This is a genomic window from Acetobacter sp., from assembly GCF_052102375.1.
Classification (GTDB): Bacteria; Pseudomonadota; Alphaproteobacteria; order Acetobacterales; family Acetobacteraceae; genus Acetobacter.
This window is the reverse complement of sequence record NZ_JBQDXI010000002.1, coordinates 115,344-156,218: the sequence shown is the minus strand read 5'-3', so window position 1 is coordinate 156,218 and position 40,875 is coordinate 115,344. Positions and strand designations below refer to the sequence as shown.

The 40,875-nt window shown below is 55.2% G+C and carries 35 protein-coding genes and 1 tRNA gene (1 of these 36 cut by a window edge); 19 read left to right on the top strand and 17 right to left on the bottom strand.

Annotated features, from left to right (window positions below; all coding sequences use genetic code 11):
• Window positions 1–76: 76 nt before the first annotated feature.
• Window positions 77–622 carry a DUF1919 domain-containing protein gene (locus ACTIDN_RS01670; protein ID WP_441375760.1) on the top strand — a complete coding sequence of 182 codons (546 nt, stop codon included), beginning with the start codon at window positions 77–79 and terminating at the stop codon, window positions 620–622.
• An 870-nt stretch (window positions 623–1,492) separates the two neighbouring features.
• Here ACTIDN_RS01670 and ACTIDN_RS01665 read toward each other — a convergent pair.
• A tRNA-Tyr gene (locus ACTIDN_RS01665) sits at window positions 1,493–1,578 on the bottom strand.
• Window positions 1,579–1,799: 221 nt separating this feature from the next.
• Here ACTIDN_RS01665 and panB point away from each other — a divergent pair.
• Window positions 1,800–2,561: a 3-methyl-2-oxobutanoate hydroxymethyltransferase gene (gene panB, locus ACTIDN_RS01660; protein WP_441375769.1), complete on the top strand. Its 762-nt coding sequence runs from the start codon at window positions 1,800–1,802 to the stop codon at window positions 2,559–2,561.
• Window positions 2,562–2,610: 49 nt separating this feature from the next.
• Here the strand turns inward: panB and ACTIDN_RS01655 are convergent, their stop codons facing one another.
• Window positions 2,611–3,702: an NADH:flavin oxidoreductase/NADH oxidase gene (locus tag ACTIDN_RS01655; RefSeq protein WP_441375759.1), complete on the bottom strand. Its 1,092-nt coding sequence runs from the start codon at window positions 3,700–3,702 to the stop codon at window positions 2,611–2,613.
• A gap of 108 nt (window positions 3,703–3,810) precedes the next feature.
• Between ACTIDN_RS01655 and ACTIDN_RS01650 the strand changes: the two genes are divergently transcribed.
• The gene (locus ACTIDN_RS01650; protein WP_441375758.1) at window positions 3,811–4,119 is read left to right on the top strand and encodes an ArsR/SmtB family transcription factor; all 309 of its coding nucleotides are present in this window, start codon (window positions 3,811–3,813) and stop codon (window positions 4,117–4,119) included.
• A gap of 35 nt (window positions 4,120–4,154) precedes the next feature.
• On the opposite strand, the gene ACTIDN_RS01645 is transcribed toward ACTIDN_RS01650, so the two are convergent.
• The 5 genes from ACTIDN_RS01645 to argH all read right to left on the bottom strand — a co-directional run bounded on the left by ACTIDN_RS01645 (window position 4,155) and on the right by argH (window position 10,898).
• Window positions 4,155–4,994: a trypsin-like serine peptidase gene (locus tag ACTIDN_RS01645; RefSeq protein ID WP_441375757.1), complete on the bottom strand. Its 840-nt coding sequence runs from the start codon at window positions 4,992–4,994 to the stop codon at window positions 4,155–4,157.
• A 35-nt stretch (window positions 4,995–5,029) separates the two neighbouring features.
• The gene (locus tag ACTIDN_RS01640) at window positions 5,030–7,804 is read right to left on the bottom strand and encodes a DUF4175 domain-containing protein (protein ID WP_441375756.1); all 2,775 of its coding nucleotides are present in this window, start codon (window positions 7,802–7,804) and stop codon (window positions 5,030–5,032) included.
• Window positions 7,801–9,144: a diaminopimelate decarboxylase gene (lysA, locus tag ACTIDN_RS01635; RefSeq protein WP_441375755.1), complete on the bottom strand. Its 1,344-nt coding sequence runs from the start codon at window positions 9,142–9,144 to the stop codon at window positions 7,801–7,803. The genes ACTIDN_RS01640 and lysA overlap by 4 nt, the downstream gene beginning before the upstream one ends.
• Window positions 9,145–9,310: 166 nt before the next feature.
• A complete protein-coding gene (locus ACTIDN_RS01630) occupies window positions 9,311–9,451 on the bottom strand; it encodes a hypothetical protein (protein ID WP_415509107.1) in 141 nt (46 codons plus the stop codon).
• Between the two features lie 4 nt (window positions 9,452–9,455).
• The gene (gene argH / locus ACTIDN_RS01625) at window positions 9,456–10,898 is read right to left on the bottom strand and encodes an argininosuccinate lyase (RefSeq protein ID WP_441375754.1); all 1,443 of its coding nucleotides are present in this window, start codon (window positions 10,896–10,898) and stop codon (window positions 9,456–9,458) included.
• 221 nt (window positions 10,899–11,119) lie between these two features.
• Between argH and ACTIDN_RS01620 the strand changes: the two genes are divergently transcribed.
• From ACTIDN_RS01620 to ACTIDN_RS01595, 6 genes are all read left to right on the top strand, one after another.
• Complete coding sequence (locus ACTIDN_RS01620; RefSeq protein ID WP_086651229.1) at window positions 11,120–11,437, top strand: hypothetical protein; 318 nt, start codon at window positions 11,120–11,122, stop codon at window positions 11,435–11,437.
• 121 nt (window positions 11,438–11,558) lie between these two features.
• On the top strand, window positions 11,559–12,362 hold the full coding sequence (locus tag ACTIDN_RS01615) for an N-formylglutamate amidohydrolase (protein WP_441375768.1): 804 nt from the start codon (window positions 11,559–11,561) through the stop codon (window positions 12,360–12,362).
• A complete protein-coding gene (locus ACTIDN_RS01610) occupies window positions 12,359–13,231 on the top strand; it encodes a shikimate dehydrogenase (protein WP_441375753.1) in 873 nt (290 codons plus the stop codon). Before ACTIDN_RS01615 ends, ACTIDN_RS01610 begins: the two co-directional genes overlap by 4 nt.
• A 72-nt stretch (window positions 13,232–13,303) precedes the next feature.
• The gene (gene coaE, locus ACTIDN_RS01605) at window positions 13,304–13,891 is read left to right on the top strand and encodes a dephospho-CoA kinase (protein WP_441375767.1); all 588 of its coding nucleotides are present in this window, start codon (window positions 13,304–13,306) and stop codon (window positions 13,889–13,891) included.
• Window positions 13,888–14,562, top strand: coding sequence for a DNA polymerase III subunit epsilon (dnaQ, locus tag ACTIDN_RS01600; RefSeq protein ID WP_048838040.1), 675 nt, complete (start codon window positions 13,888–13,890; stop codon window positions 14,560–14,562). Before coaE ends, dnaQ begins: the two co-directional genes overlap by 4 nt.
• Window positions 14,563–14,718: 156 nt before the next feature.
• Window positions 14,719–15,216 carry a hypothetical protein gene (locus ACTIDN_RS01595; RefSeq protein ID WP_441375752.1) on the top strand — a complete coding sequence of 166 codons (498 nt, stop codon included), beginning with the start codon at window positions 14,719–14,721 and terminating at the stop codon, window positions 15,214–15,216.
• 85 nt (window positions 15,217–15,301) lie between these two features.
• Here ACTIDN_RS01595 and ACTIDN_RS01590 read toward each other — a convergent pair whose 3' ends face one another.
• Genes ACTIDN_RS01590 through purM form a run of 6 tightly spaced genes read right to left on the bottom strand, consistent with a single transcriptional unit; the run spans window position 15,302 to window position 22,379 of the window.
• A complete protein-coding gene (locus ACTIDN_RS01590; protein WP_441375751.1) occupies window positions 15,302–16,414 on the bottom strand; it encodes a glycosyltransferase family 4 protein in 1,113 nt (370 codons plus the stop codon).
• A gap of 7 nt (window positions 16,415–16,421) precedes the next feature.
• Complete coding sequence (locus tag ACTIDN_RS01585; protein WP_441375750.1) at window positions 16,422–18,515, bottom strand: heparinase II/III family protein; 2,094 nt, start codon at window positions 18,513–18,515, stop codon at window positions 16,422–16,424.
• Window positions 18,516–18,565: 50 nt separating this feature from the next.
• The gene (rpe, locus tag ACTIDN_RS01580) at window positions 18,566–19,237 is read right to left on the bottom strand and encodes a ribulose-phosphate 3-epimerase (protein WP_086651223.1); all 672 of its coding nucleotides are present in this window, start codon (window positions 19,235–19,237) and stop codon (window positions 18,566–18,568) included.
• 56 nt (window positions 19,238–19,293) lie between these two features.
• The gene (locus ACTIDN_RS01575) at window positions 19,294–20,625 is read right to left on the bottom strand and encodes an RsmB/NOP family class I SAM-dependent RNA methyltransferase (protein ID WP_441375749.1); all 1,332 of its coding nucleotides are present in this window, start codon (window positions 20,623–20,625) and stop codon (window positions 19,294–19,296) included.
• A gap of 51 nt (window positions 20,626–20,676) precedes the next feature.
• Window positions 20,677–21,300 carry a phosphoribosylglycinamide formyltransferase gene (gene purN / locus ACTIDN_RS01570; protein WP_441375748.1) on the bottom strand — a complete coding sequence of 208 codons (624 nt, stop codon included), beginning with the start codon at window positions 21,298–21,300 and terminating at the stop codon, window positions 20,677–20,679.
• A complete protein-coding gene (gene purM / locus ACTIDN_RS01565) occupies window positions 21,297–22,379 on the bottom strand; it encodes a phosphoribosylformylglycinamidine cyclo-ligase (RefSeq protein ID WP_441375747.1) in 1,083 nt (360 codons plus the stop codon). The genes purN and purM overlap by 4 nt, the downstream gene beginning before the upstream one ends.
• A gap of 207 nt (window positions 22,380–22,586) precedes the next feature.
• Between purM and ACTIDN_RS01560 the strand changes: the two genes are divergently transcribed.
• Window positions 22,587–23,336, top strand: coding sequence for a chromosomal replication initiator DnaA (locus ACTIDN_RS01560; RefSeq protein ID WP_441375766.1), 750 nt, complete (start codon window positions 22,587–22,589; stop codon window positions 23,334–23,336).
• Between the two features lie 508 nt (window positions 23,337–23,844).
• Here the strand turns inward: ACTIDN_RS01560 and ACTIDN_RS01555 are convergent.
• Window positions 23,845–24,510: a class I SAM-dependent methyltransferase gene (locus tag ACTIDN_RS01555; RefSeq protein ID WP_441375746.1), complete on the bottom strand. Its 666-nt coding sequence runs from the start codon at window positions 24,508–24,510 to the stop codon at window positions 23,845–23,847.
• A gap of 963 nt (window positions 24,511–25,473) precedes the next feature.
• On the opposite strand from ACTIDN_RS01555, the gene ACTIDN_RS01550 reads away from it, so the two are divergent.
• The 8 genes from ACTIDN_RS01550 to ACTIDN_RS01515 all read left to right on the top strand — a co-directional run bounded on the left by ACTIDN_RS01550 (window position 25,474) and on the right by ACTIDN_RS01515 (window position 37,605).
• Window positions 25,474–27,564 carry a S46 family peptidase gene (locus ACTIDN_RS01550; RefSeq protein WP_441375745.1) on the top strand — a complete coding sequence of 697 codons (2,091 nt, stop codon included), beginning with the start codon at window positions 25,474–25,476 and terminating at the stop codon, window positions 27,562–27,564.
• 221 nt (window positions 27,565–27,785) lie between these two features.
• The gene (locus ACTIDN_RS01545; protein ID WP_441375744.1) at window positions 27,786–30,044 is read left to right on the top strand and encodes an RNA degradosome polyphosphate kinase; all 2,259 of its coding nucleotides are present in this window, start codon (window positions 27,786–27,788) and stop codon (window positions 30,042–30,044) included.
• Window positions 30,045–30,104: 60 nt separating this feature from the next.
• On the top strand, window positions 30,105–31,601 hold the full coding sequence (locus ACTIDN_RS01540) for a Ppx/GppA phosphatase family protein (RefSeq protein WP_415507834.1): 1,497 nt from the start codon (window positions 30,105–30,107) through the stop codon (window positions 31,599–31,601).
• A gap of 201 nt (window positions 31,602–31,802) precedes the next feature.
• Entirely contained in the window at window positions 31,803–34,133 is a 2,331-nt protein-coding gene (locus ACTIDN_RS01535) for an adenylate/guanylate cyclase domain-containing protein (protein WP_441375743.1), read from the top strand.
• Entirely contained in the window at window positions 34,130–35,023 is an 894-nt protein-coding gene (locus ACTIDN_RS01530; RefSeq protein WP_441375742.1) for an MlaE family ABC transporter permease, read from the top strand. Before ACTIDN_RS01535 ends, ACTIDN_RS01530 begins: the two co-directional genes overlap by 4 nt.
• Before the next feature lie 4 nt (window positions 35,024–35,027).
• Window positions 35,028–35,729 carry an ABC transporter ATP-binding protein gene (locus ACTIDN_RS01525; RefSeq protein WP_415507831.1) on the top strand — a complete coding sequence of 234 codons (702 nt, stop codon included), beginning with the start codon at window positions 35,028–35,030 and terminating at the stop codon, window positions 35,727–35,729.
• Entirely contained in the window at window positions 35,729–36,679 is a 951-nt protein-coding gene (locus ACTIDN_RS01520) for an MlaD family protein (protein ID WP_048838056.1), read from the top strand. The genes ACTIDN_RS01525 and ACTIDN_RS01520 overlap by 1 nt, the downstream gene beginning before the upstream one ends.
• Complete coding sequence (locus ACTIDN_RS01515) at window positions 36,676–37,605, top strand: hypothetical protein (protein ID WP_441375741.1); 930 nt, start codon at window positions 36,676–36,678, stop codon at window positions 37,603–37,605. Before ACTIDN_RS01520 ends, ACTIDN_RS01515 begins: the two co-directional genes overlap by 4 nt.
• Window positions 37,606–37,632: 27 nt before the next feature.
• On the opposite strand, the gene ACTIDN_RS01510 is transcribed toward ACTIDN_RS01515, so the two are convergent.
• Both ACTIDN_RS01510 and guaD read right to left on the bottom strand, forming a co-directional pair.
• Window positions 37,633–38,271: a hypothetical protein gene (locus ACTIDN_RS01510; protein ID WP_441375740.1), complete on the bottom strand. Its 639-nt coding sequence runs from the start codon at window positions 38,269–38,271 to the stop codon at window positions 37,633–37,635.
• A gap of 75 nt (window positions 38,272–38,346) precedes the next feature.
• Window positions 38,347–39,666, bottom strand: coding sequence for a guanine deaminase (gene guaD / locus ACTIDN_RS01505; RefSeq protein WP_441375739.1), 1,320 nt, complete (start codon window positions 39,664–39,666; stop codon window positions 38,347–38,349).
• Window positions 39,667–39,882: 216 nt separating this feature from the next.
• On the opposite strand from guaD, the gene ACTIDN_RS01500 reads away from it, so the two are divergent.
• Window positions 39,883–40,842: an ion channel gene (locus ACTIDN_RS01500; RefSeq protein ID WP_441375765.1), complete on the top strand. Its 960-nt coding sequence runs from the start codon at window positions 39,883–39,885 to the stop codon at window positions 40,840–40,842.
• A 7-nt stretch (window positions 40,843–40,849) separates the two neighbouring features.
• On the opposite strand, the gene ACTIDN_RS01495 is transcribed toward ACTIDN_RS01500, so the two are convergent.
• Window positions 40,850–40,875, bottom strand: the 3' portion of a protein-coding gene (locus tag ACTIDN_RS01495) for an FUSC family protein (protein ID WP_441375764.1). Its footprint extends 2,170 nt past the window's final position; the window shows 26 of its 2,196 coding nt (coding positions 2,171–2,196); the start codon falls outside the window, past its right edge; it ends in the stop codon at window positions 40,850–40,852.

Genomic DNA, 40,875 nt, shown 5'->3' with positions numbered 1-40,875 from the left:
CTGAATTCTACAAAATGAACCGAAATTGCCTCAACTGTGAGAAATCCGCGTCGACTATCAAAATAAGGAGATTAAATTGGAAAATCCATCAATACATTCAATTATATCAAATAATTGCTGGGCAGGGCGAATTTTATCACGGCAACATTTACAATTCCGGACCCCGACAATAAACCTATTTATGGAAGCTGATGACTATATCAACTTTTTGAGAAATTTCAGAGAAATTGTTAATAAAGATATAATTTATAGTGAAGAGCAAAGTTCTTTGCATAATTGTATAGTGGGATTCATTGATAATGTTAAAATATTCTTCTTGCATTATCAAAATATAGATGATGCAAAAGATAGTTGGAAAAGAAGGGTAAGCAGACTGCCAGCTTCTGATGATGATATTCTTTTTCAGATTAGCGACAGAGATGGTTTTACTGAAAAAACATTAGAAGAATTTTCTAAATTACCATACAAAAATAAAATTGGATTTTTCACGCGCGGAAAATATAAAGATTTCGACGCAGATGTTTTTAAAGAAGTCGATTGGCATGAAGATGTTTGTCCTCCAGGCGTTATGCTAGGAGATATGACATTTGATATCGTCAGTGCTAAATATAACGTTTGCTGAGATATATAATCGTGGTCTTATTTTTGTAAGCATGAAGAGATAAAATCGACGAAATTAGATAGTTTGTCGATCTTATTTATAGTGCTTACAGGATTACGATGTCTTAGTCGGCAGGATATTTCTAGCGGTGTCCGGTTTAATGCGTTGTTTTTGTCCCTGTTACTGCTGTTGTAATTGGGGCGGATAGCTAGGTGGTATAGTTCGGTCTCTCGCTGCTGAAGGCCGGTCTGCCTGATTTAACCAATTTGATGGTTACGTTGAAGTGCAGAGCAGAACTTGATACTCCCCGAGTTGGGAATGGTGTCGCTGTTAATTGTAGAAGCCGTTCATATGATAAAAAGCGGCTAACGTAGCTCGGCGTGGTGTTGCACGACTCTGTCTCCAGAATTGTTTCGATAGAATCGGTGTTCATACAGTTTTCCTTCTCGAGGTACTGGAGGCAGTGGCTCGAGAGGTAAGAATGTTTTGTTAAAAGTAAGAATAGTCTCACTGGGTGCCACGACTAGGGTGGAAATGTAGCGGGAAGCCCGACTACGGACCCGCATCATCATATTCAGTATATGGATGGTCAGGTCTTTTAGAGGCATCAGTATGGAAACTGTCGTCCATGTGAAGCTAGATGCCACTCTCCTCAAGGCGCGGCAGAGTTTCTCAACAAGCCATCGTGTCGATGTAGGCTTATGAATTTTGAGCCGCAGAGAACGAAGTTCTTTTTTGGAAAACTCTCTTTCTTTCTGCAGGCTATGGTGCGGATGCGATCTCACCTCAAGCAATGAGTCAGTCAAGCCACGGAATCAGCAGCAATAGGCCTTTTAAGGACGCAAAAAACGCCTAGAGGCATAAAAATGATATTTATTTTAATAAGGAAAATGGTGGATGGGGTTGGATTCGAACCAACGTAGGCGTACGCCAGCGGATTTACAGTCCGCCCCCTTTAGCCACTCGGGCACCCATCCAGGCTGTTGAGGGGTGAATTAAAGGTCTGGCGGTTTCTTGTCAACGCCCTCTGTTCAATATGAGGCAATATTCGTGAAAAAAAATGCCTGGCATGGAACAGATCTGCTGTTGGTGGGTATGATGCTCGAAACCAGAGCCACTTTTTTGATGAGGAGAACAAGGTTTGAGCAAACATACAGGTAACAGGCGGCATACTCCCCGCTCACTGGCCATGTTGGATATGCCTATAGTCTCTCTCACGGCCTATACCACGCCAATGGCTCGTCTGATGGATCCGCACTGTGACCTGTTACTGGTAGGGGATTCTCTGGGGATGGTGGTGTACGGCATGGACTCTACCTTAGCTGTGACCACAGAGATGATGATTGCTCATGGGCAGGCTGTTGTGCGGGGCAGCCAGAATGCCTGTGTGGCCATTGACTTGCCGTTTGGCAGCTACCAGCAAAGCCCTCAGCAAGCGTTTCAGACTGCTGCCGAGGTGATGGCGCGTACAGGCGCAGGCTGCGTGAAACTGGAAGGTGGGGTTGAAATGGCCGAAACCATTCAGTTTCTAACCCAGCGTGGTATTCCTGTTATCGGCCATATCGGGTTGAAACCACAGGCTGTGCATACGCATGGTGGTTTCCGGACCGTTGGACGCGGAGAGGAAGCTGACCAGATCATGCTGGATGCACAAGCTGTTTCAGATGCCGGGGCTTTTGCTGTTGTCATTGAAAGTACCCTGGAGCCTTTAGCGCGCGCCATTACCGAGCGCCTGCCTATTCCCACGATTGGGATTGGTGCTTCTCCCGCCTGTGGTGGGCAGGTTTTGGTAGGCGAAGACATGCTAGGGCTTTTTACGGACTTCACGCCACGGTTTGTCAAACGGTTTGGGAATTTGGCGGAACAGGTTGATAAAGCTGTAGCGGACTACGCAAATGCCGTCCGCCAGCGTCAGTTCCCGAGTGGAGAACAGTGTGTGGGTTTGCCAAAAGGGACGTAGAAAGAAGTTTAGGGGCAGGAGTATGCCTGCCCCTGTATGCCGTCCGATGTTACTTATAGCGGCTGAGCCACCAGCCATACGGAGAGGGAAGCACGAAGGCAGGGTCTGCCTTATGAACGGCTTTTGCAGCTTCAAACGGCCAGTGTGGGTTGGCTAGCAACGGGCGACCTATAGAGACCATATCCAGTCCGCCTGTACGGATCAGGGCATCAGCTTGTCTGCCTTCACTAATGTACCAAGATGTTGAAACAGGAAGCCCGGTCTCATCCGCTACGCGGCGTGCCCAAGGTCCCATGAAAGCTGGACCCCACGGTATTTTGGCTTCCGGGGTGGAAAAACCTATGCTGACATCAAGAAAATCCAGACCGGACGTCCGTAGTTTTTTCAGAAGACTCAGGGAATCCTGAAACGTTTCTTCATCCCGTCCGTCAAATTCAATCACGCCAAAGCGCACGGAGAGCGGCAGATTTTCGGGCCAGACAGCTTTGACGGCTTGCAATGTTTCAATCAGGAAGCGGCCCCGGTTATCAGCAGATCCACCATACTGGTCTGTCCGCTGGTTGGAGTGGGCTGAAAAAAAGCTCTGCGCGAGATAGCCGTGGGCAAAATGCAGCATCAACCACTGGAACCCTGCATCCCGTGCGCGTTCCGCCGCTTTAACAAAATCTGCTTTAACACGGCTGATATCGTCAAACGTCATGGCCTCTGGCGTGCGGTTTAAGTCGCCACCAAAGGGAACCGGCGATGGCGCGATGGGCTGCCAGCTTTTTGGATTTTGCGCGGGAATATGGTCATCGCCTTCCCACGGCACGTTGGCGCTGGCCTTACGTCCGGCGTGGGCAAGCTGAATGCCCGGTACCGCTCCGGCTTTGCGTATACCCTCAACAACGGGGGCAAATGCAGCGGCCTGTTCATCGTTCCATAGTCCAAGGCAAGCGGGGGTAATGCGTCCTTCTGGAGAAACAGCAGTTGCTTCCACCACAACAAGCGCTGAGCCGCCACGGGCGAGAGAGCTATAATGTACCGTATGCCAGTCATTTGGCAGACCATCCTGCGCCTGATACTGACACATGGGAGCAACGGTAATGCGGTTGCGGAGTGTTACATCCTTAAGGGTATAAGGGGTGAAAAGACCGGTCATGCTATGAACCTTTTCTGCGGGGTGCGGCCTGACGTAACAGGCGCTGGTAATAGTTCGAATATAATCGAACTATTGAGTAACGCAAGGGCATAGCGCTAAAAGAGGGGCATGAAGCAGTATGAGCACCCTTTGATAGAGGCATTTGACCTCACGGCCGTCTTGCATGCCTTGTCAGACCCGTACCGGTTGTCTGTCGTGCAAAAATTGGCGGAAGCGCAGCCTCAGCCGTGTGGTCCACTGCAAGCAGGGCGACCCAAATCATCGGTATCGCATCATTTCATGGTGTTGCGCCGCGCAGGCGTTGTGCGCACGGAAGTGGTCGGCGCGCTGCATATGAACAGCCTGCGTGATGTGGAATTGGAACAGCGCTTTCCCGGCCTGCTTGCTGCGGTGTTGAAGGCCGCACGATCAGAGTAAGGCTGCTAGAGTTGGGTGAGAAAGCCTGAGAAAAATTAAGGTGTTTTTGTAGCCAGTAGTGGCACAGCGTCTCCGCCCGCTCCTGCGGTGTGAGCCAGAGCTTGCACACCTACGACCTGCCATCCGGTTGCATTTTGCCGGAGTAGCGGAGCACCACTACTGCCATGTGTGCCAGCGCAATCGTGGGTCAGTAACAGGTTGCCTTGCCCGTCCTGTGTCGTGCCGGTTAGGTGGCAGTGCGTATCTGCGGTGATAATGTCCGGCTGGTTCTGCTCATAGCCACCGAGACTGACGGACGTGCCCGGTGTTACATCCTGCAGTGTGGCGGTGACATGAAAAACGGCATCAGGCTTTGCTACTGGATGGTCAAGAATGAGGGTGGCGTGGTCCAGTCCTGCCAATTGGTGTTCCTGTGCCGTGGTGTAGCCTGGCGGGATAACAAAATGTGTCACACGCGCATGATCACTGTAATGGCCGCCACTGTAAGCGAGTAGAAAGTGCACACTCTCCGGTTGCACAAACCGATGGGTGGCGGAAAGCCACAGGCAGTGGGCTGCTGTCTGCACCACAACAGGGCTTAGCAAAAAGCCTGTGCAGCGGCTGCCAAGTTCTGTTTGCACCCGGCCAATGGCAGCCCAGGGCATCTGGCGTGTATTAACTTTCTGCCGAGGGTCCTGCGGGCCGACACCAGCGAGATGCTCGCGGTAAGCTGGCCCTTGTGCATGGCTTGAGGCAATAGAAAAAAGAGCCATCCACACAAAACCGGCCGCAAGCACCATACTGCGTTTGTGCAACCATAAGGACATTGTTCGGGCGTAGCCAGAAGCAGCAACCTGATAAACGGGGTGTCGGTCTGGTTTATGTAACACGCCCATGAACTGAGTTTCCCGTTTTCCTTTCAGAATAGCCCTCAGAACGGTTTGAGGAGCCTGTCCAGATAGTCCAGTTCCTGTTGTGGACGGGTGCGGTCTGAGTCGCGGCGGCGTAGTTCCTGCTCAATATCCCGGGCACGTTGGCGGGCAACCGTATCGGGCACGTGGGTACCATCATCCGGGGCTTGGTCTCCCCCTTCACCAAGGCGGCGGCCCAGAGGGTCGCGTTTGCCCTGCTGTTTTTGTTGGTCTCCGTTCTCGTCACTCTCGTCATCCGGGGTAGAGCCGCCATCACCGTGCTGGCTTTGGCCTTCCTGACCGCTACCTTCTCCGCCGCTGCCACCAAATGCGGGCAGGAAACTGGGCATGGCGTTTTTACCATTGCCTTTTAGGGCGTCCTGCATCTGCTGGCGGCCTTTCCGCAGGGCCTCAAGCACTTTTTCCTGCGCCGTGGCTGCTGCGCTGTCCTCCCCATCTGCCAGCGCCTTGCGGGCGTCTTTCATGCTTTTTTGAGCGTCTTCGAAAGCGGGCGGGGTTTTGCCGGTCAGGTCTTTGAATTCGTCTTTTAGTTCGTCCAGCGCATGGGTCAGGGCTTTCTGATTCGCACGGTCAGTGCGCCGGGCGGCAGCCTGTTCTTCCGCTTTTGCGGGGTCCAGCATGGGTGCTGGGGGCGGGGAGGCAGTGCCAGCATCGGGCGGAACAGGTAGGCCGAGCCTGCGTAACAGTTCGCCGGTAGGCATACTGCCATAGTCTTGGTCACCGTCTCCACCATCATCGGCCAACGCATTTTGTTCGCGGCTCTGGGCGCGTAAAACCTCATCCAGCCTTGACTGGGCATGGTCCAGCAGGCTGGCCTGTTTACTGGTCAGGTCACGCAAGGCTGCCGTTTGTTCCCGCACTTTGGCCTGCGCCATCATTTGCTGCGCCATTGCGGCCATATCCTGCGGGGTGGCGTTACGCATCCGCTCAGTGGCGTCTTCCATCTGTTGCAGCCGCTCAAGAGCCTCACCGGACTGACCGTTGGTGGCATCGCGCTCAAGCTGCTGCATCAGTTTGGAAAAAGCTTTGTCGCCTGCACGGGAAAAGCCCGGCAGGTCTGGAATGGCCGTATGTTCACGCATGGCTTGTGCTGCCAGAGCCTGCATTTTGCGGGCAATAGCGTCTTTCAACGTTTGCATCCGGCGCTCCAGTTCCTCCCGCGCCTGCTGGCTCTTATTGTCATCCTCACGCATGTGCCGGAGTTGTTGCGCCACAGCAGCCTGAGCTGCTCTCACATCCAGAGACGCCAGAGCAGAGGCATCATCACCCTTGCGTCTGTCCTCTATGTCCAGCGCCAGATCCCACAGCATGTTGACAGCACCAGTACGTGCTGCTTCTGGTTCGATGCGTGTATTTTCCAGCATGGACACAATGCTGGTCAGGTTTAGGAACATCCCTGTGTGATCGTAAATCGGGCCGGGAGTCTCGCCTAAAGCCTCAAGGTCGGTTGCGGTGCCGCTCCGGCTTTCGCGGCCCAGCGCATAGCGTTTGCGCAGTTCCAGCACGGCCCGCGCTACTGGGGAATGGAAGGTCCGTGCCCCAAGATGGAAGGTCGCAGGAGTACTTTTGCCTTCATGACCGCTGATGGAGCGGGCAACAATCTGGCCTGTGACCTCTTCCCCCGCCCACGGATCTTCTGACAGGTCAGGTGTTACAGCCCCTTTGGTTGATTTGGGTTGCCCTGATAGCGGCAGAGGAATTGTCAGAGTACGGGGAGGGGTGTTTTTACCCGGATGTGTCAGGTGTAGCTCGACGGATAAAGCGCTCAGGCCATAGGCATGTGCGGCTTCAAACGGTAAGCGTGTCCGCCATTCGCCTTTGCTGGCTCCCGGTTTGTCTCCCCATTTGGCAGAAGGCTGGGCATCTGGCAGCACGGTAACAGGCCATTGGGCCAGAACACGCCCACGTCCTGCCAGTGTGATAAGCCCTGTATGCTTAACCGAGACCTCTAGCTTCCAGCTTTGTGCATCCAGTGTTTGCGTGGCTTCGTCTGTCAGCACCATGCCCTTGGCTGCACGCACCGTTGGGTGGGTTTTTAACCCGGTGACAATAACCGTCAGTCTTGCCCCTTCTGGAACGCTGGGACTGGTTTTTAAAGGATTCAGAAAAACCGGCGCATCTGGCGTATAAGCAGGGGGGGTTATCCATGCTTCTATGTGGGGTAGCGGGACGTCTGCATCATCACGGCCCGGAATAAAACCGGCGGCGATACGGCTTAGGGCGTGAGGCCCGGCTTCAAGCGCTGTACCCGCCAATGCAACTAATACAGCGGCAGCCAGAGCCTGATGCAGGCGGGTGCGTGGGAGTAGGGAGGGCCACCCCGCCCGTAACGTGCCGAGTTTTGACAGAACACGGTGCTGATGCTCGGCCCAGAGCGCGGATGTTTTGGCATCTGCATGACCCGCAGGTTTGTCTGTCAGCGTGGCAAGGGGGCGGTTGGTGAGCCCTGAAGCACTTTCAATGCGCCGGTCAATGGCGCTGGTGCTTGGTGGTTTAAGGCTGCTGAGGTCGCGGTATAACCGCCAGCCACACAGGCCCAACCACCCGGTAATTGTGACCAACCGAAGACCGTCTGACAGATGTTGCGGCAGGCGCAGAAGGCTTGCCGCCGTATATACCCCCAGCAACCCGACTGTGGGCTGAAGGGCAGGCCAAAGCGTTTCAAGGCGTAGGACCAGTGCCGCATTGCGGCGTGCCGTCGCAAGCCGTGCGGCAAGGGAGCCATTCTGCGCCGAGCTTGAGGCCAGACTGTTTTTCAGGTCACCTGCTGTCATCTTTTTCCGGTAAGATGGGAGGGAACGGTTTCCGCCTGCCATAAGCTGGCAAGCGGCTGCCGGTCACGGATAACATGCCATGTTCCGTTATCAATCAACACTTCTGCAGCCAGAGGCCTGCTATTGTATGTTGAACTCATGACAGCACCATAAGCGCCTGTATCCAGAATGGCTACGCGGGATCCACGGTGCAACGGTGGGAGCAGGCGGTCACGGGCGAAGGTGTCTCCCGTTTCACAAACCGGGCCGACCACATGCGCCGGGGCGGAAGGGCTTGCCGCATCATGTGCGCTTAGGGGGACGATGCCGTGCCATGCGTCATACATGCTTGGGCGGAGCAGGTCGTTCATGGCGGCATCAAGCACAACAAAAGGGGCGTCATGCCCGCGCGCCTTATGCAAAATAACTTCCCCAAGCAGTACACCAGCAGGTCCTACAGGCCAGCGCCCCGGTTCAATGGCAAGCTTTAAGCCCAAATGGCCCAGTTCTGCCTTGATGGCTCCGGCCAGAGCCTCCGGTTGCCCTTCCGGTTCCGTGCGGTAGGAAATACCAAGGCCGCCGCCGCAATCCATGACCGTTACCGGCAGGCCTTGCGCGCGGACTGATTCGATAAGTGTTGCCATGCGGGCATAAGCAGCCCGATAGGGTGCAACAGACAAAATCTGGCTGCCAATATGGGTTGCAAACCCTACAGGCTTTATGCCGGGCAATTGGGTTGCATGAGCATAAAGCGCAGCAGCATCTTCAAACGGAATGCCAAATTTGTTGGCTGCCAGCCCGGTTGTAATCTTGGCGTGGGTCTTGGCATCCACATCCGGGTTAATTCGTAAGGTGATGGTGGCAGTGCGACCGTGTTTCTGGGCGAGGGCTGACAGAATATCAAGTTCCTCAGCGCTTTCCACATTGATCTGACCCACCCCAACGCGCAGGGCTTCTTCCAGTTCGGCATCCGTTTTTCCCACCCCGGAAAAAACGATGTTATGTGCCGCGATGCCTGCAGTAAGGGCACGCGCCAGTTCGCCACCGCTGACGATATCGGCACCATATCCCTCTGCCCTTAAAAGCGAGAGGACTGCCAGATGATCATTGGCTTTAACGGCAAAATGGATGGAGACATCAAGTTCAGCCTGCTGCATGGCTGCGCGTAGACGCGCCATCCGTGCGCGGATTGTGTCAGCGCTGATAACCCAGCAGGGTGTGCCTACGGCATTGGCTATGGCGTTAAGGGGCACCCCATCCATCAGCAAGCCGCTTATGCCGTCCATCTTCAAGTGTGGATGTGTTGCCAGAAGTTCAGCAACGGATGGGTCGGCATCGGTATAGGGAAGGGCGTCGGCCATAGGGGGTCTGCAACCTTGAAGTCAGAAAGAAACAGTGAGCACAGGCGGAGTATCTGGCAATAAATGGTCGATTTACCCCGCCCTACACGCACGAAGTCTTACCCGTGCAGGGGTAAAAAGACCACACCCCGCACGGCAGGCTGGCTATGTCGTGCGGGGGAGTCCCTCAGTCGTTCGCCGGGTAAGTGCGTGGATAAATGATTTTATCCGCAGGGCCGGGCGCGTGGGGAGATCCCTTTTTGCCACACCCAGCCAGCGGGAGTGCCAGCAGGGTCAGGGCCAGAAGACCAAGGGTGAGGCGCATCATGCGTTTAAGCCTTGTCTGTTGGTGTGCTGAGCAACTCAAGCCATTTACGGGCTTCGCGCTGCACATTGCTGCCTGCTGTGCCGCCCTCGCTTGTGCGGGAGGCAATGGAGGCTTCAACGGTTAGAACGGAATAAATGTCCTGTGTAATGCCGGGCTCTTCTTCCTGCATTTCTGCCAGCGTCAGTTCTACCAGATCAACGCCCTTGGCTTCAGCCTTGGCAACCAGACGGCCTGTCACGTGATGGGCCGTACGGAAGGGGGTTTTGAGTACCCGCACCAGCCAGTCCGCAATATCTGTGGCTGTGGAATAGCCGGACCCGGCCAGAGCACGCATCTGGGCGGTATTGGCTGTCATGTCCCGTATCATGCCGTCACAGGCGGCTAAGGACAGGGCCGCAGCATCTGTTGCAGCAAAAACCGGTTCTTTATCTTCCTGCATGTCCTTGGCGTAGGCCAGTGGCAGCCCTTTCATCACCGTGAGCAGGCTAACAAGGCTGCCGGTTATGCGGCCAGTCTTGGCGCGCACCAGTTCAGCAGCGTCCGGGTTGCGCTTTTGCGGCATGATGGAAGAGCCCGTGGTGAAGGCATCCGACAGCCGGATAAAGGAGAAGGGGGACGAGCACCAGATGACAATTTCTTCCGCTAGACGGGAGAGGTGCATGGCCATGATGGACAGGGCAGAGAGATATTCCAGCGCAAAATCCCGGTCAGAGACGGAATCGAGAGAATTTGCGGTTGGTCGGTCAAAACCCAGCAGCCCGGCTGTCATTTTGCGGTCAATGGGGAAGGATGTTCCGGCAAGGGCTGCGGAACCAAGGGGGCACTCGTTCAGGCGTTTACGCGTGTCTGCCAGACGGCCCCGGTCACGGGCCAGCATTTCCACATACGCCATCAAATGGTGGCCGAACGTCACAGGCTGGGCTGTTTGCAGGTGCGTGAAGCCGGGCATAGGGTCAGACGCATGGGTTTCCGCCCGCTGTGCCAGCGCACGCATGAGGGACGCCACCTGCTGGTCCAGCCCGTCAATGGCATCCCGCACCCACAGGCGGAAGTCTGTTGCAACCTGATCATTACGGGAGCGGGCGGTATGCAAGCGTTTGCCTGCTTCTCCAATCCGGTCAGACAGGCGGGCTTCGATATTCATGTGAATATCTTCCAGCGCCTCTGAAAATTCAAAGTTGCCAGCCTCAATATCCTGCCCGATGGCGTTCAGGCCTTTGCGGATGGTTGCTTCGTCCTCTTTCGAGATAATGCCGGTATGGGCCAGCATGGCAGCGTGGGCCAGAGAACCGGCAATATCCTGCCGCCACATGGCTTTATCAAACCCGATTGACGCATTGATAGCCTGCATGATCTGGGATGGCCCGCCTGCAAAACGGCCACCCCACTGCATGTTGGCGTCTGCCTTTGATGGCGTTTCTGTTGTGTTGTCGCTACCCGCAGCCATATCCAGCCCTTACCCGTGTCCTTAGAAAAAAACCTGATGGGAGAAACCCCGCACCCTACTGATGCAACGCCGCTGGCGCAAACGGCAGTTGCACACGGCAGCATAATTCCCATCTGTTTTGGTAGCGGGGCAGCCTTGTTACGCCAACCGCTTTTGGCCTAGCCGCAGAGAAGTTATCCTGACAGAGTAGGATTAACGCGTTATTTCAGGAGTTTGTTTTTATGAGCACCACCCAGAAACTTGAGACATTCGGCGTGATAGACCCCGGCCCCAACGTCCTGCTGGAAGTGATCCGCGCACCCAATGCCATTGAAGCCGTAAAGCGCCTTGAAACCAAAATGCGGGGCGCGGAGTACGTGAGCAGCCGTGTTTACGCAGAAGGCGGTGAAAACTCGCTTGATGCGCAAGACCCAGCCTACCTTGTTTACAACCTGACCGACTCCGGGCTGGATGAAGAAGGGCTGGCTGGCGGTGATGCCGGTCTTGTACGGGACCGCGCCGAGGAAGTTGGCGTCTTTACCTCCACCCCCAAAAACTAAAACTATGCTGCTGGAGCGCCTTTAAGCGGAAGGTGCTCCAGTTACGGCTGTGTGGCGCATGCGGCCAGTCAAGGTGCGCCCACCAGCGCAAGGCGTGAGAGAAAACGGAGCAGATAAGGTTATGGCGGCATTAGAAACGGATTTTCCCCCATGCGTTGCAGTGTTCGGCACGGATGGAGGTAGCCCGTTTGTGCTGGTTAGTGACCATGCGGGGCAGGCCGTTCCCCCGGAGATGGACGGTTTGGGGCTGAGTGCTGCTGAGCGCGCACGGCACATCGGGTGGGATATCGGGATTGACGGGGTAGGCCGTGCCTTGTCCCGTAAATTACACTGTGTGCTGATAGAGCAGGTTTATTCCCGTCTGGTGATTGATTGTAACCGGGCACCTGGGCACCCTACATCCATCGTAACGGTCAGTGATGGGACACGGGTCCCTGCCAATCAGGACCTGACAGCGGCGCAGCGCGTTGCGCGGGAAAATGCCATTCTTCACCCGTATCATGATCGGATTACGCAGGAGCTGGATGCCCGGGTGGGTAGGCCCACGGTTGTTGTGGCGCTGCATAGCTTTACGCCCAGCATGAAAGCTGTTGCACGGCCTTGGCAGGTGGGTTTGCTGCATAACCGGGACCCACGCCTTGCCCATATTATGATTGACCTTCTGGCACAGGAAGGTCTGACAGTTGGGGATAATCAACCTTACGCGCTCACAGAAACATCGGATTACACTATTCCCAAACATGGTGAGCAGCGTGGTCTACCACATGTGGAAATTGAGATAAGACAAGACCTGATTACCCAGCCGGAGGGGCAGGAAGAATGGGCTGAGCGCCTTGCTCGCCTGCTTCCAAAAGCATGGGCGCTGTTTTGCGCGCAGTACCCTGTACCCCATCACACCGCTCAGATGCAGGATGCAACGGTATGAGCAGCAAGCAACCAGACCTGACCGCCCTTCCACGCCAGATTGTAACGGGCAAGGCACGCCTTGCCGGTGTGCTGGGGTGGCCGGTTTCCCATTCCCGTTCGCCGCGCCTGCATAATTACTGGCTGGCCCGGTATGGGATTGATGGGGTTTATGTGCCTCTGCCCGTAAAGCCGGAACAGTTTGCTCAGGCTGTCAAAGGCTTGCAGGCTGCCGGGTTCAGGGGCGCAAATGTCACCATACCGCATAAAGAGGCCGCTTATGCTCTGGCGGATGAGCTAGATCACTCTGCCCGCCGTGCAGGAGCTGTAAACACTTTTATTTTTGAAGAAAATGGTTCCATTCGCGGGCTTTCAACGGATGGGGATGGGTTTGTTGCGAGTCTGGAAAGTGCAGGCCATGCCCCGACAGGGAAGGCTTTGCTGCTTGGGGCGGGCGGGGCTGCGCGGTCTGTCGCCGCGGCCTTGCAGGACCGTGGGGTTCAGGTTGCTGTCAGTAACCGGACACAGGACCGCGCAGAGGCCCTTGCTCAGGCTTTATCCGGTCTTGACGTTGTGCCTTGGGACATGTGGGAGGAGCAGTTGGGATCCTACGACCTACTGGTCAACACCACGTCCCTCGGGATGGAGGGCGGCCCGGACCCGATGTTCCGCCCCAGTTTACAGCATGCCGCACCTCATCTGGTTGTGGCTGACATTGTCTATGTCCCGCGCTTGACGCCACTTTTAGCGGAGGCTGAGCAAAAAGGCCTGAAAACCGTTGGCGGGCTTGGTATGCTCCTGCATCAGGCGCGGCTGGGTTTCAGGGAATGGTATGGGCACGACCCGGAAGTGGATGCTGAGCTTGAGGCTTATGTACGCGCCAGTCTGTAACCAACGCAGCTTTGGTAAGTAGGGGCTATGGCAGTATGGCAGGTGTTCCGGCATAGGCAGTGTCATGGTGGTTTGCACGTTCTTGGCCTGACTGGCGGTATGGGGATGGGCAAGAGCACGGTTGCAAACATGCTGGCGCGCGCTGGCCTACCTGTCTTTGATGCCGATGCAACAGTGCGTGCGCTTCAGGCTGATGGCGGAGCAGCATTGCCTGCCATCAAGGCGCTTGTGCCTGGGGCTGTGCAGCATGATCATCTGGATCGCGGGGTTTTACGCCGCGCCGTTGTTGCGCAGCCCGGCTTGCTCCGGCAACTTGAGCGTGTGATGCACCCGCTGGTATGGGCGGCGCGCAACCGCTTTCTCTCCTACCATCGGCGCATTGGCACACCGTGGGTTGTGCTGGATGTTCCTTTACTGTTTGAAACCGGGAGCAACCGGATATGTGACCATGTTCTGGTTGTGTCTGCTCCCGCGTTGCTACAGGCAGCCCGTATTGCCCGCAGGCGTGGTGTGCCGGTGGTGGAGGCCCGCAAGCTGATTGCCCGCCAAATGCCGGATGCCCGTAAAAGGCTGCTGGCTGATACAGTTATAGAAACCGGCGTAGCGTTGCCAGAAACCCGGCGGCAGGTGCGCTCTTTCCTGAAAGTTCTGACATCATGAAACGCTCTATCCTGTTTGATACGGAAACCACGGGGCTAGACCCGGCTACCGGCGATAGAGTGATTGAAATTGCAGCGCTTGAACTGGTGGGTGATCTGCCAACCGGCAACACTTTCCATGTGCTGCTTGACCCTGAGCGGGATGTGCCGGAGGAAGCCAGCCGCGTGCATGGTTTTACACGCGCCGACCTTGAGGGAAAACCCAAGTTTGCAGAGGTGGTGCAGGACTTCATGGCGTTCATCGGGGATGACGCGCTGATTGCCCATAATGCCCGTTTTGACTTTGGCTTCCTGAATGCGGAACTGAAACTGGCGGGGCACAAGCCGCTGGATATGGGGCGCATGGTGGATACACTGGATATGGCGCGTGAGCGTTTTCCCGGTATGCCCAACAGCTTGGATGCCCTGTGCCGTCGTTTTGGGGTGGATCTGTCTGCCCGTACAACTCACAACGCCTTGCTTGACTGCAAATTGTTGGCGGAAGTGTATGTTGAACTGATGGGGGGCCGCCAGCATGGGTTGGGTCTGGTGGCGGAGGGCGGTCAGGCACCCAGTGTTATTTATGATGCGCCAACTCGCCGTCAGGTCGTGCGTGTTGTTCCTACCCCTCAAGAAATGGCGGCACACAGCGCCTTTGTTGAAAAATTGAGTGATGCTGTCTGGAATACGTAAAGGTTCCAACGAGTACTATTTTTTTGTCAGTGGTATTTGTGAGTGGCGTTGTGTTTCTTCTTCTTCTAAAACATGGCACAACAGTATGACGTCAGTTTTTCAGGCCTCTGCCGGGCAAGGATATGGTCCGCCAGTCGTAATGTAAGGAGCCTCTTGATGCGTTCTGCATCTGTTCGCGTGTTTGCTGCTATGGCTTTGGCCAGCATGTGGTCCCTTACCGCATGCGCTCAGTCGCCATTGGGGCCGGAAACGGGCAAGGTTTCTTTCCACACGCGGTCAGCAGACCTGGGTGTAGGATACACGTGGGGCCAAGGGATTTTGACCTACGGTGACCGTACGTATCCGTTCACCATCAAAGGCGCATCCGCTGCGGCTATCGGCTATTCAAGCGGTGCGAGCGTTGGCAAGGTGTACAACCTGAACCGCGTAGAAGATTTTGCCGGTACGTTCTGGGCTTTGACCGGAGAAGCGACCGTTGGCCGTGGTGTCAGCGGTGTGCTGATGGAAAACGATAACGGTGTGCGCATCCGGTTGGATTACACCCGGAGTGGTGCCCGGTTGGCGGCATCGCCCGAACGCCTGACCATCCGTTTGGTGAAAGGCGCTGCCTCAGCCAAAGAGGGATCCAAACCAGCGGCATCCCCCACCAAATAAAGGGGCTTCCCGCAGTTTCTCTGATGGTCCGGTAGGGTCAAGGCCCGTGCCGGACAAGAGATTTTCCTGCTTTCTGTAAGCCGGTTTACCGCCGCATCAAGTGTTGCACCGTATTACGCAAGACTGTGCTTTCTTCAAAATAAAGCAACGCTCTCTGCCGACCGGCAGCACCCATCCTGTGCCGTAAAGCCGGGTTAAGCGCCAAAGTCCGTAGGGCCGAGGCCAGTGGGGCTACTTTTGCTGGTGGCACAAGCAGACCCGTCTCGTTTTGCACAACCTGCTCCCTCGGGCCACGAATATCGGTGCTGACTACGGGCAGGCCTGTCAGCATAGCCTCGATAATAGACATCGGCAGGCCTTCAAAATGGCTGGGCAGCGTAAAAATATCCGCCGCTGCCAAAAGTGCTGGAATGTCAGTTCGATACCCCAGACATTTCAGACGTGAGCCCAAAGCAGCACGCGCTTTAGTGAAACTGGTGTTCATCACTGAGCCGTGGTCAGAGTCCAGACGGTCTCCCACAACCCAGAGCTGGGCCTGTGGCACGCTCTCCATGGCCTCAAGCAACTCAGGGTAGCCTTTGTGGCGCACAAGACGGGAGACCGCGATAATGACCGGTGTGCCATCATCTGCGCCCAATTCCTGACGGATGCGGGTGCGTGCAATGGGGTCAGGTTTAAAGCGTGTGCCGTCCCGGCCGTTGCCAATGGCAATGGGCTTGCGGTGAATGTGAAGTCGGCGTGCGTCGGCAGCTTCTTCGTTTGAGACGGTAAGATAGGTATTGGTAAGCGACCCGCATAGTTTCTCAAGCACAAGAGAGAGCAGGCGTCTGCCCTTGGAGCCGGGCTGGTTGAACAAAAAGCCGTGGCATGTGTAGGCAATGTGCGGCACGCCGCACAGCTTGGCTGCAACACGTGCCAGAATGCCTGAAATAGGCATATGAGCGTGCACCATATCCGGTTTTTCACGGCGGATAAGACGCACCAATGCCAGAAAAGCTTTAGCCTGACCTATTGGAGAAAAAGACCGGACAAAAGGCAGCGTCTCAACCCGGAACCCCTCGGCTCTGGGCTGTTTGAGAAATGGTCCATCTGCACATACGCCAATGACCTCATGCCCCTCATCCCGAAGGCTCCGCATGAGAGGGAGGATAAATTGCGTGAGTGCGAAATCGACATTGGTAATTTCGAGAATTTTCACAAAAGGCTCATTCGCTCACAAGAGACAGTGCCCAGCGAATAGGCGGGCAGGGAAGTGGCTGGGGTTGCGTAGGGTGTGCAAAAGGCAGCGGGGAGGAGACATCTTCTGCTGCGGCTGCGCGGGCTTCTTCCACGCGGCGGGCCTGACGTGCTGCGGCTTCTTCCGCACGGGCCTGTTCTGCAAACAGCGTTTCCGCCATGCTGGCCGTACGGGCGTGAGTGGTGGAATAATGTAGATGTGTCACCCCTGCTAAAAGGGTCGGGACACTGTCGGCTGGGGGGGGATCACGCGGGATAGGCGCGTAATCGTCATCTTCCGCGTCTACCTGCTGTGGTGCAGGGGTATGCTCCTGTATCGCCGGTTCAAAATGCTGCGGCTCTTCAGGATATGCGGCGTAGGCGTCATGGTCGGGAGTGTCATGATGCAGGAACTGTGGGTCTTCCTGATAGTCTGAAACCGGATGCTCCTGTTCTGCATCAGGGTGGGAATCGTTATGTGCTATTTCATCCTGTGCCGCGACGTGCTCTTCACCATCGGGCACAGGGTCCACTCCCTCCGCCACGGGCGGGAGAAGGGGCGTAAGAACAATCTGGTAGGTAGACGCACGATGCGGGCCACCCAGATAGACACTTTCTTCTATTGTTGCGTGGGCATCTGACTGAAAGAGCCAGCTTTCTTCTTCCGTATAAAGAAGGAAGCCGTTTTCCGTCTGTTCAATCGTAACATCGGGGTGCAGGTGAAACCGCACGCAGAAATCCGTGCGGGTGCCGCCCGGTAGAGTTTCTTCCCCGCGTAGGGTCTGGCCCTCGCGGCCCAGATAAATCTGGCGCGTGTAGGTTCCGCCCCCCTGTTTGGTGTACCCGTCATGCGTCATGTACAGCCAGTGTGCGCCATCAAGGCTAGCATTGTTGCGGGTCACTTTTGGCCGACGCGCCACACCGCCTGCTGCTGTCAGATCAAGTGGGGAAAGATCTTTAAATTCCAGAACGGAGTGAGCGGCCGCATGGCGCAGCGCTTGTGCCCAGCCCGGTTGGCTGCTGGAGCCGCAATTGACAATAATACGTTGCTTGCCAGACGAAAATTCAAAAGACAGCATACCCGCGTGGGCCGTGGTGTCATGCCCTGCCGGGGGGGCGGTTCCGGCATCGGCCAGCAATAAAGTCCGGCCGCTTGCCAGCCGTACATACCCGCTTTCTGGTTGGCTGGCCGCCATGACACGGCTGCGGGACGCCCGGCTTAAAACATGCTCAACCCAGTTTGGGTCCCGCTCGGTGCTGCCATTAAACACCATCAAGCCACCATCACTATGGCGCATGGCGCGGAGCACGGGGGCAGCGCGGTTGGCGGTTTCCATTAACGCTGTGGGGAGTGGTAAGCGGGAAGCCTGAAGAATGCTCAGCATTTCGGCCATTTCACGCACGGCCTGAAGCTGGTTTTCCGGGTTACGGGTTATATGGCTGCCGTCTGGCAGAAACTGCTGCGTAATGGCTGCATCAATCAGTTTAAGGTAGCGCTGCAGAAACTCCTGCTGTTCGGGCAGGGCTACCGCTACGGCAAGCAGTCCTTTCAGGGCGGTCAGGGCATGCCAGTTCTCAGCACCTTCAGGCATGAGCGCCATGATAGAGCGCCCCTCCATAATAAGGGCAGCCATAAGGGACTGGCGGAAATGCTCATCTGCCGCAGCGGCAAAAAATTCGTAGTAGGACAGCCAGGACGCAAGCCGTGCACCCGTAATGGCGGGGTCAGACACAGGGCGTTCTGGCCCCGGAATGCTCACCCATGTTGCCACAAGACTGCGGGCTTTAATGCGGGCTGACTCCGCCCCCAGTTCACGCAGGTCACGGAGCCATTCAAAGCTTTGTAGCCAACGCCGGTAAGACTCAGGCCAGTTTGGATTATCCCATCGGCCATGCTGGAGATGGCGCGTAGTGCCATCAAACAGCGTCTGGTTGCGCACAAACCGTTCCCCGACCGTAGGGTTGCCGGGCCACGGGTCCCGCAATGTCTGGGCCGGGGTAGACGGAACACGGCCAAAGCCCCCCAGCGGGTTACGCATGGCAAGGGTCAGGCGGGCATCACGGGTCCAGCGGCGCAACGACATTGGAAATTTTCTGCTCCGGAGCAAGAGGACGGGAAAGGCGAGGCCGGGTGTTATCCGGCACTCTGCGGTTTAAGGGCGGCTATGGCAGCAGCATAATCAGCATGGGCGTAAATGGCGCTGCCTGCAATCAGCACATCTGCGCCAGCTTTTACGGCAAGGGGAGCTGTTGTGGCATCTATGCCACCATCGACAGCAAGGCGGATATCCCGACCGCTTTTGGTAATCATGTCGCGCAGGCGGCTGATTTTGGAAAGTTGGCTGGTCAGAAATTTCTGACCTCCAAAGCCGGGGTTCACGGTCATGACCAGAATGACATCCACCACATCCATAAGCTCGCTCACGGCTTCAGGTGGGGTGGCGGGGCAGAGCACAATGCCAGGTTTGGCCCCAAGAGCACGAATGTGCTGCAAGGAGCGGTGGGCATGGGGGCCTGCTTCAATATGGATAAGGATGTTGTCAGCCCCGGCCTTGGCAAAAGCCTCAAGGTACGGGTCTGCTGGCTCAATCATCAAATGCACGTCAAACGGCAAGGTTGTGTGCGGGCGCAGAGCTTTGACAACCTGCGGGCCAAACGAAATGTTGGGCACAAAATGCCCGTCCATGACGTCAAGATGAATCCAGTCCGCGCCAGCTTTGGCAACGGCGGCAACCTCTTCTCCCAAACGGGAGAAGTCGGCTGCGAGAATGCTTGGAGCAATAAGGGGGCGTGCTACGGATGTCATGGTTTGGTTATCCGCAATACCGCAGCACGGCGCAACTGTGTTGTGTAATAAAAACCTTAGTCAGCAGGGCGAATAAAGCGGGCGGCAAAGAACCCATCCATACTACCTTTGTCAGCCCACATGCCGGGGTGGGTACGTAGCCAGCCTTCCGGTGTAATTGCCTCAGGCAGGAAAGGGAGTTCTTCTGGTGTAAACGGTGAAGCCTGCCACCCCATGGCAAGGGCGGCACGGGCGCGGGCTGGCCCTTCCTCTTCCTGCAGGGAGCACACGGCATATATCAGGCGTCCGCCCGGTTTAAGCATGGCCTTTGCGGCTTCCAGCATGGCGTCCTGCCCGGCGACAAGAGCGGTCAGATCCCGCGGACGTTTGACCCACAGCACGTCCGGGTGACGGCGGGCCGTGCCGGTAGCAGAACAGGGGGCATCCAGCAGGATAGCGTCCTGCAATACATTCGGCTTCCATGTTGTGGCATCGGCTTCCACCACCTCTACCGGATAATTCAGGCGGGCAATATTCTCGCGCAGGCGTGTCAGACGATTGGGGTTCTGTTCAACTGCCGTTACCTTCGCGCCAGTAGCGGCCAACTGGGCGGTTTTGCCTCCCGGTGCGGCGCAGAGGTCTGTAACATGTTCTCCCGGTTGGGCGTTCAGCAAACGGGCAGGTAGGGTAGCAGCGGCGTCCTGCACCCAGAATGCACCCTCTTCATAACCCGGTAGTTCTGTAACGCGTGTTCCAGCGGGCAGGCGGACAGAGCCATTTGGAAGCAGTTCTCCTCCTTCTGGTGCGGCAGCACCGGGGCGGAGTGTAATGTCAAGCGGGGCTTCATGGCTAATACCACGCGCAATAGCACGGGGCACACCACGGCCCAGACCGTTCCATGAACTCCAAAGCCACTGGGGAATATTCAGGCGGTTTTGGTCCAACCCTTCCAACAGCGTAGGGCCTTGGTCAGCCACTTTTCGTAAAACAGCGTTGGCTAGTCCGGCAAATGGTGCCAGCTTGCGGCGGCGCAAGAGAGATACTGTGGTGCCTACCGCTGCATGAGGTGGCGTTTCAAGAAAGAGCAGTTGCGCACAGCCCATCATCAACGCGACGCGCACTGGCTCCGGTGGCTCTTTGCGCAAAAATGGTTCCAGCAGAGTCCGCAATGTTCCCATATGGCGCAGTGTGGCTGCGGCAAGACGATGGGCCGCAGCGCGGTCACGCGGGGGAGCGTGATGGTCTGTGGCGGAGCGGGAGAGGCTGTTTTCCAGCATACGCCGGTTTTCAACCACGCCACACAGGATATCAAAGGCCACATCCCGCGTTGGGTCAGCAGGCTGAGGGGCATTCCCTGAACGGGACGTGCTGCGCTGTCTGGGTTTGCGGGGGCGGGATTCTGCTGTCATCAACTCTCTATCGGGTCTGGCAAAAATAAAATGGCTAGGCCGTGTTGGTGGTCAGCCCACCAGCAATGCGGCTTCGGCTTGGCAGGAAGCGGCTGATTTGTCCAGAAAATGCCGCAGCACGGTCGGGTAAAGCTGGTGTTCCTGGCGTAAAACACGTGCGCCAAGGGTTTCTGGTGTGTCCGTAGGCAGCACGGGTACAGCCGCCTGACCAAGAATGGGGCCTTCATCCATGTCTTCGGTCACCAGATGTACCGTGCAGCCATGAAGTCGTACGCCAGCCTCCAAAGCCCGCTCGTGTGTATGCAGGCCCGGGAAGGAGGGAAGTAGGCTGGGATGGATGTTGAGCATTTTCCCAGCCCATGCCTGCGTGAGGAAGGGTGTGAGCAGCCGCATATACCCGGCAAGGCATACTGCTTCAGCTCCACTCTCCCGCAGGCAGGCATCTATTGCCCGCTCATGAGCTTCGCGGTCTTTTTTAAAAAGCCTGTGGTCAATAGCTTTGACGGGCAGGCCAGCCGCGCGCGCCATATCTAGCCCCGGTGCGTCCGGGTTGTTGCTGATGACAAGGCAGATGCGGGCAGGAAAATCCGGGTCTTCGCACGCCCGGATCAGGGCCGTGGCATTGCTGCCCCGGCCACTGAGTAGCAGGGCAACAGGTATTTTGTGAACGGTCATGCTGCGTGGAAATCCGGGCAGGCTTCCATGTGCAGGGCCGGTTTGGCAGTGCTGTCCGCGCCTTTGGCAATATGGCCGATAAGTGTTGCGGGCTCACCCATATCTTTTAGTAGCGCCAGAACGTCATCAGGCTTTGGCGTGACAAGCACCATGCCTACACCGCAGTTGAACACGCGCAGCATTTCTTCGTTCGCTACGTTGCCGGTGCGGGCCAGCCACTTGAACACGGGGGGCACAGGCCACTCAGCCGTAATAACGGCATCCAGCCCGTTGGGCAGAACGCGGGGCAGGTTACCCGGCAGGCCGCCGCCGGTAATGTGTGCAGCAGCATGGAGCAGCCCGGCCCGGTGCAACGCCAGAACGGAATTGACATACAGCCGTGTTGGGGTGAGCAGCGCTTCCCCTAACTGCTGGTTAGGGGCAAACCCTGCGGGGTCCGTCCATGCCAGATGGGCATCGGCTACGATCCGGCGAACCAGAGAGAAACCGTTGGAATGCACACCGGATGACGGCAAGGCAATCAGCGCATCTCCCTCGGCAATGGCACCCGGCAGAAGAGCACCGCGTTCTGCGGCACCCACTGAAAAGCCAGCAAGGTCGTAATGCCCATCTGCGTACATGCCGGGCATTTCTGCTGTCTCGCCCCCCACGAGGGCACAGCCGGACTGTTCGCAGCCTTGTGCAATGCCTCGCACAACCTTGGCGGCACTTTCTACAGACAGGCGGCCCGTGGCAAAGTAATCCAGAAAGAACAGAGGCTCAGCGCCTTGCACAATAAGGTCGTTGACGCACATGGCCACAAGGTCAATGCCAACGGTTTCGTGCAGATCGGTGTCGATGGCCAGATTCAGTTTGGTGCCAACACCATCCGTGCAGGAAACCAGTACGGGGTCTTTGAACCCGGCGGCTTTCAGGTCAAACAAAGCGCCAAAGCCACCCAAACCACCCATTGTGCCGGGGCGATCCGTTGCCTTAGCTGCTGGACGGATGGCATCAATCAGAGCTTCTCCAGCTTCAATATCCACACCAGAGTCACGGTAGGTCAGGCTAGAAGATGGGGTGGAGGGAGAAGAGGTCATGGCGGCACTCTTAATTATTAAGGGTCGATGCAACGGGCTGGGTAGGGTAGATTCCCTGCGGGTAGTCTTTACGGCAGGTGAAGCGACACGCAAAGCGGCATGACACAGAATACAGGAACAAAAGCAGTGCAGAAGCCTGTTATTGTCCCATCCAGGCAGGGCGAGGCCTTATGCGGAGGGGGCGGAGAGGGGCATTCCGCCCCATTAATGCCAGATGAGGATATGCCAACTGTGCAGGAGTCACTCCGCGGCCCAGCTCAGATTGCGCTGCCTTTTGCTTATCGCCCCCGATTCGGACGCTCAGATTTTGTTGCAGCCCCCTCCAACGCAGCGGCGCGTGCATGGGTGCTGGATGCAGAAGCACAATGGCGCTGGCCGGAAGGGCGCATGGTGTTGTGGGGAGACAAGGGAACCGGCAAAACCCATTTACTCTCCACTTGGGCTGCGCGCCACGGGGCACCCGTTGTGGAAGGCAGCTTATTGAATGCTCACGATGTTGCTGCCTTGTTCGAAGAGGGCGGCTTCAGGGCGCTGGCGTTGGATAACGCGGACCGCGTACAAAACGAGCGAGACCTGCTGCATTTGATCAATCTCGTTCGGGAGCGGCGTATGGTGCTGCTCATGGCGGCCCGGACTGCCCCCTCACGCTGGCGCAACACTCTGCCGGATCTAGCGAGCCGAGTGCGTGCAACGTCTTCCGTGCCAATTGGTCAGGCTGAAGAGGCTTTATTGCGCCGCCTCTTTTTACGCTTGCTGGCAGAACGGCAGCTTGTTGTGGCGCAACCGGTGACCGAGTGGCTTTTGCGCCGCCTGCCACGTACCGCACATGCAATACGAGAAATGGCGGAACGACTGGACCATGCTGCCCTTGCATCGGGCGGAAAAATTACACGCGCTCTTGCTCAGAGTATTCTGGAAGCAGCCCAGCATGAACCGGACACTGAAGACGATTTGTAACCCCAACTCAGTACAGTTTATATGTAAGCTGGCATAGGAGAGCTAATTGGTCGGCAGATGTGCTGAGGTGTGCATATGTTTGCCATGGGTGTGAGCACACAAGACTGCTTATGGCTGGAGCCATACGACAAGTATTGTATGCATTGTGAGGTCTGCTTTTTGCGAACATAGCACGTAGTGCATACTCGTTAGGCGATCCTCAAAGTAACGCGAGTGATGCCGATCAAGTGAGTGATTGCTGTTAAACTCTTTGAAATTTCTGATTGTCGAAATTTTTGTTATTTGTCTAACTATAGAGTTTCGGAAACTTCCTTTCTAAGAGCCAGAAAAATCGGTGAGTGTTAGGCTGCTATTTTTCACTATGGTAAGAAATGAAAGAAGTAAATGTGTTTATAAAGAGAGTATTTTTAGTGGTTATTATTTCTATAAAATAATCCTATTCATCTCAAATTTAAAGATATTAACCCTCTAAATTTTAGAGTGAGAGGGTTAATATGTTTTTCTTTATTTATATCTTGGTCAAGCGACATTTCCCGCTGTGAGCTTGAAAATCGGAATGGGATACTTTTGCAAGAAAATCGTTGGTTGCAGAAAATACCTCTGGCCAATGATCTCCATTTTCAACGTAATCATCAAGTATCAGGATGCCGCCCGGGCGTAATATTTTCCACCATGAATGCAAATCGTTAGATACGGCTGCATAATCATGCCCGCCATCTATATGGATGATGTCGGCGGATATTCCAAAGTGGTTGACTACCTGTGCAGCGTTAACGGAATCAAGAGGCAACGGCACTACAAAGTCCTGTAGCCCATTGTGTAAAATATTGGACTGAAATTTTTCAAATAAGCGAGGATATCCGTTCATAAAGCATAATTCTTCTTTCCATTGAGTATTAACCCAATGATCCCACGCACCAAGCCATGTATCTACAGAAATGACAGCGGCATCAAGCTTAAGTTCTTTAAGCTTGTGGGCCATAGTCATTGTAGACCCACCTTTCCAGACACCAATTTCAACAATGATTTTTGGTTTTATTTCCTGAATTGAATCGGTCAAGAAAACATGTTGAGACGTCCAGCCCTGCATATCGGGAGCTATCAGCTTATGTGGAAAATTTGCAAAAGGGTTTTGCCCGTTCCATAATGTATTGTGTAAATTTTTAGCAATCATAAATCATACCTTAGAAATACAAGAACGTTATGCAATATGTAACAAAAAGTCGTTTTGCAAATTAAATTAATGAAGTATTAGATGATGCAGCGTTTTTCTCTAATTCCTGTATTTTTATGAATGTTTTTTAATGAGAATAGGATCTACAGACGCTTCCACAGGTAAATATACGGCTAATCTGGTAGGTCTTGATAACGACTGCTTTTCCTTTTGGTGCAAGTCTTAGAATAGCGTTCGGCCTGATTTTTCTTTCCGGTTACGTGCGCTATTACGTATGGATGTATCTTTAGCTTCAGGAGCCAAAGGCATTCCTATTGGGAGTTGTTGCGTGTTAATATTTGGTTGTCTGGTAAGGTAAGCTGCTGTCATTACTTGGTGTAATGGCATATTAATTGGTTTATTATAATTTTTCAAAAAAATATACTCGAGACCATAGAATATTCCTTATGACATCTTAGTTTTTCGTTAAGTGCGATACACCATAGCAAAACTCATATGAGTAACCGGAAAGTAATGAACGGTGTCGTAAGTATGGTGAGAACCCAAGCTAATGGGTAAGTTCCATCAAGGGGCGGGTCGCTTATATGGTCTAGGGGCAAAGATAACTACGCCCGCTAATACAGAGGTGTCAGCGTGCAAACCGTGACACTGTTTTAAAACTCCAACTTCACATTAGAAGGATGTAGACCCGCGCCCCCTTATAAAAAAACAACATATCACGCGCGTCATAATAAAAAATTTCTTAGCCTCAGCTTATCAGCAGCGGCAAGATTATCGAGCAAAGAGGAATTGCGGCTTAGATCTTTGCTATAAACGCACTCTGCCATAAGGCGGGTTGAGTGGTGGAGACGCTAAAAACAGTAAATACTGCGCTCCTGCGCTTGCTCTGTCAGCGCATCTGAGTCACAGTTCGGACACCGAAATGTTATGGTGTAACATTCTTAAAAGAAAGTGTGTCTGAACATGGCAAAAATTATAGGGCGAGCCCTTGTGCCGTTGGCGCTTTTGGCGTGCGCTCCCCTGACGGTGCCTTATGCCCATGCTGATGAAGGCATGTGGACAATGGATAATCTGCCCATCAAGCAGATGGAAGAGCGCTATCATTTCACACCCTCTAAAGAGTGGATAGAGCGCGTTACCAAAGCCTCTACCCGTTTGGCGTTAGGCTGCTCTGCATCTTTCGTCTCAGCCGATGGCCTGGTCATGACCAATCATCACTGCGCGAATGAATGCCTTCAGCAGTTATCCGACAAAACGCACAATTATTTTCAGGATGGTTATTCCGCCAAAACGGCCGCTGCCGAGCAGCGCTGCCCGGCGATGGAGCTGAACCAGCTTGATTCCATTACAGATGTAACAGATCGCGTGCAGACTGCCCTGAAAGGTAAGGAAGGCGAGGCCTATACAAAAGCCCGTCAGGCAGAAGAAAGCGCGATTGAGAAAGAATGCGCAGGGTCAGATGCCAAGGTATGGCGTTGCGATGTTATCAGCCTGTATCATGGTGGGCGTATCGCGCTGTACAAATATCGGCGTTATCAGGACGTTCGTATGGTTATGGCACCAGATCAGAACGCCGCGTTCTTTGGTGGTGACCCAGATAATTTCAATTTCCCGCGCTACGATCTGGATATGGCGTTCCTGCGTGTTTACGATAACGGCAAGCCGGCAAAGGTTTCAGCTTATCTGCCGTTTGATGGTGCAGGCCCAAAAGCTGGCCAACTGGTTTTCACATCAGGCAACCCCGGCTCAACCGAGCGTGAAGTGCTTTTGGCGGATCTGGAGTTTTCCAGAAATATCTCCGTACCTTTCGTAATCGACAATTACTCTGCGCTTAACGGTGCCCTGTGGCAGTATAGCCGTGAGAGTGCTGCGCACCATCAGGAAGCGCAGGAACGCGTGTTCGGCATTGAAAATAGCCTGAAGGTTTATCGTGGCCGTGTTTCTGTGCTGGCAGACCCCAAACTGCTGACAGCCAAAGCCAAGAGCGAAGCCGAACTGCGCGACTGGATCAACGCGGACCCAAGCCGTAAAGCAACTTACGGAGATCCATGGGCTAAAAATGCACAGGCTCTTGCCGTCAAACGGCGTATCTTCAAGCCGTATGCTATGCTCGAAGGGTCTTTTGGTATTCAGGGTGACCTGTTCAGCTACGCCTCTATGCTGGTACGTGCGGCTAACGAACGCCAGAAGCCGGATGCTGAGCGCCTTAGCGCTTACCATGATGGCCGCCTGCCTGCACTGGAAGCTGAGCTTGGGTCAACGGCTCCGGTTTATCCAGATCTGGAAAAGACCGAACTGGCCTTCTCGCTCACCAAATTGCGTCAGATTCTGGGTGCGGATGATGACAACGTAAAGCTGGTTCTGGGTAAGTCTTCCCCTGATGAACTGGCTGTGGCGCTGGTAAATGGTACCAAACTGGCTGACCCCAAAGTCCGTCTGGCTTTGTGGAAAGGTGGCGCAAAAGCTATCGAGGCCTCTCAAGACCCCATGATCGTTCTGGCCCGCAAGGTGGAGCCTGTGGCACGCGCCCTGCGGAAACAGATGGATGATGATGTTCTGGCCCCATCCCGCCAGGCTACGGAAGCCATGGCCAAAGCCCGCTTTGCCATGAAAGGCATGACATCCTACCCGGATGCCACGTTCACGCAGCGTCTGTCTTTTGGTCAGGTAAAAGGCTGGGATGAAAACGGTAAAGAAGTGCCACCCTTCACCTACTTCTCTGGTCTGTATGATCGTGCAACCGGCTCTGACCCGTTCAAACTCAGCAAGCCATGGGTAGATGCGAAAAACCATCTGAACATGCAGACACCGTTTGATTTTGCATCAACCAATGACATCATTGGTGGTAATTCCGGTTCTCCGGTTATTGACGCGCAGGGTCATGCTGTTGGTCTTATTTTTGACGGCAACATCCATTCTTTGGGTGGGGACTTCTATTACGATGAGAGCACCAACCGTGCGGTCGCTGTTGATAGTGCTGCCATTCTGGAATCCTTGAAATCCGTTTACAAAAATCAGGCTCTGGCTAACGAACTTGTGACGGGCCACCTGTAATAGGTAGCGCATGCCCACTAGCCTTTTGGTAAGCTAGATGCTCAGCCCACCGGGAAGAAGTTTCCGGTGGGTTGTTGCGTTTTTGGCTGACATAAAAAGGTAACACTTGCTGCGCTTTTCCTGTGCAAATGCTTTGCGTTATGCTTTGCTTACCTACACTTGAAGTGGGCTGGTGCCTGCAATTGGCACCAGATAAATATGACGCAAGGGAGAAAAGAGCAGTGACGGCACAGGGTAAAACAACAAGAAAGCCCGCTACCGCCACCTCAGCAAGAAAGCGGCGTGCTCCCAGCCGTTCTGTCGTGCCTAAAAAGCCAGCAGCTCCCGCTTATACACTGGAGACGCCACAACGCTTTATCAACCGTGAGCTCTCTTGGCTGGACTTCAACCAGCGCGTGGTGGAAGAGGCAGATAATTCTCGCAATCCTTTGCTTGAGCGGCTTCGGTTTCTCTCTATCAGCGCCAGCAATCTGGACGAATTTTACTCGGTGCGTATCGCCGGTCTGGTCGGGCAGGTGCGGGAAGGGTTGGTAAAACTTTCCCCCGATGGCCTGACACCGGTTGAGCAGCTTGAGGCCGTGCGTGAGCGCTGTGCGTCCCTGTTGCGCGAGCAGCAGCGCATATGGACCGAACTGCGCGGCCTTCTGGCTGATGATGGTATTGTTTTATGTGAACCAGCAGACCTGAACGATGCCGACCGTGCATGGTTGGAAAACTGCTTTATGGACAGGGTTTTCCCGGTCCTGACGCCGCTGGCTGTTGACCCTGCACATCCACTGCCTTTCATTCCCAATATGGGGCTGGCTCTCGGGCTGCGCCTTTTGTCAGCCGATAACGGCGCGTTTGCCATGAACGCCCTTATTCTGCTGCCAGCACAGGTTGAGCGGTTTATTCGCCTGCCAAGTTCGGCCGATGGTGCGCGCTCCATACGCTTTATTCGTCTGGAAGATCTCATCACGCTGTGCATGGACAAGCTTTTCCCCGGTCTGACCGTAGGGGAAAGCGGTATGATGCGCGTTGTGCGGGATACGGACGTTGAGTTTGAAGACGAGGCGGAAGACCTCGTCCGCTCTTATGAAAGTGCCCTCAAACGCCGTCGGCGGGGTGTGGTCATTCATCTGGATATGGAGAAGCGCGTACCAGATGAACTGGCCGAGGCTATTGCGTCTGACCTTGATCTGCCGCCGGAAGAAATTGCCATCCATTCTGGCATGATTGGTGTGGTTGACCTCAAGCAGATGATTGTGGATGACCGGCCGGATCTATTGTTCCCTCCCTATACGCCCCGTTTTCCGGAGCGTATTCTGGATTTCAACGGTGACTGCTTTGCGGCTATCCGGGCTAAAGACCTTCTGGTCCACCATCCGTTCGAGAGCTTTGATGTGGTTGTGCAGTTCCTGCGTCAGGCTGCGCTGGACCCAAACGTTATTGCAATCAAGCAGACACTTTACCGAACATCCCGCGACTCCCCAATTGTCAAAGCGCTGATTGAGGCTGCGGAAGCCGGTAAATCTGTCACAGCTATGGTTGAACTGCGCGCTCGGTTTGATGAGGAAGCCAACATCCGTCTGGCGCGGGCGCTTGAGGCAGCGGGCGTGCAGGTGGTGTTCGGGTTCTCGGACCTCAAAACCCATGCAAAGCTCAGTTTGGTTGTGCGGCGGGAAGGAAATCAGGTTCGGTCCTACGCCCACTTTGGGACCGGCAACTACCACCCCATTACGGCCAAGATTTATACGGATCTTTCCTTTTTCACCTGCAAGCCGGAGTTGGCACGGGATTCAGCGCGCCTGTTCAACTATGTGACCGGCTACGCCATGCCTGCGGAAATGGAAGCTATTTCCTTCTCACCCATCACCATCCGCTCAACTCTGGTAGAGTTGATTGAGCAGGAAATGGCGCATGCCAAGGCGGGTAGGCCTGCCAATATCTGGCTGAAAATGAACTCACTGGTGGACCCAACGCTGATTGACCACCTCTATCGGGCTTCCTGTGCCGGTGTGAAAATTGCGGCGGTTATACGGGGTATCTGCTGCCTGCGGCCGGGTGTTCCGGGCCTGTCAGAGAATATCCGCGTCAAATCCATTGTGGGGCGGTTTCTGGAACATTCCCGTATCTTTGTATTTGGAAATGGCCATCGCGTACCATCGCGTTACGCAAAAGTGTATTTGTCTTCCGCTGACTGGATGACCCGCAATATGGACTGGCGGGTTGAAAGCATGGTGCCAGTCACGAACGAGACCGTGCACGCACAAATGCTCAACCAGATTATGGTCTCCAATATGAAAGACAATCTACAGTCTTGGGCGTTGGAGCAGAATGGCGTGTGGCGCAGGCTTTCGCCGGGGGCGCGGCCTTTCTCGGCGCATGACTGGTTCATGACACATCCCTCTCTTTCTGGCCGCGGTTCTGCAGCGCATGAAGGGCCAATTCGTGCTCCTGCCTCCTTACCTGCTTCCAAAGGCTTAATGTTTGGTGAATAAGCACACCTGAACAGGAGTGGCGGGGTTTTCGCTGCTCCTTTTACAGAGTAGAAAGCTGGAATGCAGACTGATACGCCACGCCGTTCGGCGGTTGTAGACCTTGGTTCAAACTCAGTGCGCCTTGTGGTGTTTGAGGGTGTATCGCGCAATCCAGTTCCTATTTTTAACGAAAAGGCAGTCCTGCGCCTTGGGCGTGGGCTGACCACCACTGGCCGCCTGAATGAAGAGGGCGTCAGTATGGCCATGGAAGTGCTTAATCGCTTCCATGCCATTGCGCGGGGTATGAGTGCAGACCCGTTTGAAATTCTGGCAACAGCCGCTGTGCGGGATGCTGCAAATGGTCCCGAATTTGTGGCGGCCCTGCGCGCTAATATGCCTGATGTCCCCATTCGTATTCTGTCCGGGGAAGAAGAGGCCGATCACTCCGCTATTGGGGTGATGTGCGGTATTCCCGGAGCCTCCGGTCTGGTTGCTGATGTTGGCGGCGGCTCACTGGAGCTGATTCGCCTGACCAGTGACGGCAGGCACGATGCCAATACCCTGCCTCTGGGTGTTATTCGGCTGGGTGATCGGTCCAAAGGTGATTTAACAGTCGCTAAAAATCTGGCGGATGCGGACATCAACGGCGTTGAGTGGCTGTCCAAAGTTAAAGGGGACACGCTGTATCTGGTAGGCGGTGCCTTCCGTGCCATGGCGCGGTTGCACATTGCCCGGATGCAGTATCCGCTTAATATTGTGCACTACTATACTCTGGCAACGGAAGAAGCGCGGGAAATGACAGGCTGGCTGCTTCACGCACCCCGCCGTGCGCTTGAGCGTTTGCCTGGTGCTCCCAAAAAACGGCTGGATGACGTGCCTTTTGCCGCCACAGTGCTGCGCCGTTTGCTGCGTAAGGTACAGCCAGACCGGGTCGTGTTTTGTGTCGATGGCCTGCGTGAAGGCTGGTATATGCTCAATGTCGCGCCGGATTGCCTGCCACAGGACCCCATGCAGGCTGTGGCGCAGGATATGTGTGCCCGTCTGGGCCGGAGCAATAAGTTACCAAAAGCCCTCATAAAATGGACTGCACCACTTTTTGCCAAAGAAACTGAGCGCCAGCAGCATTTGCGGCATATTGCGTGCTGGCTTTCGGATGTTGGTAGTCACGATCACCCGGAATATCGTGCTGAGCAGACCTACTGGCGTATTCTGCGTGTGCAGGGGGTAGGGTTTGACCATGAAGCACGCGCATGGTTGGCTTTGGCTCTCGCCGTGCGATACGCCGTTGACATGAACGCAACTTTTCTGGCGTCTTCCCGCGCTTTGTTGGATGAAGCAGCGTGGAAGCAGGCTGTCGTGTTGGGGCAGACGCTTCGGTTGGCCTATTCTGTCTCAGGCGGCACAGCAATTTTGCTGGATGGAACGGAACTGGCATGGGAGCAGAAAGAGCTTGTGCTTCGGCTTGAAACGTCCCGCGTTGCGGTTAAGGGGGAAAGTGTCGGGCGTGGCTTGAGCCGCTTAGGGCAGGCGCTTTCTGTCATGACACGTCTGGTTGAGGCCGAGCACGACGCTAAGTAAAACTTGACCCAACAGAGTTTGTCCAGTCTGGCGCTACCGCTCTAGGCAGCGGGTTCTTTAAGGCTGGACAGACCTGATGGTTCTAGGCCAATTTGGCAGAGACGCACCTGTTTTCGGCATCTGCTCGTCAAGGGGTGGAAATAAGCGGCACGGACCTATGCAATGGGATGTGCCTGACCAGCAGTCAGTGGAAAATAGCCTGTGTCTTCTGATGAAATAGTTGATCCTACCTTTCAGCACGATGTTTCAATACGGCGGGTGCTACTGCATCTTGTCCTGCCTTTATTGGCCCTTGTGCTGGGTATTCTGGCTGTTGTGTTGATAGGAGTGCATTCCTACCGCACCACGCGGGCAGGGGTTCAGTCTCTCACGCACGAACTGCTGGGTGCGGTGCAGCATTATATTGGGCAGGAAGTTTCAGATTACATTATGCCGGCCGCGGCAGGGAATATTATTGCTGCGGGTATGATAGGGCATGTGCCTGCTGCTGTGCAGGAGCGTGTTTTCTATTCCTACGGCGGTGCAATGCTGCGGAGCGTGCCGCAGATTCAGTCTTTTTACCTTGCCGATGATGAAGGGCACTTCACGCTTATTACGCGCCGTAAGGATGGCAAAAACCAGGAGCGGACAACGCTACAGGTGCGGAATGGCCATAAGGTATTCCATCATGATTACTATACAGATGATGGGGAAAAAATTGGCGAGGCCGATGACGATGCCAAGGATTATGACCCACGCAACCGCCCATGGTACAAGAACACTGAAAACAGTGACGAGATAAAATGGACACAGCCTTATCTGTTTGCGGCAGATAAGCAGTTTGTCATGACCAGTTCTATGCGCTTCAAAGCGCAGGACGGTCATACGCTGGTTTTTGCCACCAATATTTCCCTGAATGAACTCAGTGGGTTTTTGGATAAAATCAAGGTCGGCAAGACAGGTAACGCGATTATTCTGGATAGCAAAGGCCGGGTTATGGCCGGTCGGCATTTGATGCAGCAGGCCGAGGCCGCCGGGTGGGACCCCAACAAGATGGTCCTTAACCCCAAGACGCACCCGGTTTTTGCACGTGGTTTTGACCATTACCGTGTCCGTGGGGTTGGCGCACATAGCTTTGCCCTGAATGGCAAACGCTATGTCACTATAGCGTCGTTGCTGCCTAATTCTTCTGAAGGCTGGATTTTGCTGCTTTCCGCGCCGGAGAGTGACTTTTCAAGTTTTGCAGAACAAAGCAGCCGCCAAAGCCTTCAGTTTGCGGGCATTATTATTGTTTTCTCCATTGTGCTGGCAGGCCTTCTGGTACGGCAGGTGCGGCGTTCTGAGCGCAGTGATCGCAGGCTGGAAGCTCAGGCAACCCAGATTTCGCGGGAGGTCTCAGCGGTACAGAAGGTGGCTGTCACGCCGCGCCTGTTTGAACTGTCCAATGATTCTCTGGTTCTGACCGAGCAGCTAGCCCAAATGGCGCAGGCGCGTAGAGCCAGCATCTGGCGCTTTCTGCATGATGGCTCTGCCATGATCTGCGAGGATTCCTACGACCTGAAACAAGATACCCATTCCGGCGGCTTTGAAATGTCCCGTTCGGAAATGGACGCATTTTTTCAGGCGATTGAGGAAGGCGAGGCCTTTACCGTTGCCCGCGCTGCGGTAGACCCTCGCACGGCACAATTTGAGCGCTTGGTCATGCGCGAGGTTGGTACGCGGGAACTCTCCGTGCACCCAGTACATAATGCCGAGGGTATTGTAGGAGCACTGGTGCTGGAAGATGCCAGCATGGCGGAGCATCTGGTTTATTTTGTTGACCTTGTCGGCTCCATTACCGGTGTACGTCTGGCCTCTATTTATAACCGGGCAGCAGATCAACCAGATGCGCAGAGCAATGCGGATGCAATGCATCAGACGCTTCTGCAAGCGGCATCTCTGCCTGCAACCCGATTTGACAATATGCTCATGCGCGCACCGCAAATGGGCGGTGTGTCAGCCTCCGGCATTTATCCGGCAGTGGCTGTTCTGGTCATTACCTTTAGTGACCCGGTTGTGGATGGCAGTGCAGAAACAGCACAGCTTCTGGCGCTTATCGACCATCTGGCAACAGAAGTGCAGCGTATTGCACTGGAGCGTCATCTTTTTGCTGTAGAAGTGGCCGGTCACAGGCTGATTTGTATGGCAGGTTGTACGGCGGAGGAGGACCCGACCGCCCTTGTCCGTATGGCAGATGCTGCTCTGACAATGCGTGAAACCTTTATGGCCGCATTATCCGCCTCCAACCTTGAACCCGTGTTTACAATGGGGCTGGACTACGGCGCGGCCTTTGGTGGCGCAGTGGGGGAAGAACCCAAGGTCTTTAACCTGTGGGGGCAAACTGTGTCTGTGGCCGAGTTGATGGCGCAGGGAGCATCAGATGCGGGAACCATTCAGGTGACGGAGCGGGTCTATACTGAACTGCGGGACCGCTACCTGTTCAGAAGCCGTGGAGCCTTCTTTGCACCGCATCTAGGCCTTGCCCGTGCTTATATTCTGGCCGCGCGCCGATGAGTGAGAGTAACGCTAACCCGCGTGAACCGGGCGGCGACCGGGACCCTATTCTGGAAGCAGAGAGCAAGCGGCAGATACAGCAGACCCCTTTTGTGCTGCATGTGTGGGTCCGGCAGAAACTGGCAGTGCTGGGGCGGCTCACGCGGCATCAACTCTGGTTTTTCCTCATCATGCTGGGGGCCTGCTGGGGTGTTGTGTTTGAGAGCTTTCGTGCGCATTCCTGGCGCAGGACGGTTCGGTACGAATTTGGAGTGACACTGAACAGTGTTGTTGGCGGCGGCCTGATAGCGACCCTGTTTGCAGGCACACTGACTGGCGTTGCAGCAGTTTCCCAAACCATTTACTGGCTGGGTCTGGCTGGGTTGGCCAAAATGACCGGGTCTATTCTGGTCAACGTGGTAGTGCGGGAAATTGCCCCCATTCTGGTTGGTATTCTGCTGCTGGGCCGGAATGGCATGTTGTCCGTAACCGAGCTGGGGTTGCTGACCACCAGCGGGCAAATCCGGTCCTTTCAGGCTCAGGGGTTAGACCCGTTTCTGCTTCTGGTTCTGCCGCGTACATTGGCCTTTACGGTGGGCGGGTTCACGCTCGGTATTCTGTTCTCGTTTGCATCATTGGTAACAGGGTATGTCATCAGCCGAATTTCGGGCGTGATTACTAATCCGGTCTGGACATTTTTTTATGATGTGGTGGGCGGCATGTCCGGTGCGGATTATATCATCATACCGCTCAAGTTTATTACCGTGGGGTTTGTGGTTGGCGTTGGTGGGTGCCTGACCGGGCTTACGGCAACTAATCAGGATAATCTGCGCACCTTGCTCCCCCGGGGGTTTTCTCGTGGCCTGTTGATTGTTATGGCCGTGAGCGTTCTGTTCAGTCTGGATCTGTAACGCCATGGATACACGCGCCACTGGCCCGGTTCTCGAGTTGAACAAGGCCGTTCCCTCCTTTGATGAAAGTGGCCTGCCACCTGTGCCCTTCAGCATGCGGCTCATGCCGGGGGACTGTGCCGTTGTGGAAGCACGCGATGCCTCCCGTACCACCATTTTTGCAGATATGTGTTCCGGTCTGGTGCCGCTGACAGATGGCACAGTTAAGTTCATGGGGCTGGATTGGAACGAACTGCACGACCGGGAAACAAACGCCCTGCGTGGCCGTATAGGCCGCATGACACGGCGGCAGAGCTGGGCGGATTTTCTGGGCACGCATATGGGAATTATGCTTCAGCAGTTGCACCACACCACGCGGGACGTGGAAGATGTGGTGGCTGAAGCAACACGACTGAGTGAATGGTTTGGGTTGCCCGGTTTGCCGGTGTTGCGGCCAACCATGCTCTCGGATGGAGATTTGTTGCGGGCGGCCTGTGTGCGGGCTTTTATGGGCCGTCCGCGCCTTCTGCTTCTGGAAGACCCGCTGGAAGCAAGCCCCGCAGACCTGGAGGCCGCCTTTCTTGGCGCGCTGACAACGGCGCGGGATAAGGGGGCTGGTGTTATCTGGCTGGTGCGCAATAATGCCGTATGGCAAGGCTACCGGCAGGGTATAACCAGTATGTGGCGTCTCGCCGATGACGGGCTAGTAGCAGTACGGACGGGGTAATGTTCCAGATCCGCTTACGACAAAAAGTAAAACCGCTGATCTCTCTTCGCTATGCGGATGAGTGGGTGGGCTTCCTTGTACTTCTGAGTCTGGTGCTTTTTGCAGGCGCCGTGATTGAGGCCGGGGTGCTGCGGGACTGGCTGACACCGCCTGCCAAACTTCGGGTAACCCTGCCAGACGGCGGTGTTGGTGGCCTGACCGTGGGGGGGGATGTACAGCTTCTGGGTGCACATGCCGGGACTATCCGGTCCATCAAGCTTAATCCTTCTGGCGATATGTATGTGATGGTGGACCTTGACCCACAGGCCAAGCCGTTCATCCGGCGGGACAGTACAGCCCTTATCCGCAAGCAGTTTATTGTGGCCGGGTCAGCCTACCTAGACCTCAACCGTGGCCACGGAGACGCCATGGACTGGGATTACGCTGTTATCAGCGCAACGCCCGCGCCTAACCCTGCTGATATGATTACGGCAACACTGAATGACATTCAGGCCGAAATTATGCCTGCGCTGGGGAATGCGCGCCACATGATGGCCCAGATGGATGCCACTATTACAGACATGCATGCCGGTAAGGGCACAATTGGCCAGTTAATGACCAATGATGATCTGATCCGTCAGGCGCAGTCTGCGGCTGTGTCGCTCAACACGATTATTGAGCGGTTGAAGCCTCTTGAAAAGCAGATGTCTGGCATCATGGCAAAAACTGATTCAACGATGGGTAATATCAAATCCGCCACGCACGACCTTAAAGGTGCTACACCGCATCTGCCCGCTATTGCTGGCAGCCTTGAGGCCAGTACGGCAGACTTGCCCGCCATGTTGGCGCAGGCGCAGGCCACCTTGTATGGCCTTGAAAAGCTGACTGACCAGCTCCGTGGGATGTGGCTGTTGGGAGGCTCTAAAGTGGATAGCAAGAACCGTCTGGCACCACAGCAGGTGCGCCCATGATGCAACTGAGAGTTCTGGCCCTGCTTGCCCCCCTGACGCTGGCAGCCTGCGGCGGGGCGCAGGAGGCCCCAACAGCGCGTGATGATGCGCAATGGGATCAGGCCATGACAGCAGGGAAAAGCGCCTTTGATCTCGGGCGCTATAGTGTTGCCATCAGTCAGTACCGAAGGGCTGCCAGTCTGGCCTTGCTGCGCGATGATGGTGTGGCGGCCAGTGAGGCAGGGTATGATCTGGCGGTAGCGCAACTTGCGGCAGACCAGCCCCAAGACGCCCTGCAAACACTTCAGGCAGCCCGTCAGGCTGCTGCTGCGCGGGGCGATACGCATACAGCGTCCTTTGACCTTGTGCAGGCCGCAGCATTCTACCGGTTGCATAATACAGCCCAGTCCATTGACGCGGCGGAGCGCGCCGTTGGGGATAGCGACCAAGCCTTAGCAGGCCGAGCCGCGCTGATTATGGGTCTTGCCGCGGACGATGCAGGCGATAGTGCAGCCTTGCAGCGCGCCAATACAGTTTTGCAGGGCTTTAAAAAGCCACTTACGCGCAGTGTACAGGCAGGTCAGGCAGAAATAGCGGCTCGTGTGGCTCTGTCCTCCACCCCCGCAACGGCGCTTAGTCTTGCCAAACACGCAGCGGACCTATGGCGGGATGACGCCTCTTACCGGGATATGTCTCGCGCTTTGGCATTAAGTGGCACGGCGGCCAGCCGCATGGGGGACACGGCACAGGCCAAAAGCCTGTGGGCGCGGGCGGCGCAAAGTGCCGCTATGCAAGCCAGTGATGAAGCGCAGGGTGATGCAGCTACCTTGGCTCATGGCGCTATTAGCCGCGGCAACCCCCATACAGCACAGAGTGATGCCGCGCTATGGAGCCAGCAGGCTGGTGGTGTGCTGCTTCACCCCTTTGAGAAGCCAAAGACCAACTAAAGCCTGATTGCCTTTAAGCAGGCTGTGTTATTTCAGGCGGCATAAGTGTGAAAAATCGCTTATGTCTGTCCCAATAAGTTCGCGACCGGCGGCCAGTTTTTTCTTCTCGTAACGGGGGACCTGTGTGGTCGTGCTGGGATAATGGCGGCCACTGAACTCCAGCCGTTCAGCGTAACCCTGCTCCCGGCCTGTATCAGCGTTTCCAAACCCGAGGTCGGGCCATTTATAATGCTCGCTGGGCAGCACCTGAATGGGAAGGTGGGCAGAAGCCACATGCCCCACTACCCGGTACCTGTTTTCCGGTTTTTCTGGGTGGGATGATATCTGATTCAAAATCAGCATACCGCACCCGCCAGACGCACAGAAGTCTTTGGAAATCAGATAAATCAACACGTCATCGTGGCCTTGGCGGAGGGTCGCAACGGACACAACAGCCGCACCATGGTCCAGCAGTGTTTCAAAGGGCGTTGTCTTAACCCCATTTCGTGATGCGTGAAATTTTTGGACATATGTTTTCAGCACATCGCTTTGCTCTTTGGTGAGCGCACCCCCTGTACAGTTAGGGAGTGATCGGAAGGCGTCCTCCAAAGGCCGAGCCTGAGCAGGCTGAAGAGGAGAGAAAGCCGTAACCAATAAAGCGGTGCAAAGCCCGTAAATCTGTTTCATGAAACTAGGTATACAGGGGAATTGACACAGATTTAAGGCGGGCAAAGGAGGGGGCCTGCTGCTTTCATGAATTTGTCAGATTTCATGAACACAGGTCCCATGGACCCACGTTGCCTGTATGCATCTGTCGTCCCCCAGCATCATGAGGGCAAACAGAACATCTGCCATACTGTTACTGGTTTTGACCCGCTGCGTGAGCAGAGGAGTTGCATTGGGGTTCAGGATGCAAAGATCAGCCTCCAGACCCGGTGCAATGGTGCCAATTTTATCAGCCAGATGCAGAGCCTGCGCGCCGCCTGCCGTGGCCAGCCAGAAGGCCTGAATGGCATGCAGTTTGGTACCCCCGGCAAGAAGTGACACCTTGTAGGCTTCCGCCATGGTTGCCAGCAGGGACAGGCTGGTGCCAGCGCCTACATCCGTGCCCAGACCAGTGCGCACAGGGCGTGTTTTTGAGGTTACGTCGAAAAGCCTGAAAATACCGCTCCCCAGAAACAGGTTGGAGGTCGGGCAGTGGCAGAGTGTGCAGTCTGCTGTGTGACATCGCTGAAGGTCGTGCTCGTTCAGGTAAATACCATGGCCAAACAGGGCGCGGGGGCCAGCAAGACCGGCTTTGTCATAGACATCCAGATAGGAGGATCTGTTAGGGAAAAGTGTCGCGACATCCGCACATTCCTGCTGTGTTTCCGCCAGATGCGTTTGCATGAACAGGTCATTCCGGCTTTTAAAAAGCGCCCCTGCCATTTCAAGCTGTTCAGGCGTGCTGGTAATGGCAAAGCGGGGGGTCACGGCATAAAGCTGGCGGCCGTTTTGATGCCAACGGTCAATAAGAGCGACAGAGTCCGCATAGCCCTGCTGCGCAGTGTCCCGCACTGCATCGGGTGCATTGCGGTCCATCAGCACTTTTCCGGCAATCATGCGGGTACCAAGACGGCTGGATTCTTCAAAAAAAGCATCAACAGACTGAGGGTGAACGGTGCAATAAACGGCAGCAGTGGTGGTGCCGTTACGCAGCAATTCGGTCATGAAGCTACGCGCAACGGCTTGTGCCAAGGCTTTATCTTCAAAGCGCGCTTCAGCAGGGAACACGTAGTGTTTCAGCCATGCCAGAAGTTCTTCCCCCCAAGAGGCGATAACCGGCATTTGTGGGTAGTGGACATGTGTGTCAATAAACCCGGCGGTGATGATGCTGTCCGGGTAATGCGTGATGGGGCAGTTGTGCGGCACAAATGGCCTAACCTGCGTATAAGGCCCGCAGTGTGTAATGATGCCATCCCTTATCAGGATAAGCCCGTCTTCCTCTACATGCAGGGCGTCTTCCGGCGGCATGGTAAAAGGGTTGCCCCGGAACGTGATGAAGCATCCACGCAAGGCAGCGTGGCGGGGAGGCTGGGTCATACACAGGGTCCTGAAGGCTGAGAGCAAAACCGATCATGTAAATGTTATGCGCCACAACGCAACGGTTCCATGCGCTTTTGGAGGCTTTGCACTGGCAGGGGCGCGTGTATCACCTTTGCGGGTAGCATAAAGGCAAACAGCATGAAGAGCATGTGGCGACGGCTAAAAGACAAGCGGGAGGCGCGGCTTGCGGCCCGCTACACGCCGTTGGATGAGATGGCCGCACCAGAAGACGCCAAAACAGGCTCTCACCACAAGCTGCACCTCAGCACTAAAGAGGCCGTCAGGCGGTTCAAGGCGCATGCACTGGTTGAAGAAAAAACACACCGGGACATTGTGCGTGTGGGTTTGCGGGACAGTATATGGACCGACTTCTACCACCATGCTCTTACCGCAAGTTGGCCAGCTTTTGCCTATTCCGCGGTGATTTTTTATTTTCTGATAAACTTGTTCTTTGCCTTGCTTTACTGGATCGCGCCGGATCAGGTGACAGGGGATGGTCAGCATACCTTGCTGTCTCTGTTCTTCTTCAGCGTGCAGACGCTTTCAACCGTTGGCTATGGTGGGATGGTGCCCGTGGGGCTGTATTCCAACACGGTTGTGTCTTTTGAAGTGCTGGCAGGCATGATGATCAACGCTTTGGCAACAGGCGTGGTTTTTGCCCGTTTTGCACGCCCACGGGCGCGCATCATGTTCAGTAATACCGCCGTTATCAGTAATGAAAACGGTGTGCCTGCACTGTGTATTCGTATCGCCAATCTACGTGTCAGTGTTATTTTGTCGGTGGATGTTGAGGTCGCCCTCTCACGGCTGGTTATGAGCAAAAACGGTCATCTGGTCAGGCAGTTTGACCAATTGCTTATTGTGCAGTCCCATGTGCCGGTTCTGCGGTTTGCGTTTGTCATGGCGCATGTGATTGGTCCGGACAGTCCGTTACACGGTAAAACAGTTGCAGAACTGGAGCAGGAAGAAGCGGAAATAGTCGTAACCGTTACCGGAACAGATGAAGCCTTGGGGCAGACAGTTTTTGCCCGCACCGCGTATCGTTTTGACCATGTCCGCCACAATCATCGGTTTGTGGATATTGTGGTGTCACGCCCGGACGGTCGTATTTCTGTGGACTACACCCGCTTTCATGACATTGAGGAACATGCAACCCACCATGCGCCGCCCTGACGGCCTGTTAGGGGTGCTGTTGGGGTGAGACGC

Bases quoted from the DNA above. Each gene is read 5' to 3' on its own strand.
- panB (WP_441375769.1), top strand. From the start codon at position 1,800: ATGCCTATAGTCTCTCTCACGGCCTATACCACGCCAATGGCTCGTCTG.
- ACTIDN_RS01655 (WP_441375759.1), bottom strand. From the start codon at position 3,702: ATGACCGGTCTTTTCACCCCTTATACCCTTAAGGATGTAACACTCCGC.
- ACTIDN_RS01650 (WP_441375758.1), top strand. From the start codon at position 3,811: ATGAAGCAGTATGAGCACCCTTTGATAGAGGCATTTGACCTCACGGCC.
- ACTIDN_RS01645 (WP_441375757.1), bottom strand. From the start codon at position 4,994: ATGGGCGTGTTACATAAACCAGACCGACACCCCGTTTATCAGGTTGCT.
- ACTIDN_RS01640 (WP_441375756.1), bottom strand. From the start codon at position 7,804: ATGACAGCAGGTGACCTGAAAAACAGTCTGGCCTCAAGCTCGGCGCAG.
- lysA (WP_441375755.1), bottom strand. From the start codon at position 9,144: ATGGCCGACGCCCTTCCCTATACCGATGCCGACCCATCCGTTGCTGAA.
- ACTIDN_RS01630 (WP_415509107.1), bottom strand. From the start codon at position 9,451: ATGATGCGCCTCACCCTTGGTCTTCTGGCCCTGACCCTGCTGGCACTC.
- argH (WP_441375754.1), bottom strand. From the start codon at position 10,898: ATGGCTGCGGGTAGCGACAACACAACAGAAACGCCATCAAAGGCAGAC.
- ACTIDN_RS01620 (WP_086651229.1), top strand. From the start codon at position 11,120: ATGAGCACCACCCAGAAACTTGAGACATTCGGCGTGATAGACCCCGGC.
- ACTIDN_RS01615 (WP_441375768.1), top strand. From the start codon at position 11,559: ATGGCGGCATTAGAAACGGATTTTCCCCCATGCGTTGCAGTGTTCGGC.
- ACTIDN_RS01610 (WP_441375753.1), top strand. From the start codon at position 12,359: ATGAGCAGCAAGCAACCAGACCTGACCGCCCTTCCACGCCAGATTGTA.
- dnaQ (WP_048838040.1), top strand. From the start codon at position 13,888: ATGAAACGCTCTATCCTGTTTGATACGGAAACCACGGGGCTAGACCCG.
- ACTIDN_RS01595 (WP_441375752.1), top strand. From the start codon at position 14,719: ATGCGTTCTGCATCTGTTCGCGTGTTTGCTGCTATGGCTTTGGCCAGC.
- ACTIDN_RS01585 (WP_441375750.1), bottom strand. From the start codon at position 18,515: ATGTCGTTGCGCCGCTGGACCCGTGATGCCCGCCTGACCCTTGCCATG.
- rpe (WP_086651223.1), bottom strand. From the start codon at position 19,237: ATGACATCCGTAGCACGCCCCCTTATTGCTCCAAGCATTCTCGCAGCC.
- ACTIDN_RS01575 (WP_441375749.1), bottom strand. From the start codon at position 20,625: ATGACAGCAGAATCCCGCCCCCGCAAACCCAGACAGCGCAGCACGTCC.
- purN (WP_441375748.1), bottom strand. From the start codon at position 21,300: ATGACCGTTCACAAAATACCTGTTGCCCTGCTACTCAGTGGCCGGGGC.
- purM (WP_441375747.1), bottom strand. From the start codon at position 22,379: ATGACCTCTTCTCCCTCCACCCCATCTTCTAGCCTGACCTACCGTGAC.
- ACTIDN_RS01560 (WP_441375766.1), top strand. From the start codon at position 22,587: ATGCCAGATGAGGATATGCCAACTGTGCAGGAGTCACTCCGCGGCCCA.
- ACTIDN_RS01555 (WP_441375746.1), bottom strand. From the start codon at position 24,510: ATGATTGCTAAAAATTTACACAATACATTATGGAACGGGCAAAACCCT.
- ACTIDN_RS01550 (WP_441375745.1), top strand. From the start codon at position 25,474: ATGGCAAAAATTATAGGGCGAGCCCTTGTGCCGTTGGCGCTTTTGGCG.
- ACTIDN_RS01540 (WP_415507834.1), top strand. From the start codon at position 30,105: ATGCAGACTGATACGCCACGCCGTTCGGCGGTTGTAGACCTTGGTTCA.
- ACTIDN_RS01530 (WP_441375742.1), top strand. From the start codon at position 34,130: ATGAGTGAGAGTAACGCTAACCCGCGTGAACCGGGCGGCGACCGGGAC.
- ACTIDN_RS01525 (WP_415507831.1), top strand. From the start codon at position 35,028: ATGGATACACGCGCCACTGGCCCGGTTCTCGAGTTGAACAAGGCCGTT.
- ACTIDN_RS01520 (WP_048838056.1), top strand. From the start codon at position 35,729: ATGTTCCAGATCCGCTTACGACAAAAAGTAAAACCGCTGATCTCTCTT.
- ACTIDN_RS01515 (WP_441375741.1), top strand. From the start codon at position 36,676: ATGATGCAACTGAGAGTTCTGGCCCTGCTTGCCCCCCTGACGCTGGCA.
- ACTIDN_RS01510 (WP_441375740.1), bottom strand. From the start codon at position 38,271: ATGAAACAGATTTACGGGCTTTGCACCGCTTTATTGGTTACGGCTTTC.
- guaD (WP_441375739.1), bottom strand. From the start codon at position 39,666: ATGACCCAGCCTCCCCGCCACGCTGCCTTGCGTGGATGCTTCATCACG.
- ACTIDN_RS01500 (WP_441375765.1), top strand. From the start codon at position 39,883: ATGGCCGCACCAGAAGACGCCAAAACAGGCTCTCACCACAAGCTGCAC.